The organism is Pseudomonas morbosilactucae, from assembly GCF_023241665.1.
Lineage (GTDB): Bacteria > Pseudomonadota > Gammaproteobacteria > Pseudomonadales > Pseudomonadaceae > Aquipseudomonas > Aquipseudomonas morbosilactucae.
On sequence record NZ_JALQCX010000004.1, the window covers coordinates 115,344 to 170,062 of the forward strand.

At 60.9% G+C, this 54,719-nt stretch carries 54 protein-coding genes and 4 pseudogenes (1 of these 58 only partly in view); 30 read left to right on the plus strand and 28 right to left on the minus strand.

The window, feature by feature from the left end:
* Nucleotides 1-50: 50 nt before the first annotated feature.
* The 3 genes from M1B35_RS01405 to M1B35_RS01415 form a co-directional block, all read right to left on the minus strand.
* Nucleotides 51-362 carry a DUF2971 domain-containing protein gene (locus M1B35_RS01405; protein ID WP_268261013.1) on the minus strand — a complete coding sequence of 104 codons (312 nt, stop codon included), beginning with the start codon at nucleotides 360-362 and terminating at the stop codon, nucleotides 51-53.
* Nucleotides 363-557: 195 nt separating this feature from the next.
* The gene (locus tag M1B35_RS01410) at nucleotides 558-791 is read right to left on the minus strand and encodes a hypothetical protein (protein WP_268261014.1); all 234 of its coding nucleotides are present in this window, start codon (nucleotides 789-791) and stop codon (nucleotides 558-560) included.
* 424 nt (nucleotides 792-1,215) lie between these two features.
* Complete coding sequence (locus tag M1B35_RS01415) at nucleotides 1,216-2,172, minus strand: hypothetical protein (RefSeq protein WP_268261015.1); 957 nt, start codon at nucleotides 2,170-2,172, stop codon at nucleotides 1,216-1,218.
* A 532-nt stretch (nucleotides 2,173-2,704) separates the two neighbouring features.
* On the opposite strand from M1B35_RS01415, the gene M1B35_RS01420 reads away from it, so the two are divergent.
* The gene (locus tag M1B35_RS01420; RefSeq protein ID WP_268261016.1) at nucleotides 2,705-4,420 is read left to right on the plus strand and encodes a hypothetical protein; all 1,716 of its coding nucleotides are present in this window, start codon (nucleotides 2,705-2,707) and stop codon (nucleotides 4,418-4,420) included.
* A gap of 550 nt (nucleotides 4,421-4,970) precedes the next feature.
* Here M1B35_RS01420 and M1B35_RS01425 read toward each other — a convergent pair.
* Nucleotides 4,971-6,188 (minus strand): hypothetical protein, encoded by a 1,218-nt coding sequence (locus M1B35_RS01425; RefSeq protein WP_268261017.1) that lies wholly within the window; start codon nucleotides 6,186-6,188, stop codon nucleotides 4,971-4,973.
* Between M1B35_RS01425 and M1B35_RS01430 the strand changes: the two are divergent.
* The 4 genes and pseudogenes from M1B35_RS01430 to M1B35_RS01445 all read left to right on the plus strand — a co-directional run.
* Nucleotides 6,097-6,327: pseudogene (locus M1B35_RS01430) on the plus strand (transposase domain-containing protein); the annotation flags it as partial. The gene M1B35_RS01425 and the pseudogene M1B35_RS01430 overlap by 92 nt on opposite strands.
* Nucleotides 6,328-6,459: 132 nt before the next feature.
* On the plus strand, nucleotides 6,460-6,978 hold the full coding sequence (locus tag M1B35_RS01435; protein ID WP_268261018.1) for a GNAT family N-acetyltransferase: 519 nt from the start codon (nucleotides 6,460-6,462) through the stop codon (nucleotides 6,976-6,978).
* A gap of 249 nt (nucleotides 6,979-7,227) precedes the next feature.
* Nucleotides 7,228-7,851, plus strand: a pseudogene (locus M1B35_RS01440) (recombinase family protein).
* Between the two features lie 98 nt (nucleotides 7,852-7,949).
* On the plus strand, nucleotides 7,950-8,462 hold the full coding sequence (locus tag M1B35_RS01445; RefSeq protein ID WP_268261019.1) for a hypothetical protein: 513 nt from the start codon (nucleotides 7,950-7,952) through the stop codon (nucleotides 8,460-8,462).
* A gap of 320 nt (nucleotides 8,463-8,782) precedes the next feature.
* On the opposite strand, the gene M1B35_RS01450 is transcribed toward M1B35_RS01445, so the two are convergent.
* From M1B35_RS01450 to M1B35_RS01460, 3 genes are all read right to left on the minus strand, one after another.
* Nucleotides 8,783-9,058 (minus strand): DUF3077 domain-containing protein, encoded by a 276-nt coding sequence (locus tag M1B35_RS01450; RefSeq protein WP_268261020.1) that lies wholly within the window; start codon nucleotides 9,056-9,058, stop codon nucleotides 8,783-8,785.
* A gap of 268 nt (nucleotides 9,059-9,326) precedes the next feature.
* Complete coding sequence (locus tag M1B35_RS01455; RefSeq protein WP_268261021.1) at nucleotides 9,327-9,515, minus strand: hypothetical protein; 189 nt, start codon at nucleotides 9,513-9,515, stop codon at nucleotides 9,327-9,329.
* Nucleotides 9,516-9,517: 2 nt separating this feature from the next.
* Nucleotides 9,518-9,781: a hypothetical protein gene (locus tag M1B35_RS01460; protein ID WP_268261022.1), complete on the minus strand. Its 264-nt coding sequence runs from the start codon at nucleotides 9,779-9,781 to the stop codon at nucleotides 9,518-9,520.
* Between the two features lie 249 nt (nucleotides 9,782-10,030).
* Between M1B35_RS01460 and M1B35_RS01465 the strand changes: the two genes are divergently transcribed.
* The 3 genes from M1B35_RS01465 to M1B35_RS01475 are packed head-to-tail and all read left to right on the plus strand — an operon-like array spanning nucleotide 10,031 to nucleotide 11,805.
* Entirely contained in the window at nucleotides 10,031-10,627 is a 597-nt protein-coding gene (locus M1B35_RS01465) for a cupin domain-containing protein (RefSeq protein ID WP_268261023.1), read from the plus strand.
* Between the two features lie 55 nt (nucleotides 10,628-10,682).
* Nucleotides 10,683-11,459, plus strand: a complete 777-nt coding sequence (locus M1B35_RS01470) for a DUF4272 domain-containing protein (RefSeq protein ID WP_123332222.1) — start codon at nucleotides 10,683-10,685, stop codon at nucleotides 11,457-11,459.
* A 19-nt stretch (nucleotides 11,460-11,478) separates the two neighbouring features.
* Complete coding sequence (locus M1B35_RS01475; RefSeq protein WP_123332221.1) at nucleotides 11,479-11,805, plus strand: low molecular weight protein tyrosine phosphatase family protein; 327 nt, start codon at nucleotides 11,479-11,481, stop codon at nucleotides 11,803-11,805.
* 27 nt (nucleotides 11,806-11,832) lie between these two features.
* On the opposite strand, the gene M1B35_RS01480 is transcribed toward M1B35_RS01475, so the two are convergent.
* Nucleotides 11,833-13,026 carry a PrpF domain-containing protein gene (locus M1B35_RS01480; protein WP_268261024.1) on the minus strand — a complete coding sequence of 398 codons (1,194 nt, stop codon included), beginning with the start codon at nucleotides 13,024-13,026 and terminating at the stop codon, nucleotides 11,833-11,835.
* A gap of 247 nt (nucleotides 13,027-13,273) precedes the next feature.
* On the opposite strand from M1B35_RS01480, the gene M1B35_RS01485 reads away from it, so the two are divergent.
* Nucleotides 13,274-13,963: a phytanoyl-CoA dioxygenase family protein gene (locus M1B35_RS01485; protein ID WP_268261025.1), complete on the plus strand. Its 690-nt coding sequence runs from the start codon at nucleotides 13,274-13,276 to the stop codon at nucleotides 13,961-13,963.
* 24 nt (nucleotides 13,964-13,987) lie between these two features.
* On the opposite strand, the gene M1B35_RS01490 is transcribed toward M1B35_RS01485, so the two are convergent.
* Nucleotides 13,988-14,833 carry an SDR family NAD(P)-dependent oxidoreductase gene (locus M1B35_RS01490; RefSeq protein ID WP_268261026.1) on the minus strand — a complete coding sequence of 282 codons (846 nt, stop codon included), beginning with the start codon at nucleotides 14,831-14,833 and terminating at the stop codon, nucleotides 13,988-13,990.
* A 180-nt stretch (nucleotides 14,834-15,013) separates the two neighbouring features.
* Here M1B35_RS01490 and M1B35_RS01495 point away from each other — a divergent pair, with 180 nt between their 5' ends.
* Nucleotides 15,014-15,955, plus strand: a complete 942-nt coding sequence (locus M1B35_RS01495) for a LysR substrate-binding domain-containing protein (RefSeq protein WP_268261027.1) — start codon at nucleotides 15,014-15,016, stop codon at nucleotides 15,953-15,955.
* 150 nt (nucleotides 15,956-16,105) lie between these two features.
* Nucleotides 16,106-16,861, plus strand: coding sequence for a bestrophin-like domain (locus M1B35_RS01500; protein WP_268261028.1), 756 nt, complete (start codon nucleotides 16,106-16,108; stop codon nucleotides 16,859-16,861).
* A 70-nt stretch (nucleotides 16,862-16,931) separates the two neighbouring features.
* Here the strand turns inward: M1B35_RS01500 and M1B35_RS01505 are convergent, their stop codons facing one another.
* Both M1B35_RS01505 and M1B35_RS01510 read right to left on the minus strand, forming a co-directional pair.
* Nucleotides 16,932-17,318: a hypothetical protein gene (locus M1B35_RS01505; protein ID WP_268261029.1), complete on the minus strand. Its 387-nt coding sequence runs from the start codon at nucleotides 17,316-17,318 to the stop codon at nucleotides 16,932-16,934.
* A 43-nt stretch (nucleotides 17,319-17,361) separates the two neighbouring features.
* Nucleotides 17,362-17,793, minus strand: a complete 432-nt coding sequence (locus M1B35_RS01510) for a hypothetical protein (protein WP_268261030.1) — start codon at nucleotides 17,791-17,793, stop codon at nucleotides 17,362-17,364.
* 475 nt (nucleotides 17,794-18,268) lie between these two features.
* Here M1B35_RS01510 and M1B35_RS01515 point away from each other — a divergent pair, with 475 nt between their 5' ends.
* The gene (locus M1B35_RS01515) at nucleotides 18,269-18,874 is read left to right on the plus strand and encodes a hypothetical protein (RefSeq protein WP_268261031.1); all 606 of its coding nucleotides are present in this window, start codon (nucleotides 18,269-18,271) and stop codon (nucleotides 18,872-18,874) included.
* A 240-nt stretch (nucleotides 18,875-19,114) separates the two neighbouring features.
* On the plus strand, nucleotides 19,115-19,735 hold the full coding sequence (locus M1B35_RS01520) for a LysE family translocator (protein WP_268261032.1): 621 nt from the start codon (nucleotides 19,115-19,117) through the stop codon (nucleotides 19,733-19,735).
* 5 nt (nucleotides 19,736-19,740) lie between these two features.
* On the opposite strand, the pseudogene M1B35_RS32510 reads toward M1B35_RS01520, so the two are convergent.
* The 5 genes and pseudogenes from M1B35_RS32510 to M1B35_RS01540 all read right to left on the minus strand — a co-directional run.
* Nucleotides 19,741-20,310, minus strand: a pseudogene (locus tag M1B35_RS32510) (methyl-accepting chemotaxis protein); the annotation flags it as partial.
* A gap of 285 nt (nucleotides 20,311-20,595) precedes the next feature.
* Nucleotides 20,596-21,315, minus strand: a pseudogene (locus M1B35_RS32515) (HAMP domain-containing protein); the annotation flags it as partial.
* A 169-nt stretch (nucleotides 21,316-21,484) separates the two neighbouring features.
* Nucleotides 21,485-22,285, minus strand: a complete 801-nt coding sequence (gene panB / locus M1B35_RS01530) for a 3-methyl-2-oxobutanoate hydroxymethyltransferase (protein ID WP_268261033.1) — start codon at nucleotides 22,283-22,285, stop codon at nucleotides 21,485-21,487.
* A gap of 109 nt (nucleotides 22,286-22,394) precedes the next feature.
* Nucleotides 22,395-23,213, minus strand: coding sequence for an AraC family transcriptional regulator (locus M1B35_RS01535; protein WP_268261034.1), 819 nt, complete (start codon nucleotides 23,211-23,213; stop codon nucleotides 22,395-22,397).
* Between the two features lie 101 nt (nucleotides 23,214-23,314).
* Nucleotides 23,315-23,929, minus strand: a complete 615-nt coding sequence (locus tag M1B35_RS01540; protein WP_268261035.1) for a LysE family translocator — start codon at nucleotides 23,927-23,929, stop codon at nucleotides 23,315-23,317.
* A gap of 261 nt (nucleotides 23,930-24,190) precedes the next feature.
* Between M1B35_RS01540 and M1B35_RS01545 the strand changes: the two genes are divergently transcribed.
* Entirely contained in the window at nucleotides 24,191-24,727 is a 537-nt protein-coding gene (locus M1B35_RS01545; protein WP_268261036.1) for a MaoC family dehydratase, read from the plus strand.
* Here the strand turns inward: M1B35_RS01545 and M1B35_RS01550 are convergent.
* Both M1B35_RS01550 and M1B35_RS01555 read right to left on the minus strand, forming a co-directional pair.
* Nucleotides 24,687-25,856, minus strand: a complete 1,170-nt coding sequence (locus M1B35_RS01550) for a Gfo/Idh/MocA family protein (RefSeq protein WP_123332201.1) — start codon at nucleotides 25,854-25,856, stop codon at nucleotides 24,687-24,689. The genes M1B35_RS01545 and M1B35_RS01550 overlap by 41 nt on opposite strands.
* Nucleotides 25,857-25,884: 28 nt before the next feature.
* Nucleotides 25,885-26,808: a TIM barrel protein gene (locus M1B35_RS01555; RefSeq protein WP_268261037.1), complete on the minus strand. Its 924-nt coding sequence runs from the start codon at nucleotides 26,806-26,808 to the stop codon at nucleotides 25,885-25,887.
* Between the two features lie 136 nt (nucleotides 26,809-26,944).
* Here M1B35_RS01555 and M1B35_RS01560 point away from each other — a divergent pair, with 136 nt between their 5' ends.
* Nucleotides 26,945-28,003, plus strand: coding sequence for a LacI family DNA-binding transcriptional regulator (locus M1B35_RS01560; protein ID WP_268261038.1), 1,059 nt, complete (start codon nucleotides 26,945-26,947; stop codon nucleotides 28,001-28,003).
* Between the two features lie 59 nt (nucleotides 28,004-28,062).
* Here the strand turns inward: M1B35_RS01560 and M1B35_RS01565 are convergent, their stop codons facing one another.
* A complete protein-coding gene (locus M1B35_RS01565) occupies nucleotides 28,063-29,418 on the minus strand; it encodes a methyl-accepting chemotaxis protein (RefSeq protein WP_123332197.1) in 1,356 nt (451 codons plus the stop codon).
* Nucleotides 29,419-29,592: 174 nt separating this feature from the next.
* Entirely contained in the window at nucleotides 29,593-30,315 is a 723-nt protein-coding gene (locus tag M1B35_RS01570; protein ID WP_268261039.1) for a GNAT family N-acetyltransferase, read from the minus strand.
* Between the two features lie 160 nt (nucleotides 30,316-30,475).
* Here M1B35_RS01570 and M1B35_RS01575 point away from each other — a divergent pair, with 160 nt between their 5' ends.
* Nucleotides 30,476-31,417: a class I SAM-dependent methyltransferase gene (locus M1B35_RS01575; protein ID WP_123332193.1), complete on the plus strand. Its 942-nt coding sequence runs from the start codon at nucleotides 30,476-30,478 to the stop codon at nucleotides 31,415-31,417.
* 138 nt (nucleotides 31,418-31,555) lie between these two features.
* Nucleotides 31,556-32,209, plus strand: coding sequence for a hypothetical protein (locus M1B35_RS01580; RefSeq protein ID WP_268261040.1), 654 nt, complete (start codon nucleotides 31,556-31,558; stop codon nucleotides 32,207-32,209).
* 40 nt (nucleotides 32,210-32,249) lie between these two features.
* On the opposite strand, the gene M1B35_RS01585 is transcribed toward M1B35_RS01580, so the two are convergent.
* Complete coding sequence (locus M1B35_RS01585) at nucleotides 32,250-32,792, minus strand: CbrC family protein (RefSeq protein ID WP_268261041.1); 543 nt, start codon at nucleotides 32,790-32,792, stop codon at nucleotides 32,250-32,252.
* 117 nt (nucleotides 32,793-32,909) lie between these two features.
* Entirely contained in the window at nucleotides 32,910-33,557 is a 648-nt protein-coding gene (locus tag M1B35_RS01590; RefSeq protein WP_123332187.1) for a hypothetical protein, read from the minus strand.
* A gap of 262 nt (nucleotides 33,558-33,819) precedes the next feature.
* Here M1B35_RS01590 and M1B35_RS01595 point away from each other — a divergent pair, with 262 nt between their 5' ends.
* Both M1B35_RS01595 and M1B35_RS01600 read left to right on the plus strand, forming a co-directional pair.
* Complete coding sequence (locus M1B35_RS01595) at nucleotides 33,820-34,221, plus strand: hypothetical protein (RefSeq protein ID WP_123332185.1); 402 nt, start codon at nucleotides 33,820-33,822, stop codon at nucleotides 34,219-34,221.
* 90 nt (nucleotides 34,222-34,311) lie between these two features.
* Complete coding sequence (locus M1B35_RS01600) at nucleotides 34,312-34,929, plus strand: DNA-3-methyladenine glycosylase family protein (protein WP_123332182.1); 618 nt, start codon at nucleotides 34,312-34,314, stop codon at nucleotides 34,927-34,929.
* 70 nt (nucleotides 34,930-34,999) lie between these two features.
* Here M1B35_RS01600 and M1B35_RS01605 read toward each other — a convergent pair whose 3' ends face one another.
* Nucleotides 35,000-35,905, minus strand: coding sequence for a LysR family transcriptional regulator (locus M1B35_RS01605; protein WP_268261042.1), 906 nt, complete (start codon nucleotides 35,903-35,905; stop codon nucleotides 35,000-35,002).
* 127 nt (nucleotides 35,906-36,032) lie between these two features.
* Here M1B35_RS01605 and M1B35_RS01610 point away from each other — a divergent pair, with 127 nt between their 5' ends.
* From M1B35_RS01610 to M1B35_RS01620, 3 genes are all read left to right on the plus strand, one after another.
* Entirely contained in the window at nucleotides 36,033-36,698 is a 666-nt protein-coding gene (locus tag M1B35_RS01610; RefSeq protein ID WP_268261043.1) for an RraA family protein, read from the plus strand.
* Between the two features lie 12 nt (nucleotides 36,699-36,710).
* Nucleotides 36,711-37,919: a pyridoxal phosphate-dependent aminotransferase gene (locus M1B35_RS01615; protein WP_268261044.1), complete on the plus strand. Its 1,209-nt coding sequence runs from the start codon at nucleotides 36,711-36,713 to the stop codon at nucleotides 37,917-37,919.
* 94 nt (nucleotides 37,920-38,013) lie between these two features.
* Nucleotides 38,014-39,285, plus strand: a complete 1,272-nt coding sequence (locus M1B35_RS01620; protein WP_268261045.1) for a cation:dicarboxylate symporter family transporter — start codon at nucleotides 38,014-38,016, stop codon at nucleotides 39,283-39,285.
* Between the two features lie 12 nt (nucleotides 39,286-39,297).
* Here the strand turns inward: M1B35_RS01620 and M1B35_RS01625 are convergent, their stop codons facing one another.
* Complete coding sequence (locus M1B35_RS01625; RefSeq protein ID WP_268261046.1) at nucleotides 39,298-39,729, minus strand: HD domain-containing protein; 432 nt, start codon at nucleotides 39,727-39,729, stop codon at nucleotides 39,298-39,300.
* 243 nt (nucleotides 39,730-39,972) lie between these two features.
* Here M1B35_RS01625 and M1B35_RS01630 point away from each other — a divergent pair, with 243 nt between their 5' ends.
* Nucleotides 39,973-40,539, plus strand: coding sequence for a GNAT family N-acetyltransferase (locus tag M1B35_RS01630; protein WP_268261047.1), 567 nt, complete (start codon nucleotides 39,973-39,975; stop codon nucleotides 40,537-40,539).
* A 53-nt stretch (nucleotides 40,540-40,592) separates the two neighbouring features.
* On the opposite strand, the gene M1B35_RS01635 is transcribed toward M1B35_RS01630, so the two are convergent.
* Complete coding sequence (locus M1B35_RS01635) at nucleotides 40,593-41,219, minus strand: MiaE family protein (protein WP_123332164.1); 627 nt, start codon at nucleotides 41,217-41,219, stop codon at nucleotides 40,593-40,595.
* A gap of 225 nt (nucleotides 41,220-41,444) precedes the next feature.
* On the opposite strand from M1B35_RS01635, the gene M1B35_RS01640 reads away from it, so the two are divergent.
* Nucleotides 41,445-42,308: a universal stress protein gene (locus M1B35_RS01640; protein ID WP_268261048.1), complete on the plus strand. Its 864-nt coding sequence runs from the start codon at nucleotides 41,445-41,447 to the stop codon at nucleotides 42,306-42,308.
* 254 nt (nucleotides 42,309-42,562) lie between these two features.
* Here M1B35_RS01640 and M1B35_RS01645 read toward each other — a convergent pair whose 3' ends face one another.
* Entirely contained in the window at nucleotides 42,563-43,042 is a 480-nt protein-coding gene (locus M1B35_RS01645) for a DUF1289 domain-containing protein (RefSeq protein ID WP_123332157.1), read from the minus strand.
* Nucleotides 43,043-43,450: 408 nt separating this feature from the next.
* Here M1B35_RS01645 and acnB point away from each other — a divergent pair, with 408 nt between their 5' ends.
* Nucleotides 43,451-46,051 carry a bifunctional aconitate hydratase 2/2-methylisocitrate dehydratase gene (acnB, locus tag M1B35_RS01650; protein WP_123332155.1) on the plus strand — a complete coding sequence of 867 codons (2,601 nt, stop codon included), beginning with the start codon at nucleotides 43,451-43,453 and terminating at the stop codon, nucleotides 46,049-46,051.
* A gap of 125 nt (nucleotides 46,052-46,176) precedes the next feature.
* Here acnB and M1B35_RS01655 read toward each other — a convergent pair whose 3' ends face one another.
* Entirely contained in the window at nucleotides 46,177-47,838 is a 1,662-nt protein-coding gene (locus M1B35_RS01655) for a SulP family inorganic anion transporter (protein ID WP_268261049.1), read from the minus strand.
* 203 nt (nucleotides 47,839-48,041) lie between these two features.
* Nucleotides 48,042-49,337 (minus strand): serine/threonine transporter, encoded by a 1,296-nt coding sequence (locus M1B35_RS01660; protein ID WP_268261050.1) that lies wholly within the window; start codon nucleotides 49,335-49,337, stop codon nucleotides 48,042-48,044.
* 464 nt (nucleotides 49,338-49,801) lie between these two features.
* Between M1B35_RS01660 and M1B35_RS01665 the strand changes: the two genes are divergently transcribed.
* The 5 genes from M1B35_RS01665 to M1B35_RS01685 all read left to right on the plus strand — a co-directional run.
* Nucleotides 49,802-50,344: a cysteine hydrolase family protein gene (locus M1B35_RS01665; RefSeq protein WP_268261051.1), complete on the plus strand. Its 543-nt coding sequence runs from the start codon at nucleotides 49,802-49,804 to the stop codon at nucleotides 50,342-50,344.
* Between the two features lie 166 nt (nucleotides 50,345-50,510).
* Nucleotides 50,511-51,461, plus strand: a complete 951-nt coding sequence (locus tag M1B35_RS01670) for a 2-hydroxyacid dehydrogenase (protein ID WP_268261052.1) — start codon at nucleotides 50,511-50,513, stop codon at nucleotides 51,459-51,461.
* A 177-nt stretch (nucleotides 51,462-51,638) separates the two neighbouring features.
* Entirely contained in the window at nucleotides 51,639-52,706 is a 1,068-nt protein-coding gene (locus tag M1B35_RS01675) for a phosphotransferase family protein (RefSeq protein ID WP_123332145.1), read from the plus strand.
* Between the two features lie 38 nt (nucleotides 52,707-52,744).
* A complete protein-coding gene (locus M1B35_RS01680) occupies nucleotides 52,745-53,512 on the plus strand; it encodes an SDR family oxidoreductase (protein ID WP_123332143.1) in 768 nt (255 codons plus the stop codon).
* 213 nt (nucleotides 53,513-53,725) lie between these two features.
* Nucleotides 53,726-54,719, plus strand: the 5' portion of a protein-coding gene (locus tag M1B35_RS01685; RefSeq protein ID WP_268261053.1) for a Gfo/Idh/MocA family protein. The gene runs 113 nt beyond the window's last position; only the first 994 of its 1,107 coding nucleotides appear in the window; it begins with the start codon at nucleotides 53,726-53,728; its stop codon lies off the right edge, out of view.

Below are 54,719 nucleotides of genomic sequence, written 5' to 3' on the forward strand. Positions count from 1 at the left end.
TCAAAAATTTCAGCTTTGATTTCTTGGCTAATTTTCAAACCAAACGTAATTTATTCAAATTCTGCGGGATGAAATTTAAAATCCGTATACAAAGCACCTTTAATAGGATTTACTTTATAAATCACACGCCACTCTTTTTCGCACTCCCAATCCTTTGCTTTTGTATAGTAAATGGCCAGCCTTGTTTCTTTATTTTGTTTTGGGCTAGCGCCATACAGATAAAAATCGACAGCACTGCCAATGACTGGAGCTTCATCGGCATACCTTACTTTCTCGGCTTCGGCGAATGGAGTTGACAGTTCGTCAATATGTTGAAAACCTAGCATGCAGCCTTTATAACTATCACCATAATGCGCCCACATTAAGGCGTTACATTCACTTTCAGTCAGACAGAAGCAGCGAAGGCTGCCATCGTTATTCAGCTCTGTACTTTTTCTAAAAACATTTTCTAAGTTTTCTGTGCCTTGCGGAACAACTGATTCGATTTTCTTTAAGGCTATATCTGGATATACGCCTTGCTTTTTTAGCTCTTGCAGCAGTCCAACAATGCTCTGTGTTCACAGAGAGTAAAAAGATAGATTGACATCCGCTTCTGAATACTCAACATCAACGAGCTCCTTAACGCAAATCGATTTTGAATCTTCAAAGCTTGGAGACAATATTGGCATCCGCTGAAGTTCACCAACATCATTAAACTGGCAAGGACTTTGCCACCTCAAACGCCCTGTTTCCAACACTATCTTTGCAGTACTAGCGGCTGTGTATTTATAAATAATTTCTGGAAACTTCATTTCCTCTCCTGACGACCAACCATAAGCAGATATATATGATTTAACGTTTGCTTAGCTTGTATCTTCCCCTCTCATACGCAATCTTGCTTCACTTAAATATCGCGCCAGAAACACAACATGCTGAAACGAGGAAAAACGACATGACATACCAACACAATACTGACGGAGCAGCAGCGTGTCCATGTTCTGCTTTTGGCCGGGAGCGCCCTATCAAGAAGGGCTGCTGGATAAACTCGCTTGGATTCATGTTTGTCCCGCCATATATCGCCATGGTCGCAGGGGGGCAGTTCCAAGCGTCGCCGCCCCGCGCACCGCTGAGTACACGGCTCAACTTGCTAGCGAGTCTCGAGAGGTGGGAAATACTGGAGGGGTCAAGAGGGAGGAGCACACAGAAAACAGCCCAGCCTGTACTGGGCTGCTCCTATCATTCTTCCGCTTTCCTTTCGTAATGGGCTTTTAATTCAGCTTCGGCACCCACGCTGAGCGACTCAACTGCTGCTTGGATTTCAGCTTCAGCTACATCGGGGTCGCCAGCTGCATCGCCGATCTCAGACATCACAACTGTCAACTGAACCCCCACATCATCGATGGGTAAAGCAATGATGTCCGATGGAGCACCAACTGGCTTCACAACCTCCTCCTCCTTTTCACCTTCCGCAGTCTTAACTCTCACGCTGGTTCTTTTCTTAACTTCTTTACGCAATGGGACTTTCTTTACAGTCACTGTGGCGGTACCAAGCTCTTGAAGCTTGACATCACCCAACTGATTAGGTATCGCGGCAATACCTGTAACTGCAACAGCAATGTTTATCTTCCCTTCCGCTAACTTAGCGTCACCGCAATTATCAGTGCACTTCGTCAGTGAAATACTGTTTCTGGCGGATGCGTACACTGGAACCAGTCGCATAGCCTTCCCATAGCGTTCCACCTTCATTACCACAAGGGCATTCGGCTCACTTTCCTTGCGGGCCACCTGGCCTTCCATCAATACTTCCGGCCCGCGATATGCAATCAAGCAACTTGCATTTTTCAAAGTTTGACTATTAACAAACGCTCTAAATTTTGTGGATCTAGATGAGCCTTCCTTGACTCCTTTGACGTATTTACTTGCAACTGCCCCACCCGCCTTAATTGCCAAATTAACTACAATCGGCACCCAAACAGCCTCAACAAATGCTTGATCGCCAGCAGTGCAGTACTTCTTTAAGTCACTGCCGCCAATTCCCCATAAAGGATTCTCGATTTCCGGAGTCGCTACTACTTGAAGAATCCCGACATCAGCTTCGTCTGCTTGCGGCTCTATCTTTTTTGTCATAGCGACCGTAAGAGTTTCGCACCCCCCCAACGACAACATCATTATTAAAGCCAAGATCCTGCGCATATCTACTCTCCTTGCATTGTGTTGGAACACTGAGTGTAGATAGCATAGCGGCCATGCGCCACCTCGCCCGAAGGCCCTTCGTCCTGGATGTGCGGCGACTTTTGTTCATCGCTGCAGTCTGGTCGGCAACCGGGAAATTCGGGTCGCCATTGAACTCGAAGGGGGCCCTGTCACTGTCAGTGCGGGTGATTATGCGATCTTCAATAGCAACCAAAAGTATGACTACATAAACGACTTCGATGATGTAACGCGGTTTATGAAGAACGTCGTTTCCTAATGCATACCATAGTCCTGACGCAGCTCTAGTCTGCTGCTGATGCCAGCTAGGAATATCCACTTCTGGCCGATTTCCGCCTATCACTTAGGGCTGCATTCCACTGCTTAGCAGCGGCGATTAAGGGAAATACAGCTATTGAAAACCCGTGTAACTCTAAATTCTGAGGCAATGTGGAGTTTGCGAGGAGCTGAGGAATACCTGCATGATCAGTGCCTACATAATCACTGAACCGCCAGCAGTAAGAAAGGAAATCACATGCTTCAGATTGCCACCGGAAAGCTGTTTAGCCGCCCAGTAGGTTGGGAGAACCTGCTGCGCGGAACCCTGTACACCAATGCCACCCTTGGCAGAAAAGACGTAGTAGAAACGGGGGCGGGTAAATTGCTGCCCTCGACTAGCTATTCGCATCCGCGTGTACTCATCTACGAACTGCTGGAGCGAATGGAGGGCGAAGAGAGCGCACCAGGCGTACTCATATCCTCAGGTGTCGAACCGTATTTAAATGATTTTGCCGTTGTGGCCTCATTTGCGTTGAATTGCGTATGCACACCGGACATTGATCTCGCACGACGCCTGACGAGTGGCGAAAAAGGGTTATCTACACGTGCGGCTCCGAAAGAATTTGTCCGTCGCTTCTTCGATGCTGACCTCTGGTGTAAGCCTGAAGAAGTGGCATTCCTGCAAGAGTTCACCACTCAACTAATTGGATTGCCGCGCAATACATTTCTTTGCGTCATGCGAGCGATCCGGACCTACATTAACGGTATGCACCGTATTGCCGATGATTTGGAGCTGGCGTACACCCTTTTAGTTGCATCAGTTGAATCGCTAGCCCAAGACTTCGATGGACATGAAAGTGACTGGGAGTCCTATGACGAGCGTAAGCGGCTTGCAGTTGATGAGGCATTGTCCGGTGCAGAGGAAGAGCTCGCGAAGCGGGTCAGGGAAGCGCTGCTGAAGGTAGAGCATACGGCTCTAGCGCGCCGGTTTCGCGAGTTCGCTATGTCGCACACGCCGTCCAGTTATTTTCGTGAAGCTTCACTCGAAATAAATCTGTCTCTCGCGCGCTCAGATCTCACTGAGGTCTTGGCAATGGCCTATCAATCACGATCCAAGTATGTACACCAACTCAAGCGGCTTCCGGACGTTGTAGTCCTTGGCCATGGCTATAGTGAGACCGCATTGCACGAACGGGTAACGTTTTTGACCCTTCAAGGACTATCTCGTTTGATGCGCAATGTGATCATTGAGTTTGTCAAAAGCCAACCTTCGTTGGAACGCGAGAAACATGACTATGTCTTGGAGCGGACCGGAGTAATCCAGTTGGAGATGGCGCCACAGTACTGGATTGCGAACGCTGATGGAGATGTAATCAGCGCCGGTCGACGCAAACTTGAAGGGTTTCTAGAGCAATTTGTGCCGTGCGCATTGAGAGAAGAAGGCGCATTTCTAACTGATTTGAGTCCAGTTCTGATCCCTGTAGCAGAACTCCTGCCAAGCGCCAAGAAGAATCTCCGCTTGCCGTACCTTGCTCTATATGCACTTTTTAATGGAGTTGTGCCAGAGGGAAGTCGGGCGCCAGTATCTGAAACGATTGACAGGCTTATTCAACAAGAGCTCTCACAGCCTTCGGCGGAAGCGCTTATCGTAAACACTATCCTCGCCAAGGTAGCCAATTGGCCATTAGAGATTCATCTGCAGGTACTGGAAGGCTATTTCAAGCGACGTGGAAAGCCTAGCGGGCTGCGTTTTCCAAGGTTGTTTGAGGCGGCAGTTTCACTAGATCTGGCGGAGCGCTTCCGCCTAGTAGGAGACATGGATCAATGTCGAAAGATGGTCGCTCTCGCAGTGGAAAGCCATCCAGGGAATCAACCACTGGTACAGTTAGAAGCAGCAGTTGCTCCCGACACGCCAATCCATGGCGCGGATGTTTTATTACCTAGCTCGACTTCTGGCGATGGTGCGGACTAAACCCTAGAAGAGAACTACCAAACGCACAGTTCACAAACTGAATCACTCCGGCTTTGCACGCGATGTTTAAGCCGGATCGCTGCATCGGTACTGCTGGCGCTCATCAAATCTAATGCCCCTCTAACACGCTTAGCGGGCCGGTAGCAGTCAATTTGGCGCAATCATGAAGTGAGTGTTCGCTGACATAGGGACTTCTTTCAAAAAAAGGCAAGCATAGCCGCGATATAGAGAATGAGTTTTAGGGCAAAATTAGGGTATATCTGAGGCCGCAAAGAACAATGGAAGAAAACACCGTATTTTCCGGCATCAAGCGGTTTGCAGAGGCATAAGAAGGGATTCGAATCCCTATCCATTCCTCACCTATTACCTGAAGTCCGAGCGACCGCATAGCCAAAAGGAGTCATTCGTGAGTTGCCATCAGCAGTCAGTATTTCGATGTGCAGTCGGACGCGACTCCCTGAATCGGTGATAATCGCCAAATAAAAAAGGAGTGCCTCTGTAAAGGGCACTCCTTCCTGTTTACTCGAAATGCTAAATCGCTTGGTTTTGTTCAAGCGCTGTGGCTTACCGGTGCGAACTCTACTTTCACAAAATATGTTTTTTCTCCGGTTTCGAGATTCGATATACCGGCCTGCGCACCAACCTCTACTAGCTTTGCCTTGACTGACAGTTCCAAATTTTTGTCTGTGGAGAATGACGTGTTTTCTTTAATCTCTAGGGACGCAGTCAGACAGCCGCCCACTTCGCGTGCAAACACGACCGCCTTCCACGAAGGCTCATACGACAGCCAAAAGAAGTTCTCACGATCGACTTTGCTATCTGCTTTCCAAGGCTTGCCGGTTAACGAGAATTCACGTGTATCGAGTGAATCAGTATCGCATTCAGTTTTACCTGCGTAACTGACTGCGCCTCCACCCATAGGGCCAACTTGCACCGATGCTTCTGCGCTGATGGAGCCGCGGGTTTTATCGGATACTTTCTTGGTGATGCTGATTTTGGTCGCTCCGAGTTGAACCAGTAGCTTGACCAGTTCCGATTCGCGCTCCTCCAGCAGGATTGCGTCGTAGCTATCACTGGGAATGTAGAGGTTCCTGTTATCCGGGTTCGAGTAGTCGGACAGTGGGTGTTTGCGGTAAGCCTTGCCAACGACTGGGTGCCCTGGCTGGAAACGATAGTCAGCCTCTTTGGCTTGGGTGCGGGAAAGCGAATGGCGTTGTACGTAAGCAGTGAGCAAACGTGTTTCTTCGGCTATGGCTAGAGCTGGGGCTGATTCATCGGTTGTGGCGCCGCGATCTTTGGCGATTAGTGATGCACCCGCGCCTGCAACACCGGCAGCGGTGGCCGCTGCGCCAATAATCATAGAAATAGGCAGAATAGGAATCAGGAATGATGATGCTGCAGCCGCTGCGGCCGTAGCTACCGCTACGCCGGAATATGCAGCTTTTCCAGTCAGCGGTGTTGTATTTTGGCCAGGAAGTGTGAAGTTTGGGGTGTAGCCGCTGTCATTTGGTTGGGAGATGTCTGAGGCGAAATGATCTTCTACGATGTAAATGAGATCTAGCATTGGGTAACGCTCCTTGTTGGCCAAACACATGGTTGCCAAGCCGGCATTTAGTGATCGTTCCTTACCAGGGAAGTGTGTATTGATGCTTTTGTGTCGGCCTTGCTCGACGATTCTTGAAAACCAAATCCGCCCGTGGGCTCTTGGACGCTCGAACTGGCTGTTCGCGGGCTCATTACGCAGCGGTAAGCGCGGGGCGGCGATCATGAGTTTGATCCAGTCGGCGCGGCTCAACGGGCATGATCCGTATGCTTATTTGAAGGATGTTCTTACACGGCTGCCGACGCAGCGGGCGAGTGAGATTACGGATCTCCTGCCTCATAAATGGGGGCGCTTGATTTCGTAAGCGCGGTTTCTGATGAATTCAATTGTCATCAGCATCACTAAGCCTGCTTGTCTGAGCGCGTGATATCTTCAACTACCCAAAGATAGTTTTTTCTAGTTTGATCGCCATCTTTCTCATCACCAAAGACGACACATGCCTGCGATTATCCGCCTTGCTGCACCGGAAGATGCACATCTCCTGCCCGCCATTGAAACCTCCGCAGCTCAAGCATTTCGCATGATTGCTGAGTTGAGTTGGCTGGCTGAATCGCCGCCGATGTCCATCGCGCGTCATAGCCAACTCATCGCGCTATCGACATGTTGGGTTGCACTTGATGCCGAAAATAGGCCCCAAGGATTTCTCAGCGCTGAGCACCACGGCAATGATCTACACATCTATGAATTATCAGTGATGCAATCGATGCAAGGACAAGGCACCGGGCGGCGCCTGATCGAGGCAGCGATGGATTATGCACGTTCAACCAGTCTTAGTTTCGTAACGCTTACCACATTCAAAAACGTGCCATGGAATGCACCTTTTTACTCCCGTATGGGGTTTCAGACGAAAGCAACCAAAGACCTGGATCAGAGGCTAGCGGCGATATTGAGCGAGGAGTACAAGCACGGATTCGCTCCGAAAAGTCGGTGTGCCATGGCATGGCCAGTGACTTGAATACAAAACTTTCAGGCCTCTTAGATACTAGGAAAGGAAGATGTATTTGCCGGACGCTTACAAAAATCCCCCTCTTGATTCGCTGTAATCCACCTATTTCAGTCCCGTTTAATCCGGTTATATGTATCATCTAAGGTGTGCCTATCCGGATACGGACAGGTTTTGCCTTTTTCAGCCTTTTCGCTTGATAAGTAACACCCAAAGTGAAACAGCGTTAGGAGAACACCCTAACTGATACAGGCACCCACCATGTTCATCCTTGCATACCTCCGAGCATCGACTGAAGAGCAGGACGCCAATCGCGCCCGCGAATCACTCGAGCAGTTCGCCGCCGATCACGACAAAGCCATTGCCAACGTGTACCTGGAGAATGCCAGTGGTGCGACCGCAGACCGGCCTGAGCTGCTGCGTCTGCTCAAAGATGCGCGTAAGGGGGACATGTTGCTTGTCGAGTCGATAGACCGCCTCTCACGTCTTCCTGTAGAGGACTGACAGAAGCTTAAGGCTGCGATCGACTCCAAGGGGCTACGCATCGTCGCGCTCGACCTGCCAACGAGCCACCAGGGAATGCAGGACACCAAAGGCGACGAGTTCACCGGGCGGATGCTGGGAGCGATCAACTCGATGCTGGTGGAAATGATGGCCACTATTGCTCGCAAAGATTACGAGCAGCGTCGCGAGCGCCAGGCCCAGGGTATCGAGAAGGCAAAGGCCGCCGGAAAGCACCAGGGCCGCCCAGTTGACGTCGATCTGCACAAGCGTGTGACTGAGCTACTGGACGCAGGCCTTGGCATTCGCGCAACAGCACGGCACGCAAGCTGCTCCACTACGACGGTTCTAAGAATTAGAGATGCGGCCACCAAGCCATCGTAGAACGCCCTCCTGAGCTAACACGGGCATTGAGCTACGCTTCCTCGACAATGGCTCACCTCTCTGTGCGCCAGTTTCGTCAAATTGCTAGAGGGAGCGACATGGGACTGAATCAAAAAGATCTCAATCCGGAGATCCGTGCGTTGATGATTCAAGAGATGGATCACGATGGCCAGAATCTCTACAAAAGTTCCCGCCTCAACGCCCAAGGAAGAATTGTCTGGTATCAGCTATTGAAGGATGCGTCAGCCAACCACTCGGATGATTGGCTAGCGAATGAGATAGCTCGCCAACGGCTGCTTAACCCGCACTGTTTGCGACAAGGAAGACCAATTGCAATGCCCAAAGACGCCCACCAAAAGCTTGCGGAAGGTGAGTTCAATCGTTTTTTTATGCGCGGGATTTGCTTAAAGGCGATTCAATTAGGAGCCCCGGCGGTTGTTGGCTATAGAGCAAGAGCATCGTTGAACCCCAGACCGGAATCGATAGCGATCATTGGCAAAAAATTTGCCCCTCACGAACTTCTTGATCGGCTTCGTTCTGCAATCGGTGCAGATACCCCTTTCGGATATCCAGGTAGCGCTAACTCCGGTCTTTCAGTTGCATTCACGTAAATCTTAATCACAAAAAAGCCCCGTCAGATTAGAGCCTGAGCGGGGCTTTTTAATGCCTGAAACAATCCTTTTGCACCCACCCTGCACCCATGGTTTTTTTAGGGTGAGAGCTACAATCGTTGGAGGCCTTGATTTATATGGTGTCCCAGGGCAGGTTCGAACTGCCAACCTTCCCCTTAGGAGGGTGGAGGTCCGCTTCTGGCCGAAAGCGACCGGTTGAATCCACAGCCGAAAGCTGCCCCCTAAAATCACTAAAAACGCGCTTATCATCCAACAATAAGCGGCGTTTATACCTATTCCAGCCCATGGGGAGGACTAACTCAAACCGCCCTCTCCTCCGCCCCCAACCCCACATCATCAATCACCGCCTTCCCCATCTCCGCCAAAAAATGCGCCGCCCAGGCGTACCGCTCGCCCTGCTCTTCCATAGCGGCATCCAGCGCAAGTTTCTTGGCGTAGTACAACAGCGTCGAAGCCTGCTCCAACGCCTGCTGCAAAGGCACATCCGCATTGACGCGAAACAGTTTGAGTTGAGGATCGGCGCAGTTGCCAAAGGTGACAACGCCCAGTGTTTTGATGAGGGTTGCGGTGTTCATCGTGCACCTCCCGCCGAGGTTTGGCAGCAGGTGCTATTGAGCGGGGAAATGTGTAAGAGGCGGCAGCAGGATCCAGACAGATTACCGGCAGACATGATTGAAACTCCCTGATCAAAAATGTGCCTGTATCTCGTCGGGTTCTCAGGACCGGTCGCTGATTTTGCAGCGACTGGAGCAGACTAGGAGCGTGCTCGCGAAGGGGCAACCGCTAAAGCGTCGCGGGTTATGTCCATAGTGCGAATCCCCTCCGGGGGCATAAACATCCCTTTCACTCCGAGAGCCGCCGAGCCAAGCGTTGCAACACCTGGGCAAGTTCCAGGGCTTGTTCCGCGTTCAGTTCCACCGGGTCGTTGTATTCGCTAATGGCCTTGATGTGAATGGCGCTGCCCTGCTCGATCCACACGCGAACGTCGCCATCGCTGCTTTCGAAATAGTCCTCTGCACATTCAACCGACATGCTTATTCACCTTGCCCATTCGCCATGGCCAATTCCAACAGCCGAGTGAAGTTGGCGATAGCGAAATACAGATCATCGCGGGTGTCGCCGTCCCAGTCTTCGACGGCTTCCCGGGCGGCTTTAAGCGAGGCGATGCGCGCTGTGATTTCGGCGATTTCTTCTTCGGCGCATTGTTGGGCAATGGCCTCCCAGCGTTCCTTGGGGATGTTTTGCTGCACGGAAAGCCCGGCTTTGGCTTGATGAATCAGCGCGGTGAGTTTGCTCATGGGGTACTCGTCCTGGAGAGGCGGCCTGCGGGATCGCGGGCTGGAATGTGCAGAGGCGCGGCGTGGGCGTCAAGGCTGCCGCTCATTGCCTGGCCGGTTTTCAGGGTGTCGGCGACAGCGCTGTGTGGCGGCAAAGCCTTCTACACAGGCCTGAAAGTCGCCAGTGAGCGGTAAGGCTGTTTTATACTCCGGGACTTTTTGCCGGATCGGGCGCCAGGATGCGCTCGCCCAACCGCTTCGGAGCACCTGATGAGCAACAGCCTTCCGCCCGCCGCCGACAGCAGCGCCCCGGGGCCGCACTTTCTCGGCACACGGATCCGTGGCCTGCGCAAACGCCGGGGGCTGACCCTGACGGAGCTGGCGCAGATGAGCGAATTGACCGCGGGCTACATCAGCCAGTTGGAGCGCAACCTCGCCTACCCGTCGATCCCGGCGCTGTTCAATATCGCCCGCAGCCTGGGGGTGACGATCCAGTGGTTTTTCGCCAGCGAAAGCCAGACCGACGCCGCCGACCAGGGCATTGTGGTGCGCAAGCAAACCCGCATGAGCGTGCATTACGAGAACGGCATCGTCGACCAGTTGCTGAGCCCGCAACCGACCCGGCAACTGGAGTTCCTGCACTCGCGTTTTCCCTCTGGCACCTACAGCCAGGAGAGCTACAGCCACGAAGGCGAAGAAGCCGGCTATGTGTTGTCCGGGCGCTTTGAGCTGTGGGTCGGCGAGCGGCATTTCCAGCTCAATGAAGGCGACAGTTTCAGTTTCTCCAGCCAGGAGCCGCACAAATACGGCAACCCCGGTGAAGACGACGCGGTGGTGATCTGGGTGATCACCCCGCCGACCTTCTGACCGACGTCAACACCTCTCACCACCGACTTAACCCCATGGAAGAAGACCCACCACAATGGCTGTAACCTCCCCTCGCAACACCCTCTCCCGCTACCTGCTGCTGGCCTTGGTCGGCCTTACTTGTGGCCTGGCCCAGGCACAAGACGTTGAGCAGCGTAAAGCCGCGATTCTGGTCATGGACAATAAGGTCACGGCTGAAAGCCTGGCCCGCAAGGAACGCTCGGAAGCCGTGCTGCGCGCCGAGGGCGTGCCGCTCAATGTCAACATGCCGGCCATTGCCACCGAGGAGCACGCCAAACCGCGCAGCCAAGCCGCCACCGCCTACCGGGCCATGGCCCTGCTGATCGTCGCCGCCAAGGGCGCTGGCCTTGAGCACGACAAGGTCCAGGAACTGGTCAGCCGTTACGACCTGCTCCAGCACTTCTCCCCGGCGGAGCGGGTGTTCATCGCCACCGCCGAGCCATCAGAAGACGCGCGCATCCAGTTTTCCTGGCGCTACGAGTCGGCCTGGACCCTGCTCTGGGCCCTGGGTTATGTGGATGAACTGGGTAAACCCGACAGCGTCTGCGACGTGCAACAAGCCGTGGCCTTCCTGCAACAACGCAGCGCCGAGCAGTTTGTCGCCGACGCCCGCCTGCGGCCGTTGCCGGAGATTCTCGACCAGACCGACCGCGTCTACCGCTACCACTGGAGCGTGGTCGAGGCGCGGCTGAACAACACCGAACCGGCAGCGGGCCTCGACGCCGGCGTGACCTACGAGCGGCACTACGCCCTGAACTGGCTGATGGGCTACATGGGCCAGGAATGGGATGACGTGAACACCGACACTTGAGCCGCCAGGAGCCCGAGCCATGCTGAATGTGTTGTTTGTCTGCAGCCAGAACAAGCTGCGCAGCCCCACCGCCGAACAGGTGTTCGCCGACTGGCCCGGGGTGGCCACCGCCTCGGCGGGCATCAACCACGATGCCCAGGTGCCGGTGAGCCCGGAGCTGCTGGAATGGGCCGGGCTGATCCTGGTGATGGAGCCCCGTCACCGCAACAAGCTGTCGTCCAAGTTCAAGCCCTACCTGCGGGACAAGCGGGTGGTGTGCCTGAACATCCCCGATGACTTCGAGTTCATGGCGCCGGAGTTGATCGAGCTGCTGCACCGCCGGGTGCCCAGCTACTTGCCGCAATAACGCCCGATACCGGGTTGGCCCCGGCCCTCAGGAGAGGGCCGCGAGCAACTCGGGCGAGGCGTTGTACAGCGGCACCGTGCCCTTCAACAGCACCTGGGCGCTGCGCCGATAGGCCGCCGCGTCCACGTGCATGTCGGCACCCTGCGCCCGCGCGGTGATCAGGGTGTCCAGCACCCCGGCCGGGTTCTCGATGGACAGGGCGTACTCGCCGCTTTGCTCCTTCAGCACAGGGGGGCGCTGCAGCAACGAGTGCGGCACGGTGCCGGGTGCCAGGCACGCCGCCGCCAGGCAACAGCCGCCAGAGACCGCCAAAGACGGATGGGCGTTCTGCGGGGTGAAATAGCGGGTGCTGATGTCGCCCCCGGCCCGGGCCGGGCTGACGATGCAGATTTTCGGAATGGTCTCGCTGCGCCGCAACTCGGCGGCAGTAAGCAACGACCCAGCGCGATTGCGCAAGCCCATGCGCAGGCCGCCCTCGACCATCAACTCCAACAGCGCCGCCTTGAACATGGGATCGGCTTCCAGTTGCGCGGGGCTTTCCTGCCCGGTCTTGCCCAGGTCGGAGGCCTTGACGATCACCATCGGCACCGCCACATCGATGCAGGTCGCGGCGATGCCATTCAGGTCATCGACCCGCTGCCAGGACGGGAACAGTGCGCCGGTCTTGGCCCCAACCGGGTCCTTGAGAAACAGGTCCACCCCGGGGTAGGTACCGTTGACCCCGGGAATCCGCGTGTCGCTGAGCAGGCGGCCCTCGGCAAACCCCAGGCGCGCGAACATCGTGGTCTGGGTGTTGCTGTTGAAGATCTCGATGCTCGCCCCCGGCTCGGCGGGCTCCAGCCAGCCACGTTCCAAGGCATACAGGGGCAAGGCGGCGGACATGTTGCCGCAATTGACGCTCCAGTCGATGGCGCTCTTACTCGCCGCCAACTGCGCCAGGGTGCTGATCATCCGCGTCTCACCCGGGCGCCGCTCGACGATAAACACCTTGTTGCTGGTGGGAATGCCCCGGCCCAACCCGGTGATCTGCCCATTGCCCGGCCACTCCCCCGCCAACGGCACGCCCATCACATGGCGGAGCAACTCCTCCACCAGGCGTTCATCCCTGGGCAGATGCTCCTTGGCGATGATCACCCCGGTGGAGGTACCACCACGGGCATGAAACACCGGAAACTCGACGATTCCGGCGCGGACAAGCGGATGATTCGGCGCTGTACTCATAGGGGCTCGGCTGGGTTCACAAGGGTCGGGGGTTCAGACTAAAGCCGATGCCCGGTCTTTGACCAGTGCGCAGCATGCGTCCACAGGGCAATTCCCCCGCCTCTGCCCAGGCGTTTCAAGCCTATGGGCCCTATTTTCTGAACAGCTAGACGCGATGCTTGACCCTGCACCGCCGACGCCCGATGCTCTGCCCCCGCACCGGGCCGTTTTGCAGGATGCACGGGCTATCAAGGGAATTGAGCACGCAATGACTGACCGCGAACACCTTCATCGAGACGGCTATGTGCTGCTCCGCCAAGCCATCCCCAGCGCCTGGCTGCCGGACCTGCGGGCCGCGTTCGAGGCGGGCGTAAAGCCCTCGGATCAATGGCCAGTACCCCGTGGCATGGATTGGCGCCATTCGCAGCTGGACACTGATTCGACGATTCAGGCGCTGTGCCGCATGCCGCCGCTGCTGGCAGTGGTAGGCGAGTTGATCGGCGAGCGGTTCTTCCTCTCCCAGGTGGAGGGGCGCGAGCCCCTGGAAGGCGGCGGCCATCAGCTGTTGCACCGCGACTTGTCGGCCCAGCGCCCCGGCGATATCGCGATCGCCATTGCCTATTTCGACGACTACGGCCCTAGCAATGGCGCGACCCGTATCGTCCCCGGCAGCCATCGCCCCGAGCAGAATGCGCCGCCCTTGGACGGCAATGACGACTCCCAGTCGGTGCAGCTTTCAGGCGTGGCCGGGGACATTCTGGTGTTCGATGTCGACTTGGTGCACGGGGCCAGCCTGAACCGGGTCGGCGCCCGCCGACGCTCCATCCTGATCAGCTATTTTTCAGAGGCGCTCTACGCCTCCCACGAAAAAACCGCGAGCCTGCGCGGCATTCGGATGGACACACGCGATCGCTTCGAGCCCTCGGACTTCAGCTGGGCAGCCGTGCAGGCGGACTAGGCACCTGCGCTCCCGCAAGAGCTGTCAGCACGCCTTGATCTGCTCCCACCGTTGCGCCACCTGCTCGGCGCTGGACGCTGGCACCCGGGCCAGGTCCAGCGGGTAGTCGACGCCCGGGTTCTCGGTAAAACGGGTGGCGGTGAACTGGCCATTGCTGGCCCGCAGAATGTAGCCCGTGTCTCGGCACTGCTCCGAGACAAGAAACAGCACACCAGGCGCCACCCACTCCGGCTTGAGGTTATGCGGCGCTTCACTCACGCCCCACATTCGGGTTTTGGCGACCGGCGACACCGCGTTGACCAGGATGCCCTCTGCCGCGCCCTCCATGCTCAGGGCGTTCATGATGCCCAGTTGCGCCATCTTGCCTGCGGCGTAGGCCACCAGGCCCGGCTGAGCGTAGGGCTGATACATCGCCCGGTCCGACGTCGTCAGCACCACCCGTGCAGCGGCAGATTGCCTGAGGTGCTGCCAGGCGCTTTTGCACAACCAGATGGGGGTGTAAACGCTGATACCCAGGGCGCGCTCGATAAATGCCGAGTCGGCGTCCTCAATCGATTGATAACCGACCCAACCGGCGTTGTGAATCAGGATATCCAACTGCCCGAACGCCTCGACGGCCGTCTCGATCAATTGCCGGCAACCCTGCTCGCTGGCCAGGTCGGCGCTGTGGCCAATCACCTTGAAACCCTCGGCTTGCAGGGCGTGGGCGGCGTCGAGGGCAATGGCAGCGTCCGCACCGTCACCGACCTTGTCCGCCCCAATATCGCTGATCACCACGTTGGCGCCGAGCCTGGCCAACTCCCGGGCGTAGACATAGCCCAGGCCCCGACCTGCGCCAGTGATCACTGCCGTTTTACCGATGAAGTTCATGCTCTGTTCCCTCGTAAAAGCCCATCACCCTAACAATCACCGCACGGGATGTTTAATACTGATCAGCACGCCCTTTGATACCTGGCGCCTATCAAGCTTTTGCTCAGGCCTATGGGTCGACTCAGGGAACAAGGCGCCGCTCAGGCCGCAGGGATCAGCTCACGTGAAGGAACCCAAGACATGATCGAAACCCGACTGCTGAGGCAGTTCATCGCCGTGGCTGAAGAGCTGCACTTTCACAAGGCTGCCCTTCGCCTGCACATGGCCCAACCGCCCCTGAGCCAGGCGATCAGCCGATTGGAAGGCAAACTGGGTTTCAGCCTGTTCACCCGCAGCAAGCGCGAGGTCAAGCTGACGCCCGCCGGCAGCGCCTTTCTGCAAACCGCCTACAGCACCCTCAAGACCCTGGAGCACGGGGTGGAACACGCCCGCCAGGTGGCCGAGGGCAGCGCCGGCACACTCACCATCACGGCCGTGTCCATCGCCCATTACGAGTCGCTGCTCAACACCCTCAAGCAGTTCCGCGAACGCTTTCCCAAGGTCCAACTCATCCTCAAGGAAATGCCCTCCGCCCAGCAGGCCGAGGCGATGGTGTCCCGCGAGGCGGATATCGCCTTTATGCGCAAACTGCCGATGCCCGGGCACAACATCGAATCGCGCTTGGTGCTCGACGAAGCGCTGCTCATGGCCCTGCCCATCCAGCATGCCAACGCGCAGGCCGAGCAGATCGACCTGCGGGACTTCGCCGACGAAGCCTTCGTCTTCACCCCCGAAGCCCTGGGCAGCGGCTATCACCAACACCTTATCGCCCTGTGCGAAGCCGCCGGCTTTTACCCGAAGGTGGTCCAGGAAAGCGCGCAGATCCACACCTTGATCGGCCTGGTGGCCTGCGGCTTCGGCGTGGCCCTGGTGCCCGAATCCATCGCCCACTCATTCAACGGCGACAAGGTCGTGTTTCGCCCCCTGCTGCCCGTGAATGACGCCCCCAACCCGGCCATCGGCTTGTACATGAACCGGCACCGCGACAACCAGTCACCGCTGGTGAATAGCTTTATTGCCCTGCTCGACTTCAGCCACCCGCCGCAAGCCGAGCCGGGCATTCAGAGCCTGGGCTTGAGTTGAGCGCGGCACTGGCAGCCATGGGCTTTTTTTCTAGACTACAAAGGCCACCGCCCCTCAGCCGAGGGCCGATTGCGAGGCTGGAACGACGACTCAGGTCTTAAGGGCTCACGGCGGTGGGTGCATTCAAACCAATAACATCAAAGGCAGTGCATGGACTCGATTTGGGTAGCGGTGGGCATCTTCAGCTGTTTGTTGTCGGCTTCGCTGTTGATGATGCACCTGTATCCAAAACTGGCAGCCCGCCACCGGGATGAAGACACCAATACCGTGGTGCGGTTGGTGGCCAATATCTTCGTGGTCATGACCTCCCTGGTGTTCGGCCTGATGATCAATTCGGCCAAGAACACCTTCGAAGCCATCGACGCCAACGTGCATGCCTACGCCACCAGCCTGATCATCCTCGACCGTTCCTTCAGGGCCTATGGCCCGCCCGCAGAAGATGCCCGGGGGCATTTGATGCTGTATGTCGAACAGGCCATCGCCAACCCCTACCGCGGTGACCAGGCGTTGCTGCACCAGAAAAGCGTCGCCGCTCAATACCTCGACGATATCGGCGTAGCCCTGACCGCCATCAAGCCACCGGACCGCTTTCACGAAGCCATGCTGGTGGACCTGCGCCAGCGCTATCACTCACTGATCGAGCAGCGCTGGAAGATCGTCGAGCAATCAGAAGGCGCCATGCCCGGACCGCTGATCGGCATGCTGGTGGCCTGGATGACGCTGATCTACGCCAGCTTCGGCTACCGGGCGCCACGCAACCCCATGGTGATCGGCATGTTCACCATCTCCGCCTTACTCATCGCCGCCTCCGTCTACCTGGTGCTGGATATGAACGTGCCATTCCACGGCCCCATCCAGATTTCAGATGCACCGCTGCGCCGGGCGCTGGCAGAGATGCAACTGTAGGTTTCTGGAGGGAGCCGGGGCCTTGCCAGTCCACTGAGTTTGCCTGAGCGAATGCGTCTGCTTCCCGACCTCAGCCTTCGAGATTGCGCATTATTTCCATGACTATCGGCCTGGTGTACTGCTCACCGGGATCAGTTCCCACAGGGTCGCTGCTGCGGACCCATTCGCCCTGATCGAATGCGTGATATAGCGAAAAGGCGGGCTCAGGAAAATCGCCCACCATCCCCAAGTTCACGATGGCGCCTACCACCCCGTTCATCACCCCGTCGCAAAACCCATAGCTCAGCGCGCCCGCAAGAAAACCCTCAGCAACCTCCACGGACAACTCGTTCAACAACTGTCGAGGGTCGATGGCATACCTCTCGCAAATACCCCCAAGGTCACTCAGCGTGAGCGTGTTTTCTTCAGCGGCCGCCGCCAATGCCTGTAGTTCACTTTTCGGTAACAACTTGATCATGAGTGCCTTATTTGAGAAGTATCGCTAGAACATCTCAACGCCCTTAAGGTTGGATCGTCCGTTCATATCTAGGCCCATCACCAGGAACCAAACGCAGTCTAAATTTATTCATCTGCCCTGAAATGACCTCTACCTCAGACTCACCCGGAGCCTCGCTGAATGGATTTGGTTTGCCCTCGGCCACAAAAACATACTTCCCTGGCGCCAAGTAGATCTCGACCTTTTCTCCGGTTTTGAAGGCTGCTACCGGACTAGCGTTAACCTTAAAAATCATCTGAAGTCCACTGCCCATGTAACCGTTATCTCGTATAACGGTCACCAACTCGCTCCGCCGGGCGTCCGGCTTTAGATAACTCTGATCAAGAATGCGTTCCTGCGGAACTGAGGCAGCAGATTGACTGGAAGCTGGGGTAGTTGCACACCCCGCAAGAAGAGCACTTGCAATAGCCAAAAAAGCCACAGACGTCCATTTCATACTTCACCTATTAGCCATTTTTTCAATAAAGAGAGCCACTATTCCTATGAAGGGCGACCCAAGATAATTACCGTTTTTTCTGAGTACGCATCAGTTTTTAGGTTCATCTAATGCCCGCTCTGTGAGATTCAAACGTTTGCCGAACATCCGCCCGTGGATCGCTCTCACGCACCTCCAGACAAGGAGTACCAGGCAGTTCCCTCGCCACTTCAATTGTCACCAGACTGCAGTTCTGCGCCGCGACGACGTTCGTCTTGTCGTTGGTAGACTCGGCCAGCGCCTACGCGTGCACAGCACGGACAGCCATCAAAACCTACCCAAGATGGTTTCTAAACATGGCTACGCCTCACTATCTCCCTACATGGCAACCCATTGAGGGGTCTCGTCTGCCCTCACAACCAATAGATCTCAATCGCCGCCGTGATATCATATCAGCATCACTCTGCCGCCCCCAACTACATCAAGGAAGCCCTACATGCAAAGGCTGCTCAAGATTTTCATCGTGATTTTCACCGCTTCAAACCTGACTGGATGCATCGCGGGGTTTTCCGGCAACAGAGTTCCTGCCACACCTATGGACTACTCAGCCCTGCAAACCCCAAAAAGAAATGTTTATCTTGAAATAGTCAATCTAAGATCAACGGATGGTTCTACGCCTAAAGAAAACAATTGGATGCCCGAGGAAAACCGGAAAATTGTCGAGCATTCGCTGCGCAAATCGAACTTGTTCAACAGCATAAAACTGAGCGGCCTCGATCAAGAAGCCGACGATCTGAAGATGCAGATCACCATTACCGAAAACCAGTTCACCTCAGGCCTTGCGGGAGGCTTGACGATCTTCTCCCTTGGCCTGATACCTAGCTCTGCACGAACTGATTTCGTTGTTGAACTAAAAGTCAAAAAGACCACAGGCGAACTTCTGCAAATTTCCAAGAACGAAGACTATGTAACGCAATGGGCAGGCTGGTTTGTCATCCCATGGTCTTCTCATACGATGCTTGATGCCAAAACCGACACACTGGACCGCCAACTTTCCGATGCCATCAATCGCTTGGTCGCCAGCAAACAACTCGCACTGTAAAACCCTCGCCCCGACCACGAAGCGATAGATTACTCAGGCCTGTCGTCTATTGCTTCTGGCTGGCTGTAACGTTCACTCAGCAATCCATTGATCGACCTCGATTGAACACCCCGCCACTCCCACGCAGCGACTGACATTCCTGTTCAGCACCAGAAAATTCCCACCCCACCCTTGGGCCCGCCCCCCACCTGGCGTTATCGTAAGCGCCCCCTTTTGTAATCCGTTGCCCAGGAGCACTCCATGGACCTCGCCACGCTGATGCTGTTTGTCCCGGCCTGCTTTGCCTTGAACATGGCCCCTGGGCCGAACAATCTGCTGTCGGTGAGTAACGCCACGCGCTACGGCTATCGCACCGCGTGCCTGGCTGGGTTGGGTCGGTTGCTGGCGTTTGCCGGGATGATCGCCCTGGCCGCCGCCGGGCTGGCGGTGGTGCTGCAGACGTCGGAGTTGCTGTTCTACGGGATCAAGATTCTGGGGGCGGCGTATCTGCTGTACCTGGCGCTGCAGCTGTGGCGCACTAACCCGACCGCCGAGGCTGGGGATGCCAGTGCGGCCCGGGGCTTGCTGGCCCTGGCTCGGCAGGAGTTCCTGGTGGCGGCGGGCAACCCCAAGGCCATCCTGATTTTTACCGCGTTCCTGCCGCAGTTCGTGACCCCGGGGCAAGCCGTGGGCCCGCAATTTCTGCTGCTGGGGGCCTTGTTCCTGGCCCTGGAATGGCTGGCCATCGGCGCCTATGCCTACATGGGTCTGCACATGCGCCGCTGGTTCAGCGAGCCCCGCGGCAAGCGGCTGTTCAACCGTTGCTGCGCCGGCCTGCTGTCCGCTGCAGCTTCAGTGCTGCTGATGGCGCGCCGTACCTGAGCGACTCAGGTACGGAAGTGCACCACCAGGCTCTGCAACTCGCTGCCCAGGCGCGCCAGCTCAATGCTGGACGAGGCAATTTCACCGCTGGCCTGGGCCGACTGGTCGGCGGTTTCACGCACATGCAGCACGCTGCGATTGATCTCCGCCACCACCGTGCTCTGCTCCTCGGCAGCGCTGGCGATCAGCAGGCTCATCTGCTGGATCTCCGAAACCTGGCGGGTGATGGCTTCCAAGGCATCGCCGGTGTTGCGCACGCCAGTCACCGTTGACTGGGTCTGCTCGACACTGGCCTGCATGGTGCGGGTGCTTTCGTCGGCAATGCGCTGCAAGCCGCTGATCAGTTGTTCGATCTCTTCCGAGGAATGCTGGGTGCGCTGCGCCAGGCTGCGCACTTCATCCGCCACCACGGCAAAACCACGGCCCGCCTCACCGGCCCGGGCGGCTTCAATGGCCGCGTTCAAGGCCAGCAGGTTGGTTTGCCCGGCCACCGCCTTGATCACCCCCAGCACACTGCCGATGCGTTCGATTTCCTGATGCAGGCGGTTCATGGATTCGGCGGACACCCCGACTTCACCGGCGAGGACTTCGATTTGCAGGATCGCCTCGCGGGAAATGTGCGAGGCGCCGCTGGCTTCGCTGTCGGCCTGGCGCGCGGCACTGGCGGCGTCTTCCGAGTTGCGCGCCACCTTCTGCACCATCACCGTCATGTCATTGATGGCACTGGCCACCTTGTCGGTGTCCGAGCGCTGGCTGTCGGTGCCGGCCTGGGTCTGGGTGGTGATGGTCGCCAGTTGGCTGGCCGACACTGCCAGTTGCGAGGAGCCGCTGCCAATCTTGGTGATGACCTCCCGCAGGCGCTGGCTCATGTTGCCAATGGCCCGCAGCAGTTGCCCCAATTCATCGCGACGCTGGCTGTGCAGTTGCACGGTCAGGTCGCCATTGGCGATGCGCTCGGCAGCCAGCAGGGTTTGCTGCAACGGCACGATGATCTGCCGGGCGATGACCCAGGCGATCAGCGCACCGAACAGCAGCGCCGCCGCCGTGACACCCCAAAGAATCGAGACCACGGTGCGCACGCTGGCGGCCGCCCGCTCCTCTTCTTTTTTGTACAGCACGTTAATGCTGTCCTGCAGATCAGACAGCAGCTCGTTGGCCTGGACAATGGCGCTGGCATTGGCGGTGGAGGCGTTCAGCGCAGCCTGGTGGGCCTTGATATAGGCGTCCAGGCCCTCACTCAGGCGCTGCACCAGTTGCTGGTCCTCAGCTGGCCACTGGCCGCCCTTGAGGTCGGCAAACACTTCCGACAAGGCGCTTTGCAGCGCTTGCTGGTGAGTGTCGTGGGCATTGAGTTCGGCGCGCTCGGCGCTCAGCGCGTACTTGAAATTGGCTTCGCGGGCGAACACGGTTTCATCGAAGATCCCGCCCAGGCGGTTGATGCGCGCGAAAGACGACTCGTCATTGCGCAAGCCATGCAGGCCAGTGGCAGCCAACAGCACCGCCAGGGCCAGCAACAGGCCGAACCCCAGGCCGAGCTTACGGGTGACGGTCAGATTTTCCAGTGAGAACAGGCGCAACATGCAGGCTCCTTGAAGATGATTGGAACGCTTCCATCACCCCGAGTCACCCTGGCCTACCTCGCGCCAGGACGGCCCACAGTGCACATTCCTGCAATGCTATCGGATAGCCAGCACCCAACTTTAGGGGCTGGCGGAAAAAGACTTGTAACGCACCGCAATGGTGCTGTTTTCAGCTGGAATACCCCTCCTCCAACGTAGGAAAAGCCCCCGCCTTCACCGCCGCGACATAAGCCTGCAACGCTGCGGCAATGCTCGGTTGCCCGCTCATGAAGTTACGCACGAACCGCGGGCGGTGAGCACTCAGGGACAGGCCGAGCATGTCGTGCAGGACCAGCACCTGGCCGTCGGTGCCGGGCCCGGCACCAATGCCGATCACCGGAATGGTCACCGCCTGGCTGAGGCGGCGGGCCAGGTCGTTGGGCAGGCACTCGATCAACAACATGGCTGCGCCAGCCTTTTCCAGGGCCAAAGCGGCGTCGAGCAACTGCCGGGCACGCTGCGGATCGCGCCCCTGGACCTTGAAGCCGCCGAAGACGTTCACCGATTGCGGCGTCAACCCCAGGTGCGCGCACACCGGCACGCCGTTGGCAGTCAGGCGGCGGATGGGCTCGGCCAGGCCGATATCGCCCTCCAGCTTGACCATGTGCGCGCCCGCCTTCATCAGGCGCCCGGCGTTGTGCAACGCCTGTTCCAGGGTGGCGTAACTCATGAAGGGCATGTCGGCAACGATAAAGGCGCCTCGGTTACCGCGCTTGACGCACGCGGTGTGGTAGGCCAGGTCCTCCACCTCCACCGGCAAGGTGCTGTCGTGCCCTTGCAGGACCATGCCCAGGGTGTCGCCCACCAACAGCATCTCCACGCCCGCGGCGCTGGCGGCCTCGGCAAACGTGGCGTCGTAGCAGGTCAGCATGACGATTTTCTCGCCCCGCTGTTTAAGGGCCTGCAAGGTGGTCAGGGTAATGGTGGCCATGGTCGGGTTCCTGGTCGCAAGGGGTGGGGTTGAATGACGGCAAGCTCCAGGCCGCCGCAGTGCTTGGCAGCGCGGCAGGCCCGAGAACCGGGAAAGAGGACGCGGGGTTTCAGGCGTCGGTACGGCTCACCGGGTTGCACCAGCGCGAAGGGGCAATGCCAAAGGCCTTCTTGAAATGCCGGGCCATGTGGCTGTGATCGAAGAACCCCGCCGCCACCGCAGCCTCTGTCAGGGCCTGCCCCGACATGACCAACGCCCGCACCCGATCCAGGCGGCGCAGGGTCAGGTAGCGATGGGGGCTGGTGCCGAAGAACAGGCTGAAATCCTTGGACAGGCTCCAACGGTCGCGCCCGGCGCACAGGGCCAAGTCGTCCAGGGTGGTGGGCCGCTCCAGGTTGTCGTCCAGGTACTCCCGGGCCCGGGCCGCTGCGGCGTAATGGGGCGTCGCTGATACCGGACGCTGGCCGGCGGCTTCGGCGAACAGCGTCACCAGGCGATACAGCGCTTCATCTTCCGCCAAGGGGTCGAGCCCGGCGTCCAGAGCGTCCAGCAACCCATCGACAGCACTCGCCAGGCGGGGGTCATGGGTGACGCCCGCCTTGAAAAACGGCAAGGGCTGGCCCTGGAGAATCTGCTGGACCACGGCCGGTGGCAGGTGCACACCGCGATAGCGAAACCCCGATGCGGAACCGGCGCAGCCATCGTGGGGCTCATCCGGGTGCACGATCATGGTTTCGCCGGGCAGGCATTGCCGGGATTCGCCCCGGTAATGAAAACGATGAACCCCAACCAGGGTTCGACCAATGGCGTAGGTGTCGTGACGATGGGGGTCGAAGGCATGGGCGCCGAAGAAGGCCTCGAACCGCGTCAGCGACGAGACGGTGGGCACATGTTTGACCCAGTCCTGTGGCGAATGACGATCTTGCATAGTGGCGCACCCATGGCGTGGCTGGGTTGAGCGAGGGGCAGATTAACACGCCTAACCGGCCCCTCTTGGAATGATCAAAGCCCCGTCCCGAAGCCCCTGCCCTAGAGTTCCTTGATGTGCACATAGAAGCCATGAAACATAAAGCCCGCACAGACCACCAGCGCAATACCCATCACCCGGTTGAACAGCTGGAAGTAAGACTCCTGGGTGATTCGCCGCCCGAGTAGTGCGCCCAACAGCGAATAGACCCCGGGCGCCCCGCCACCGGCAATTGCCAGTAACACCGAGACCATGGCAATGGACCCGCCGCTGATATGGGCTGCCGGCAACATGACGCTGGTGATCGGCAGCACCACCATGATGCCCTTGGGGTTGAGCAACTGAATCAGGAAACCATTGGCAAAGGTCAGCGGCTTGCCGGGCATCGTCACAGCCGGTTGATCCTCCACGACGGCGCCGCTGGCGCCATACACCTGATACGCCAGGTACAGGGTATAGACGCTGCCCAGCAGCGAGATGTACGGCAGCGCGGCCTGGGAAACAATCGCCTCGCCGGTGTAGCCAAACAGCATGAACAGCAGCAACAAGGCGCAGCCGACGCCGACGAAGAAGCCCAGCGAACGCCGGAACTTGCCGCTCAGCCCAGCATTCAAGGCGATGAAATTCACCGGCCCGGGGCTGTACATCACGCTGAAGGCGTAAAGAAAAATATCCATGCAGTGGCGTACTCGACTACTCGTAGAAACACATCAACGACCAGCGCTTTGCTGCAACTGACAAGGCCAGGCCGAAGAACAATCGCACGAGTATAAGGATGCTATTTAATGCCTGGCTTGTACGTTTGTGGGTGGCCAAACCGTGGATTGACGCCTGCTGAAAACCGTCTGATGATCCGCCGCAAACCGCCCCTCATCCGCGCGATGGCCAGCGCCATGAGCCACTGCAACCCAGGAATGACTGCCAGCAAGGAACCTGCCGTGATCGACTTCAGACAACGCGCTGCCCAGGGGCTCCAGGCGGGCGACCGCTTCACCCTGTCCCGCTGCTTTGGCGTGGACGACATTCGCCGTTTTGCCGAGCTATCCCGGGACTACAACCCGGTGCATGTGCATGCCGAATACGCCGCCGCTCGCCAGTTCCGGGCCCCGGTCAGCCATGGCTTGTTGACGGCCAGCCTGGTGACTGAGATTGGCGGGCAGATCGGTTGGCTGGCCGCCAGCATGACGTTCAGTTTCAAAGCGCCGGTGTATGCCGGCGACACCATCACCGCGCACTGGGTGATCCAGAACGTGGATAACCAGGGCCGGGCCGAGGCCGAAGTCACCCTCACCAACACCGAGGGCACGGTGGTGCTGCTGGCGCAGACCCGCGGGGTTTTACCCAACGCCCAGCAGCGCAGCCTGCTCACGCAGATGCTCGCTGCAGGCGACCCCGACAACGGTGCGACTGCCCGCCGGACCCAACCCGCGAACCTCAGTAATCCACCCAGACACCGCCCTGGTCGGCCGAGCTGACGCAGCGTTCGACCCAGCGCACCCCTTCGACCCCGGCGTGAATGTCCGGGTAGCGCAGGCTCGCCAGCAAGGCCTGGTCATCGCGGTCGGCGGCGTCCATGGCCAGGGCAAAGCGGTAGTAGAGGTTGGCCCAGGCGTCGAACAAACCTTCTGGATGGCCTGCGCCGATGCGGTCGTCTATCAGGGCATTGGCATGCAGGTAGCCCATGCCCCGCTCAAGGATCTGCGCCGGCCGGCCCTGAACTTCAAAGGACAGTTGGTTGGGCCGCTCGTCCCACCACTCCAGGCTGGCCTTGGCGCCGACCACGCGGATTTTCTGCCCATGCATAGAACCGGCATTCACGGCGCTGGACCACAGCGTGCCCATGGCCCCACCTTCGTACTCCATCAAGGTGTAGGCGTTGTCCTCCAGGGGTGCGCGACTCTTCACAAAACTCTGGCGGACGCACAGCAGTTTTTTGATTTTCAACTCGGGCAGCATCACTTCAGACAGGTACAGCGGGTGGGTGCCCACATCCCCCAGCACATAGCTGGGGCCGGCCAGGCGCGGGTCCACTCGCCATTGGGTGGCCGCGCTCTGGGCCTCCACCGGGGCACTGTGGAAGCCATGGGCGAATTGCATCTGCACCAGGCGGATCTCCCCCAGTTCACCCTGGGCGATCATTTCCCGGGCCTGCTCGATCAACTGGTGGCCGGCATAACCGTAGGTCACGCCGACAATGCGATTGCGCGCCACGGCCAGCTCACGCAGGGTCTCGGCTTCGGCCAGGGTGAAACACAGGGGCTTTTCACAGACCACATGCAGCCCGGCCTCCAGGGCCGCCCGGGTAATGGCGAAATGCGTGCCGTTGGGGGTGGCCACCGACACCGCCTGGATGCCGTCCGGGCGCCGCGCCTCGCCCTCGAACAGGCTGCGGTAATCGGCGTAGCAACGCTCGGGGTCCAGCCCCAGGCTCTCGCCAAAGGCCCGGCCACGTTCGGGGTCGAGGTCGAAGGCGCCGGCCACCAGGCTGAAAGACTGGTCGCGCAAGGCGGCGCTGCGGTGGATGTAGCCGATCTGGCTGTCACGCCCGCCGCCGACCATGGCCCAACGCAGGGGCTGGGAAATACGCTTGCTGCCGTTAATCATAATGAGGTCCTCAAGGGGGAAAAGCCGGTCAGAAACCGACCCGGGAAAGGTAGGCACGGCTGGCGGCAACGTCTTTCAGGCTGCCCCCGGACTGACGCGGATCACGCTCCTGCTCAACCGTGATGTAGCCCTGGTAGCCCAGCTCACCGAGCAGTTCACGCAACGCCGGGTAGTCGATCACCCCCTGGCCGATGGGGCACATCACGCCCTGGCCGCAGGCGGCGAAAAAACGGATGCGTTGGTTCAGCACCTGTTCGAACACCCCTTGATCGATGTCCTTGAAATGCAGGTAATCCAGGCGTTCGGCGTATTGGCGCAAGGTGCTGAGCGGGTCCATGCCGGCGTAGTACAGGTGGCCGGTGTCCAGGCACAGCCCCGCCACCTCATAGGGAATGTCGGCCACCAGCTGCGCCAGCTCATCGGCGAACTCGATGTAGCCACCAGCGTGGGGATGCACCACGGTGCGCACCCCGTATTGGCCCCAGGCCAGCTCGGCGATGCGGCGGATATGCCCCATCATGCCGCGCCAGGCCGAGGCCTCCAGGCGAGGGGCGCGGTCGCTGTGGCCCGCCGCGTAATCGCGCTCCTCGTGGCCCCAATCGATCACCACCAGGCACGGCAAGGCATAGCGCTGGCCGGGCTGGCGGGCAATGGCCGGCAGTTGCTTGAGCAAGGAGCAGATGTCGTGGGTCTGTTGCAGCAACCGGGGCAGATTGGCAGGGTCCACCAGGTTGTCGAAAATCGTCCCGGCCACCACTTCAAGATTCAGCCGTTGCAGCTCGGGCGCCAAGGTGGCGACGTCCAGCGGCAGGTAGCCATAGGGCCCCAATTCGATGCCGCGATAGCCGGCCTGAGCCGCCTCATCGAGCACCAGGCGCCAGTCCGGCAGATGGGGATTGTTGACGTCATCCACGCCCCAGCAACAAGGCGCCGTGGAAATATTCAGGCTCATAGGACACTCCGCTCATTGTTCTTATGCAGCGACATCGCGCTATGAGGAATCCTAAGTGGCTGGGTGCTCGCGCTGCTATAGTCCGCTCGCAGAACCTTGCAAAACCCCTCAAAAACCTGAAACGGCCTTGCATTTCATGTCAGAGCAACCGAAGCCGCCTGCACGGCGCCCGACCCTGGAAGACGTAGCCCGAGAGGCCGGCGTGAGCCTGGCCACGGTGGACCGGGTGATGAACCTGAGGGCCAATGTGCGCGCCGACACCGCCCAACGGATTGCCGAGGCGGCAGCGCGCCTGGGTTTCCATGGGCGCAATGTGATCGAGCAACGGCTGCTGCAACAGCGCCCCAAGGTGCGCTTGGGCTTTCTCCTGCAAAAACGGGGCGTGGCGTTTTACCAGGGGTTGGCCAAGGCCCTGAACGAGGCGGCCGCCAGCACGGTGCGGGCCCAGGTGCGGGTGCTGATCCATTACATCGATGACCTGGACCCGGCCGCCACAGCCGAACGTATTCGGCACCTGCGCGGCGAGGTCGACGCCCTGGGGCTGGTGAGTGCCGACCATCCGCTGGTGCGCCAGTCGGTGGCCGAGCTGGCGGCGAATGGCTTGCCGGTGGTGGCCCTGGTGTCGGACCTGGAAGCAGCGGCCAACGCCGCCTACGTGGGCGTCGACAATCGCCGCATGGGGCGCAGTGCCGGTTGGTTTATCCGTCATCTGGCGCAGCAACCGGGTGCGGTGGCCGTGATGCTTGGCACACAGCGTTTTCAATGCCAGGAACTGTGCGAAATGAGCCTGCGTTCCTACCTGACGGAACAGCAGGGGGATTGGGAACTGCTAGCAACGCGCCTGACGCTGGAAGACGAAGACTTCGCCTACGCCAGCACGCTGGACCTGCTCAGCAGCGAGCCCGACCTGGTGGGCCTGTATGTGGCCGGGGGCGGTATTGCCGGGGTGCTCAAGGCCTTGCGCCAATTGCAGGCTCAGAAAATCCGCCTGCCGGTGGTGGTGTGCCACGACCTGACCCCGCTCACCGCCACGGCCCTGACGGAGGGGCTGGTGCAGGCGGTGCTCTCGCACCCGGTGGCCGACTTGGCCCGGGAAGCCGTGCAACTGATGATCGCCAGTGCCCTTGACCCCACCGCGCCGTGCACCGACAAGCGCATGCTAACGCCACAGATCGACGTGGCAGAAAGCGTCTGAGGAGCCTGCGCCGCCAGAGGCCTACAAGGCCCTAGCGGCAGGCGCTTATGACGGCGTCCTTACCCGACCCAGCCGACCGCGGACTTGGGAATCACCTCGGACTCATCCATTTTCGAGGCGAACATGCTCACCGCCTCCACGGCGTCGCTGGTGCCGGCGCGAATCTGCAGGATCACCGAGCCCGCCTGGTCGGCCAGGGTGACCCCGCGTTGCGCGCCTTCCTGGGTGGTGTTCATGCTGGCCACTGCTTCGCGGGTTTCGGCGAGGATCTTGCCGATCATCTCGGCAATTTCCGCGGTCGAGCGACTGGTGCGGCCCGCCAGCTGTCGCACCTCATCGGCGACCACGGCAAAACCGCGCCCCTGATCCCCAGCCCGCGCCGCTTCGATGGCCGCGTTGAGCGCCAGCAGGTTGGTCTGGTCGGCGATGCCCCGGATGGTGTTGACGATGGCGGTGATTTGCTCGGAGCGATCCCCCAACTGGCCCACCAGGCGCGCCGAAGAGCCGATGTTGTCGGCAATCTGGCGCATCTCCCGGGCGGTTTCCTGAATCACCTGGGCGCCCTGCTCGGCGACTTTCTCGGTCTCGGCGGAGATGTGGTAGGCCCGCGAGGCGCCCCGGGAGTCTTCCTCGAACTTCTCCACCCGCTCGGTGATGTCGCTGGCGAACTTGACGATTTTGTACAGCTTGCCTTCAGCGTCGTAGACCGGGTTGTAGGTCGCCTCCAGCCACACCACGCGGCCGTGCTTGCCCAGGCGTTTGAACTGCCCGCTGAAAAACTCGCCCGCATTGAGGCGACGCCAGAAGTCGCTGTACTCGCTGCTGTTGATCAGGCTTGGCTCGCAGAACAGGCGGTGCTGCTTGCCTTTGATCTCGCCCAGGGAATAGCCCATGACCTGGAGAAAGTTGTCGTTGGCCACCAGGATATTGCCGGCCAGGTCGAACTCGATCACGGCCATGGCACGGTCCAGGGCCACCAGCTTGCTGCGGGTCTCGGCTTCCTGGGCGACCTTGGCGGTGACGTCCAGGGCGTACTTGACCACCTTGAACACCCGCCCCTGTTCATCCACCACCGGGTTGTAACTGGCCTCCAGCCAGACGGCCTGCCCCTGGCCATTGAGGCGCTGGAACGTCCCGGAAACGAAGGTGCCGGCCCGCAGTTGCGCCCAGAACTCGCTGTACTGGGCGCTGCGGACCAAGGCCGCCGGGCAGAAGTCGCGGTGCGACTTGCCCACCAGCGCCTCGGCGCGATAGCCCATGGTGCGAAGAAAGTTATCGTTGGCCCGCAGCACCTTACCGTCGAGGTCGAACTCGACGACGGCCATAGAGCGTTCAAGTGCTGTAATCAGTCCTTTGAAGCCTGCTACTTCGGCCGTCCTGGCCGTCAGTTCACTTTTAAGAATTTTATTGAACATGACGTACCCTCAGCGCGATCAGAAACCGTTGGACCCTCGATCTAATATCGGCGGTACAAAGCTGAGCTGAAGCGATTGGGCCAGACTTTTTCACAGCTCGCCCCGGTCACTGCACCAGGGCGCGTGCAGCCCCGCAAAACGCCCGGCGCCGCGGCCTCGGCGCTGGCCGACGGGCTAGACCAGACGCAGCCCAGGCCCGCGGGCGCCCAAGGCGTCGGGGCCCAACCGTTCCAGCACCAGGGCCTGGGCCTGGCGGGTCAACTGGTCCAGGTGGCGGTCACGTTTTTTCTCGGCGTCGAGCATGGCTTTGCGGCCATGTTGCTGCAGCAGGTAGGCATGAATCTGCCGCACTTCCAGGGAGCTGAAGATCGGCGCCACATCCAGCACCGCCAGCAACCCGTCACTGCCATGGTCCCGTGTGTTCATCAGCACCTGCGGCCCGCGGGCACCGATCAATTGGAAGCCCAGAGCTTCGAAACAGGCCACCTTGCCCACCCCACACGCCACCTCCACCTGCGGGTAGCGGGCCTGTACCGGCGCCAACAGCGCCCGCGCCACGCCCTGGCGCCGATGCCCTTCGCGCACCGCCAGGTAGGCCACGGCGCAGGCGTCGGGGTCGTCCTGCAACGGCAGGTACAGAGCAAAGCCGATCAGCGTCTCGGGGTCGTGCTCATCAGTGGCCAGCGCCAACTCCACAGACAGGCCCCGGGTGCCGTCCATGGCGTCCAGGTAGCGATGGACTTCCAGGCCGACGGCGTATTGATAGAGCGGGTACAGGGGGTTGCTCGGGGCGATGGCCACCGCGCTGATGTCGCTGACGTAGTCGACCACCATCTGCAACAGCTGGCTTTTCAGGGGTTCGGAAGGCGGGGTGTGCAGCAGGCTGATCGTGGGCATGGAACCTTTGACTCTGAAGGTGATGGCAACTCGACGCGGCCGGGAGGCGGCGCGCGGCGGCGCTATGATAACCGCTCCGGCGATTGCCCGTGGCCCGGCGCGGCAATTGGTGTTTTTGCGGTTAGAATGCCGCCCCCTTGAAACTGGCCGAACCGCTTCCATGACCCCAGACGCCCTTGCCACCCTGCACCAGCACCTGTTGACCGCCCTGGACACCCCGCCCGATGAAACCCGCCGCCTGTTCCACGGCCGCGGCCGCTGCTGGCCGGGCCTGGAGCAAGTGACGGTGGACTGGCTGCAGGGCGTGCTGCTGGTGTCGCTGTTCAAGGAGCCCGAGCCTGGGCAACTGGAAGATTTGCAGCAACACCTGCTGCAACTCACCCAGTCGGCCGCCTGGGCCCGCTCCGGCGCCCACCACCTGCTGCTGCAACACCGCTACCTGCTGCGCAGCACTACCGAGTGGCTGCTGGGCGAGCCTATTGAAGAGTGGACCCTGACCGAAGGCGGCCTGCGCTACCGCATAGACCTGGGGCAGAAACAGAACACGGGGCTGTTTCTCGACATGCGTTACGGGCGCAACTGGGTGCGCGACAACGCCCAGGGCAAGCGGGTACTGAACCTGTTCGCCTACACCTGTGGCTTTTCCGTGGCGGCGCTGGCCGGCGGCGCCAGCCATGTGGTCAACCTGGACATGTCGCGCCCGGCCCTGAGCCGCGGCCGGGACAATCATCGGCTCAACGAGCACAACCTGGACCAGGTGACGTTTCTCGGCCATGACCTCTTCAAGTCCTGGGCCAAGGTGACCCAGAACGGCCCTTATGACCTGGTGATCATCGACCCGCCGACCTTCCAGAAAGGCAGCTTCGTGCTGACCAAGGACTACCAGCGGGTGCTGCGCCGCCTGCCGGAACTGCTGACCGCCCAAGGCACGGTGCTGGCCTGCATGAACGACCCGGCCCTGGGCGCCGAGTTCCTGATCGACGGCGTCACCCGCGAAGCACCGGGCCTGCACTTCGAACAACGCCTGGACAACCCGCCGGAATTTCCCGATGCCGGCCTGGACGGTGGCCTGAAGGCCCTGGTGTTCCAGCAGCAGGCCTGAACCCCAGGGAATGGCTTTTATGGGGGGCGAAATCCACTGGCGACGGCTGGCTCTTTGCCCGGCCGACTTGTATCTTCGACGCCCTGAGCAGCCGGGTCGGCTGCACGTCACGTCATTAGTGCATACAGGGAGTTGTCCATGGGTTCATCGTTGCGTTGCCTGATTTCAGCGGTCGCTTTGCTCGCCAGCCTGCCCGCCCTGGCAGAAACACCGCCAAGCCACGAACAGGTCAAGGCCTGGGCACCGGCCGACCAAAAAGCCATGGGCATCACCGTGGAAACGCTGGTGCCAGTGACCCTGGCCGGCAAGGAACAGGCCTACCTGGCTGGGGTCAGTTACGAGGAAGCGGCGCGTAACTTCTGGGCCGGCTACCTGCTGGTGCGCCCCAAACTCAAGCAGGCCAGGGCCCTGGAAGAGTTTGGCGGGCAGTACAACGGCATCCAGCTGCTGGGCAACCCAGGCGCAGATCAGAGCCTGGTGCTGATCGGTTCGGCCAGCTCGGGCCAAGGCATCGTGGAAAAAACCTACGCCGTGGTGCGCTTTGACGGCTGGACCGCCAAGACCCTGTACAGCGCCTCCCAAGAAGACAACAGCGGCAATTGCGGGGCCGACATGGAGGTCTACTGCAAAGGCAACGACGTGTTCATCAACGCGCTGAGCGTACCGGCACCCGCCGGCAAGCTGGCGCTGGCGGTGACACAGGTCAGCTATTCGTCACCCGACCTGGAAACCACCCCGGCAAAAATCACCCAGGAGGTCCAGGTGGTGTTTGTCGACAAACCAGGCTCCTGAACACGCCCCACTGCGTCGGCGCGCTGGAACTGTGCGCTGATCAGTGATGGTCCTGGTAGGCGCCCATGGCCTGGCAATGCCGGCAGCGGAACAGGTAGGCCGTGGGCCCCCGGTCTTTGTCCAGGGCACTGAAGAAGGCGTCCCACTGGGCGCCGTTGGGCAAGCCCGTGGCGTCCTGCACGGCGAGGATCGCTTCGGCGCCCAGGGCCTGCAATTCGTCATGACCGGCCTTGCCGATAAACTGCGCGGCATCGCCGCAATGGCTCCACCACTGCTCCTGCTGCCAACCGCTGTAGCCGGGGGTGCGTTGGCTGACCTCGGCAATCACCGCCTCGTCCAATTCCTCTTCGGCGTCCTGGCCGATGCCGTCTTCATCGGTAAAGCTCGCCTGGAACCGCTCGTGGGCACTGCCATCGGCGATGCACCAAGGGCAGAAACAGTCTTGGTATTCCTCCACCGCGTACACCGGGCCGACATATATCCAGCCACGGGCCTGTTCACAGCACAGGCAGGTGGCGTCACTGGCTTGCACCGAGCCGCTGGCGACCGGGTCGGGATGGTAGGCAAATTCAGGCAGTTTCATCAGCAGGACTCCTTGCTCCGCTAGCCTCGGCGCGGGCCCTGGCACAGGGCGCGGCAGAGGCGACAAAAAACAATCAGGCGCCACCCCGGCAACCACTTGGTGGCCCCTGGACAACCCTTACTTTTCGATGATCGTGTCGATCACATCCTGCATAAGAAGCGACTGACCGGAATATCGTTCAAATTTGATCTGGCCATAGCCTGCGGCGTACCAGACTTCGATGCGCTCGTCGCCACTGCTGGCGCTCACGTGGCAACTGTCCTTGAAGGTCCGCGGCGCACGGTTGACCTCGGTCTGCACATCTTCAAAGCCGACGAAGGTGTAGTCCGTGAAACTGTCGTAGTTCACGGGGTCGACCCAACCCTGGGCATGATTGGTCCGTTCACCGCTGCCGGTGACCTTGAACTTGGCGCCCGGCACCGCCTGCTTGGGGAACTCCGGGGACTGGGTGTAGATGTCCGTCATGATTGGCGTTTGCGGATCGGCACCCAGGGCCGCGATGCCGTAGCGCACCTCTCCCAGCAACCGGCGCCCGCTGAGGTCATAGACCGCGGCGGTTTTACTGCCACCCGCAGCATTGACCACCGCCCTGCCTTTCTGATCATTGAACATCACGTCAACAATCTGGGTGGTGGTGTCGCCGGAGCGAAACTGCACGTTGGGGGTCAGGCTGAAGCACGTGGCGAAATCGGCGGCGGCACTGGCATTCAGGGACAAGGCGCTGGCACTCAAGGCGAGGGCCAGGGGCAAAAGTGGAGAAGACATTGATTTCCTTTCTTTGTCGTAGCTCGAGGTCGGGAGCGGCTGCCCCCGACCGTCGTGGAAGGGGTCTGCGCTCATCGTCGGTCATCGGTCTGGGCCGCCTGACGCTGAGCGCCGCGCAATATAAACCAACGCCCGTCCAAGGTCAGCAGCCACGCGCGCGAGCAGCGCCTTGCCCACCTTGGCCGGTCAGCCGCGGGCCGGCCCCTTCCGGCCCGACACGGCGATGGGCAAAGGCCCGTGCCCATGGCTATGATTGCTCCCCATGAACCCCACGCTGCCGATTCGCTCACCCTGCCCGCCCGGCGCTTGCATCTGCGAGCGCGAGCGGCTGCTGGACGTTCCCGGCGCCGACCAGCGCATCCTGCGCCTGACCCGCCCCGAAGAGAAACGCCTGCTGGCGCGCCTGGAACAGCTCAAGAGCCTGGAAGACCTGCAGCATCTGCAACAGCGCCTGTATGACCAACTGGGCATCCGCGTCGAAATCGCCCCCAGCAACAATGAAGTGCGGAGCATGCGTGGCATCGCCATCCACCTCGCCGAACTGCCGGGCTTGTGTCGCAAGACCCGCCAGGCGATTCCAGCAGCGATTCGCCGGGGCCTGGAGAACAACCCGGAAATCGCCTACCGCCTGCTGGACGCCCACGACTTGCTGCGCGACGCCTGAAAGCCGAATTGCAGCGCAAGCCACCGAGTGCGGCCCGGCCCGAGGCGGGCTAATCTGCCAGCCTCGCCCTTGCCCGGTCAGCCCCTCACCATGCCCGAACCCTACCTAGCCGCCCGCCAATTCCTCGAACGACTGGACGCCGATTGGGCTCGGCACGTCCAAACCATCGGCCCCTGCCTGCACCAGGCCAAACCCACCCGCGATCCTTATCAGGCGCTGATGCGGGCGGTGGCCTATCAGCAATTGCACGCCCGGGCCGCCGAAGCGATTCTGGGACGCCTGCTGGCGCTGTTCCCGGGGCAGGACTTCCCGCGCCCCGAGCAACTGCTGGCCTGCGATGTGGCGGTGTTGCGCGGTTGCGGCTTTTCCGCGAGCAAGGTCACCGCCCTGCAAGGCATTGCCCAGGCCACCCTCGACGGCCTAGTGCCGGACGAACCCGGCGCCCGCGCCCTGGACGATGAAACCCTGATCCAGCGCCTGACCACCTTGCGCGGTGTGGGCCGCTGGACCGTGGAAATGCTGCTGATCTACAGCCTGGAGCGCCTGGACATCCTGCCCGCCGATGACTTCGGCGTCCGCGAGGGCTACCGCCGCCTCAAAGGCCTGGAGCAGGCACCGAGCCGCCGGCAGATGATCGAGATCGGCCAGGCCTGGCGCCCCTGGCGGACGCTGGCGGCCTGGTACCTGTGGCGGGTGCCGGCGCCTTGAGCGGGGCCTGGAGAGCGTCGCTCAAGGCCTCCTAAAACTCACGCCCCGTGAAGCTCCCTCCCCATGAAGCTCAAGCCCCGTGCAATAACAGGCGCGAGAAGTCGCAGCACTCCTGGCTCAAACGGGCCACGTCCGGGTTCAGGCCGAATTGCCGGTCCTGACGATGCAAGGCCGCATAACGAATCCGCGGCAGGCTCGGCTGGGTCACCAGGGCACGCAGGGCGCCCTGTTCGATCAGGTGCGACAGGCAATCCTTGGGCAGGTAACTGACGCCCATGCCCGACAGGGTCAGGCCCACTTGCACCAACAGGTTGTGGCTGGTCAGGGTGCGCGGCATCTGCACCTTGTGGCTGGCCAGCCAACGCTCGTAGATCAGGCCGGTGCCGGACTGCGAGCCCTGGGTCATCACGGTGAAACTGGCCAGGCGCTCCAGGCTGATGGGGTCGGCGTCGGGAATCAGGCTTGGCGCGCACATCCAGGCGTTTTCCACGCTTTTCAGCGGTGTGCAGACAAATCGCGTGTCGTGGTACACGTCCGGCACGATCACCAGGTCCAATTGATCGTCCTCAAGCTTGCGAAACAACTCGCTGCTCAGCTCCACCGACGGTTCGATCTGCACCCTGGGATAGGCCTGGCGCATGGCCTCCACCAGGGCCGGCAACCAGGTCAGGGCAGTCAGTTCGGTCACCCCCAGGCGAAAGCGCCGCACCAGCACTTCCCGGGCACTGACCCGTTGCATCAGCGAGTCTCGGCGTTCGCGCAGATCCTTGGCGTAATCCAGCAGTTCGGCGCCCTTCTCGGTCAGCCGGGCGTTGCGTTTGCTGCGGTCGAAGACCGCCACGCCGAAGGTGTCTTCCAGCTCTTGAATGCGTTTGGAAATGGCCGACTGGGACATGTTCAGTTGGTTGGCCGCGGCCTCGAAACTGCCCAGCTCGGCAATCCAGTACAAAGCATCGATCTGCTTGAAGGTAATCATTGGCCTAGCATCTGATGAAAAAAAGCGATGGTATCGCATAATAAAATATCGCTAAAACTGTTTATTGAACCCTCCTAAGATCGGCCCACAGCCACACCGGCTGAGCCCATTCTTCAGGAGCATCGCCATGTCCTTGCCTGGTTCGCGCATTCTTCCCAACCCACCCCTGGCCGCCGCCGAAGTGCTCGAAGCCTTCGCCCAGGTGGTCACGCCCCATATCAGCGACAACCTCGGACGGCACATCGGCGCCCGCGGCCTGACCCGCTACAACCGCAGCGGCAAGCTGGTCGGCACGGCGCTGACGGTCAAGACCCGCCCCGGCGACAACCTCCTGATCTACAAGGCCATGAGCATGCTTCAGCCCGGCCACGTGCTGGTGGTGGACGCCCAGGGCGACACCAACAACGCGGTGATCGGCGAGCTGGTCAAGCTCTATGCCCAGCAACGCGGCTGCGTCGGGTTTGTCATCGATGGCGCGATCCGCGACGTCGCCAGCTTCGACGACACCCCCTGCTACGCCAAAGCCGTGGTGCATTGCGGCCCCTACAAGAGCGGCCCTGGGGAAATCAACGTGCCGGTGTCCATCGGCGGCATGCTGATCCAGCCCGGCGACCTGCTGGTGGGCGATGAAGACGGCCTGGTGGCCTTTGCCCAGGCCGACGCGGCAGAGGTGTTGCGTCGCGCCGCCCAACACGCAGCCCACGAGGAACAAGTCAAAGCCGAGATCGCCACCGGCGCCGTGCGCCAGAGCTGGATGGACAAGGTCCTGGCACAAGCCGGCCTGGCCGACTAAGGGAGACACCTTATGAGCACTGCCTTTCTTTCCGATCGTGTGCTGGGTATCCAGCCGTCACCGAGCATCGCCGCCAACGCTCTGGTCAGCCAGTTGCGGGCCGAGGGCCGGGACATCGTCAACTTCACCGTCGGCGAGCCGGACTTCGACACGCCGGCGCATATCCTCGAGGCCGCGCGCCAGGCCATGGCCAGTGGCGACACCCATTACACCGCCACCACCGGCACCCTGGCCCTGCGCCAGGCCATCTGCCTGAAGCTGCAACGCGACAACCACCTGAGCTACGGCCTGGATGAAGTGGTGGCCGGCTGCGGCGGCAAACACATCATCTATCACGCCCTGGCGGCGACCCTGAATCGCGGCGACGAAGTCATCGTGCACACGCCGTACTGGGTGTCGTACCCGGATATCGCCCGGCTCAATGACGCCACGCCGGTGATCATTGCCGGCAACGAGATCAACGGGTTCAAGCTGACCGCGCAAGAGCTGGAACGCAGCATCGGCCCGCGCAGCAAATGGCTGATTCTCAACAGCCCCAACAACCCCAGCGGCGCGGTCTACACCGAGGCCGAACTGCTGGCCCTGGCCGAAGTGCTGCGGCGTCACCCGCATTTGCTGGTGATGGCTGACGAGATCTATGAACAGTTCGTCTATGGCGACGCCCAGCACCTGTCCCTGGTGCACGTGGCGCCGGACTTGAAGCCCCGTACCCTGATCGTCAACGGTGCCTCCAAGGGCTACGCCATGACCGGCTGGCGCCTGGGCTTCGGGGCCGGCCCTGCCTGGTTGATCGGCGCCATCGGCAAGCTGCTGTCGCAAACCACCACCTGCCCCAGCTCCATCAGCCAGGCCGCCGCCGTAGCCGCCTTCGCCGGCGACCAGGCACCGATCGCCGCCATGCGCGAGGTCTACCAGCAACGCCGCGAACGCATGCTGGAACTTCTGGCACCCATCGAGAGCCTGCACTGCACCGCGCCAGACGGCGCCTTCTACGTGTTCGCCAATGTCTCGCGACTGATCGGCAGCCGCACCCCACAAGGGCTGCTGATCGACAGCGACAGCCAACTGGTCAACTACCTGCTTGAAGCCCACGGCCTGGCCACAGTGGCGGGCGCGGCCTACGGCATGTCGCCGTATATCCGCCTGTCGTTTGCCAGCTCCCTGGAGGTGATCGAGGAAGGCTGCCGCCGTCTGGAAAAAGCATGCCAAGACTTGCGCTGACGGCCTGACCGCAACACCCGACAGCCACCGGACGGCTGCTCATTGACTGCCTAGAACAACACTCATAATCATTGTCATCAAATGAGGCATCCCCATGCATAAGCCCCGCATTGCGCTGGTCTGGCAAATCCTGATCGGCCTGCTCGCCGGCATCGCCATCGGCGCCCTGCTGCACCGTTTTCCCGACTCCCGCCCCTGGCTGGTGGACAACCTGCTGCAACCGGCCGGCGACATCTTTATCAAGCTGATGAAGATGATCGTGGTGCCCATCGTGTTTTCCTGCATGGTGGTGGGCATTGCCGGCCAGGGTGACGGCAAGGCCCTGGGCCGGGTCGGGGTCAAGGCCCTGAGCTACTTCTTCTGCATCACCACCCTGGCGATCATTGTCGGCCTGGTGATCGGCAACCTGCTCAAGCCCGGCGCCGGCACCGACCTGGCCAGCCTCAAGGCCGCGGCCATCACCTTGCCCAGCGCCAATGGCGGCGCCCACGGGCTGGGGCAGATCATCGTCGGCATCATCCCCGACAACGTGATCAACGCCATGGCCCAAGGCAGCCTGCTCTCGGTGCTGTTCTTTGCGGTGATGTTCGGCCTCGGCGTGTCCAAGCTCAGCACGGAGCGCCGGGAACCGCTGATTGCCATGCTGCGGGCGGTGTCGGAAGCGATGTTCAAGGTCACCTCGATGATCATGGCCTACTCGCCCATCGGGGTGTTCGGCATGATCGCGGTGACCGTGGCCAACTTCGGCTTCAGCTCGCTGCTGCCCTTGGGCAAGCTGATCCTGGTCAGCTACGTGGCGATCCTGTTTTTCACCCTGGTGATCCTCAACGGCATCGCCCGGCTGGTGGGGGTCAACCTGTTCGCACTGATGCGGCACATCAAGGACGAGCTGATCCTGGCCTTCTCCAGCGCCAGTTCGGCGGCGGTGATGCCGCAATTGATGAAAAAACTGGAAACCTATGGCGTGCCGCCGTCCCTGGTGAGTTTTGTGGTGCCGGTGGGCTACTCGTTCAACCTGGACGGGGCCTCGCTGTTCCTCGGCATCGGCACCCTGTTCGTGGCGCAGTTGTATGGCATCGACCTGAGCCTGGCGGACCAGGCACTGCTGGTGGTGACCATGGTCCTGACGTCCAAGGGCGCCGCCGGGGTTCCGGGCTTTATGTTCGTGATCCTCTCGGCCACCCTGGCCAGCGCCGGCCTGCCCCTGGAAGGCATTGCCTTTATCGCCGGCGTGTACCGGCTGATGGAGATGCCCACCACGGCGCTCAATGTGCTGGGCAATGCCTTGGCGCCACTGGTGATCGCCAAGTGGGAGGCGCGCAGTGCGCAGCCGGCGCAACCGCCGATGGCGCGCAACGCACTGTAGCCGAGGCCGAAATTAACGCTGGGCCAAGCCTTCCAGGTAGTCGATGGCCCGGCAGTACTTGGCGACCCGCTCCAGGTCCTTGGCACTGGGGGCGGGGATGCGCGACAGGTCGCTGTTTTCCGCCAGATCGGCCAACTTCACCTGGCGCGCCAACGGGTCCCGCCCGGCCCGCTCGACAAAGGCCTGATAGTCCTCCCCTTCACGCTTGGTCAGGGCCTCCAGGGCACTCAATACGCCCTCGCTGAAGCCCTGCTCGCGCAAATCTTCCAGGCTGACGGGGCTGTCCTCGACCACGTCATGCAGCACCGCCACGGTGCGTGCTTGCGGGTCTTGCAGGCGCAGCATCACCTGCAGCGGGTGGAGGATGTAGGGCGCGCCGCCCTTATCGACCTGGCCTTCATGGGCCATGGCGGCGATGGCGATGGCTCGTTCAAGGGTGCTCATTGAAAGGCCTCTTGCGGACGCTCGCCCAAGGCGATGGTCAGGCAGGTGCTGGCTGGTCTGGACATGTTCAGTCTCCCGTTGCTGAGGCGTGGATAGTAACCAGTCCTGGAAGGCGCCGCAGCGGCCATGACCGCTGATCGACAATCAACCCGCCCCACCTTGAACATTGATATCGATCAAACGCCCCGGGTTCCAGCAGCGTAAACCTTGCGCCTACCGCCTCAAGCCCTCGGAGCCTCGACCATGCCCAGCCCTGCCTTGAACACCCTCGCCCACCACCACTTCCCCACCCAGCAAGGCCAGTACTGGATCGAGGCCCTCAACGATGGCAGCCACGTACTGATCCGACCATTGCGACCCCAGGACCGGGACCGGGAGAAAGCCTTTATCGAAAACCTTTCACCGGTGACCCGCCATCAACGTTTTCTGGGTGAGGTGAAGGAAGTCGGCAACGTGTTGCTGGATCAACTGATGGATGTCGGCACGCCTGAGCGGCAAGCCTTTGTGGCCCTGGTGCATGACAACGGCACCCTGCGGGAAATCGGCATCAGCCGCTACGCCCTGGCCGTCGAGACACCCAGGTGCTGCGAATGCGCGCTGACCGTGGCCGATGAGTGGCAGAACAAAGGGCTGGGGGTGCTGCTGATGCGGCGCCTGCTGGATCAGGCCCGGGCCCATGAGTTTATCCGCATGTTCTCGGTGGACAGCGCCATCAACTACAACATGCGCAAGCTGGCCAAGACCCTGGGCTTCAGCAGCGTTATCGACCCGGATGACGCCACCCAGGTGATCCATAGCCTGGAGCTGTAACAGGCGCCGACCGGGGCTCAGCACGGCCCCGGCACAGCGCGCTTAGCCGCCGGTTAGCGCGGGCTTTCCTGGTATCCGGCGCTGGGCACGCCGCTGTGGAAACGGAACTCGACGTCCGGGGATTCGATCAGTTCCTGCTCGGCGGCGCGCACCTTGTCGATCACCTGGGCGATGTCCTTGGCGTCGCCGTACTGATAGGCCAGCTTCAGGTAACCCTGGTAATGCCGGGCCTCGCTTTTGAGCAGCCCGAAGTAGAACTTGCCGAGTTCTTCGTCCAAATGCGGCACCAGGGCTTCGAAACGCTCGCAACTGCGGGCTTCGATAAAGGCCCCCACCACCAGGGTGTCCACCAGTTTTACCGGCTCGTGGCTGCGCACCACTTTGCGCAGGCCCGAGGCATAACGCCCGGCGGACAACTGGCGCAGCTCGACCTTGCGCTTCTTCATCAGGCGCATGACCTGCTCGTGGTGCACCAGCTCTTCGCGGGCCAGGCGCGACATCATGTTGATCAGATCGACATGGGAGTGGTACTTGGCGATCAGGCTCAGGGCCGTGCTGGCGGCCTTGAACTCGCAGTTCTTGTGGTCGATCAGCAGGGTTTCCTGATCCGCCAGCGCCGCCTGGACCCAGCCCTGCGGGGTGCGGCAACCGAGGAAGTCGTGGATTTCCGGGAAGTTCATGGGCGCACTTCCAAGGCAGCAACAACGGCGGAAGGCAAGAAAGCGGCACGATCAGGGATGTTCAACATGAGGCTCACGGGGCAAAGGGTTCACGGCAAAGGCGGCGATTATACCGGCCACGGCGCCGACCACCAGCGGCGGGGTTTGATGTGCATCAACGTCGGCGCCGACAGCCAGCATCTATAGTTGTGCAAGACGCCCCCTTACCTTCTGGAGATCCCCCTCATGCAAAGCATCCGCAGCATTCTGGTGGTCATCGAGCCTTCGCCCCACGAGAGCCTCGCCCTCAAGCGCGCCAAGCTGATCGCCGGGGTCACCCAGGCCCACCTGCACCTGTTGGTGTGTGACAAAAAGCATGAGCACTCGGCCCTGCTCAGCGTGCTCAAGAGCAGCCTGGTGAGCGAAGGCTACAGCGTCACCACCGAGCAAGCCTGGAACGACAGCCTGCACACCACCATCATCGAAGTGCAGCAAGCCGAAGGCTGCGGCCTGGTGATCAAACAGCACTTCACCGACAACCCGCTGAAAAAAGCCCTGCTGACCCCGGCCGACTGGAAGCTGCTGCGCTATTGCCCGAGCCCGGTGCTGCTGGTCAAGACCGCCACGCCCTGGAGCGGTGGCGTGATCCTGGCGGCAATCGACGTCGGCAACACCGATGGCGAACACCGCACCCTGCACGCCAGCATCGTCGATTACGGTTTCGATATCGCCCACCTGGCCAAGGCGCAACTGCATGTGGTCAGTGCCCACCCGTCGCCCATGCTGTCGGCGGCCGACCCGGTGTTCCAACTCAAGGAAACCATCGAAGCGCGCTACCGCGAGCAATGCCAGGCCTTCCAGGCCGAGTTCGACATCGACGACAGCCACCTGCACATCGAAGAAGGCCCGGCGGACGTGCTCATCCCGCACTTGGCCCACACGCTCAAGGCAGCGGTGACAGTGATCGGCACCGTGGCGCGCACCGGGTTATCGGGGGCGTTGATCGGCAATACCGCGGAAGTGGTGCTCGATTCACTCGAGAGCGACGTGCTGGTGCTCAAGCCCGACGACATCATGGACCACCTGCAAGAACTGGCCTCCAAAAGCTGAAGCGATCGCTGGCAAGCCAGCGCATACAAGGTAAGGAAATCCGTGGGAGTCGGCTTGCCGGCGATGAGGCCATTGAGCCTTGTGCAAACCTTACGACTGCGATCGCTGGCAAGCCAGCTCCTACAGGGTGCGGGAATCCGTGGGGACCGGCTTGCCGGCGATGAGGCCCTTGAGCCTTGTGCAAGCCTTGAGACCGTGATCGCTGGCGAGCCAGCTCCTACAAGGTGGGGGAATCCGTGGGAGCCAGCCTGTGCCTACAGCGGAGCGGCGCCCAGGGCGTCTTTGAGGAAGCCGGGGGCGATGTAGCGTTGGTAGTGGGCTTCCGACAGCAGGAAAAATTCCCGATCAATGGCGTCGCGCAATTCCGGCAGTTCCCAATCGCGAAACTCCGGCAGCAGCACCATCCCGTAAGCGTCCAATTGGTTGATCACCCGCGCCCCTCGGGCGATCAGCTGGTAGGCCCAGCAATACACCGACTGGTGCGGCACAAAGCGGATCTTGCGTTGCTCCAGTTGGTTGCGCAGGCGCTGAGGGTCGAAAACTTCCAGCTTGGCCGTCATCACCTGCACCAACAGCTGCTCCAAACGCAGCCAGACCGCACGTTTTTCTTCCTCGTTGTAGCCGTTCCAATGGATCACTTCATGGTGGAAACGCTTGCAGCCGCGGCACACCAGGTCACCGTAAACCGTGGAGCAGAGGCCAACGCAGGGGGTCTTGATAGTCTGATTGGGCATAGGTAGGCAATACGCGGAAAAGCAAAACAGGCGGGCATGTTAGCCCTTTGTCTAACATTCATCACCCCTCAAACTTAAAGGCCTAACTTACCTTTAAATTTTTTTTCCCGTAGAATCAGCCAGCCTTTTTAGGCGCCAATGTCCGTTCGAAGCTGTTTTCAAAGCGTCACGAGCACAGTCGTTCCTTCAGAGCGGTGTTGGCGAAGAGTCTTTCCAGCGGGGAATACTCGACGCCAACCCTCATCAGCTCCCCGTTCTGCAGGCGTAAAACTTTGAAAACAGCTTCTGTAGGGAATACTCCGTAATTCTGGCTAAGGGGCCCAAAAAGCCCAGCAGCGCATGAGTTCCGAGTTTTTCTGGATGAGCGTCCCGGACACCCATTTGGGACCACTGATGAGGGTAATAACTGTGCTTGAAGCCTACCGCAAACATATCGAAGAGCGTGCAGCCCTGGGTATCGTTCCCCAGCCGCTTAACGCCGAACAAACTGCAGGCCTGGTCGAGCTGCTGAAAGCCCCCCCGGCTGGCGAAGAAGCCTTCCTCGTAGACCTGATCACCAACCGCGTTCCACCAGGCGTTGACGAAGCTGCCTACGTCAAGGCTGGTTTCCTCTCCGCCTTGGCCAAAGGCGAAGCCACCTCTCCCCTGATCGACAAGAAACGCGCTGTTGAACTGCTTGGCACCATGCAAGGCGGCTACAACATCGTGACCCTGGTTGACCTGCTGGACGACGCCGAACTGGCGCCTGTGGCCGCTGCCCAACTCAAGCACACCCTGCTGATGTTCGACGCCTTCCACGACGTCGCGGAAAAAGCCAAGAACGGCAATACTCACGCTCAAGCCGTGCTGCAATCCTGGGCTGACGGCGAGTGGTTCAAGAACCGCCCGACCCTGGCCGACAAGATCAGCCTGCGCGTGTTCAAGGTCACCGGCGAAACCAACACCGACGACCTGTCCCCTGCCCCGGACGCCTGGTCCCGCCCTGACATCCCGCTGCACGCCCTGGCCATGCTGAAAATGGCTCGTGAAGGCATCGTGCCGGACGAGCAAGGCAAGACCGGCCCGATGAAGCAGATCGAAGAAATGCGCGGCCAAGGCTTCCCGATCGCCTACGTCGGTGACGTGGTCGGTACCGGTTCTTCGCGTAAATCCGCTACCAACTCGGTGCTGTGGTTCTTCGGCGACGACGTTCCTTACGTGCCGAACAAGCGTGCTGGCGGCTTCTGCTTCGGCAGCAAGATCGCTCCGATCTTCTACAACACCATGGAAGATGCCGGCGCACTGCCGATCGAATTCGACGTCACCAACATGAACATGGGCGACGTGATCGACCTGTACCCGCATGCTGGCAAAGTCTGCAAACACGGCACTGACGAAGTCCTGACCACCTTCGAAATGAAGACCCCGGTACTGTTGGACGAAGTCCGTGCTGGCGGCCGTATCCCGCTGATCATCGGCCGTGGCCTGACCGAGAAGGCTCGCGCCGAACTGGGCCTGCCACCGTCCGACCTGTTCAAGAAGCCAGAAGCTCCGGCTGAAAGCACCAAGGGCTTCACCCTGGCGCAGAAAATGGTCGGCAAGGCGTGCGGCGTAGCCGGCGTTCGTCCTGGCACTTACTGCGAACCGAAGATGACCACCGTCGGTTCCCAGGACACCACCGGTCCTATGACCCGTGACGAACTGAAAGACCTGGCGTGCCTGGGCTTCTCCACCGATCTGGTGATGCAGTCCTTCTGCCACACCGCGGCTTATCCAAAGCCGATCGACGTGACCACCCACCACACCCTGCCTGACTTCATCATGACCCGTGGCGGCGTGTCCCTGCGTCCGGGCGACGGCATCATCCACAGCTGGCTGAACCGCATGCTGCTGCCGGACACCGTCGGCACCGGTGGTGACTCCCACACCCGTTTCCCGATGGGCATCTCGTTCCCGGCCGGTTCGGGCCTGGTGGCGTTTGCCGCAGCCACCGGCGTTATGCCACTGGACATGCCGGAATCGATCCTGGTGCGCTTCAAAGGCGAAATGCAACCGGGCATCACCCTGCGTGACCTGGTTCACGCCATTCCTTACTACGCGATCCAGGCTGGCCTGCTGACCGTAGAGAAGAAAGGCAAGAAGAACGCCTTCTCCGGCCGCATCCTGGAAATCGAAGGCCTGGACGGTCTGAGCATCGAGCAGGCTTTCGAGCTGTCCGACGCCTCGGCCGAACGTTCGGCTGCCGGTTGCACCATCAAGCTGTCGAAAGAGTCGATCACCGAGTACCTGAGCTCCAACGTCACCCTGCTGCGCTGGATGATCGGCGAAGGCTACGGCGACGCGCGCACCCTGGAACGTCGTGCTCAAGCGATGGAAGCCTGGATCGCCAACCCTGAGCTGATGGTGGCCGATGCTGACGCCGAATACGCCGAAGTCATCGAAATCGACCTGTCCGAGATCAAAGAGCCTGTGCTCTGCGCACCGAACGACCCGGACGACGCTCGTCTGCTGTCGTCGGTACAAGGCGAGAAGATCGACGAAGTGTTCATCGGTTCGTGCATGACCAACATCGGTCACTTCCGCGCTGCCGGTAAGTTGCTGGACCAGGTCAAAGGTCAGCTGCCAACCCGTCTGTGGCTGTCGCCGCCGACCAAGATGGACGCTCACCAACTGACCGAAGAAGGCTACTACGGCATCTACGGCAAGGCTGGCGCGCGCATGGAAATGCCGGGCTGCTCGCTGTGCATGGGTAACCAGGCACGTGTAGAGCCGAACTCGACTGTCGTGTCGACTTCGACCCGTAACTTCCCGAACCGTCTGGGTGACGGCGCCAACGTCTACCTGGCTTCGGCCGAGCTGGCGTCGGTGGCTTCCATCCTGGGTCGCCTGCCGACCGTCGAGGAGTACATGGAATACGCCGCGAAGATCAACACCATGGCCAGCGATGTGTATCGCTACCTGAGTTTTGACCAGATCGCCGAGTTCCGTGAGGCTGCTGCGAACGCCAACATCCCGGTCGTTCAAGCCTAACGCTGCAACGTTCTGAAAAACGCCGCCCATCGTGAGATGAGCGGCGTTTTTTTATGCCCGCCGTTCAGCCTTCTGTAGGCGCCAGCTTGCCGGCGAACGCACTTTAGCCATCGACACAAAACGGCCTATGCGTTCAATTGAAGCGCCTGCTGCACCGCCCCATCGACGCTCAGCCCACTGAGAATCACCTGTTCCCGTTCCTGCTCCGGCAACTTCGACAGCACCGCTTTGGCCTGATGCTTGAGCCGCGCCAGAATCAGCAGTTTGTCCTCGGCGCGCACCTGCAAAAAGAACCCTTCCAAGGCTTCGATGCTGGTGCCGTCCAGGTTGGGCGACTCTTCAAGGCTGAGAATAATCGTATGCACCGGTGGCTCTGCGTGCCGCGCCAGGCGCAAGGCCCCGCCCAGAATGCGTTCCACGTTGGCAAAGAACAGCGCCTCGCTGGGACGCACAATCAGCACCCCGGGGATGGCCTTGGCATCGGGATGGCGTTGCAAGTCGACAAAATCGTGGCCGCCGCCCATTTGCCCCAGCACCTGGATGTCCGCCGATGACATCTGCTTGAGCATCAGCACCACGCTGATCGCCACCGCCAACAACAAGCCGTCCAGCACCCCTAGCACCAGAACGGCGGCCACCGCGCAGATCACCAGCAAACGGTCGCGGCGCCAGATGAAATAACGCCCCAATGGCTGAAGGCTCAGGCCGCGACTCAGAGCATGGATGACGATGGCCGCCAGCACCGGCTCCGGGGTCAGGGCGATCCACGGCAACAGCGTCAAGACAATCAGCAACACCACCCCGGCCGCCACCAGCCCGGCCAGGCGCGAACCGGCACCCGCCGCTTCATTGGCCGAGGTCGCCGAGTAGCCGGCGCCGGCGGGCATGCCATGGAACAACCCGGACAGCAGGTTGGCGCCGCCGAGGGCCAGCAGGTCGCGGTTGGACGACACCCGGTCGCCGTGCTTGAGGGCAAAGGAGCTGATCGAGCCATAGGACTCCGCGTACAGGATCATCACCATGGCAAAGGCCAATTCCCCCAGGCGCAGCCAGTCGGCAAATGGCAGCACCGGCAGGTGCGGCACCTCCAGACTCAAATCGATCACGCCGATCAGTTTGACCCCGTACGCCGGCAGGTTCAGCCATTGGCCGGCAGCGATGCCCAGCGCCACCACCAGCAACCCGCCCGGCAACCGCCTGAAGCGCGCGCACAGCCACAACACCAGCAAGGCCACCGCGCCCACCAGCGCCCCGACTTTATTCCACTGCGGCCATTGCTCCAGCAGTTGCGGCAGGAAGCGGATCAGGTTGCCGTTGCTCAAGTGCACATCGACGATGCTCGCCACTTGCTTGAGGATGATGGTCAACGCCAGGCCCAAGGCAAAGCCGCGCAGCACCGGTTTGGCGATAAATGAAGTGACGCTGCCGAGCTTGAACAGCCCGGCCAAGAGGAAGAAACCACCGGTCACCAGCACCAGGCCGACCGCCAGGGTCATGCGCAACGCCGGATCGCCGTTGGCCAAGGTGGCCGTGGCAGCGGCGAGCACCGCCGCCGAAGACGAGGTGGCAGAAACAATGGCGAAACGACTGGTGCCGAACAACCCGTAACACAGCAGGCCGGCAAACAAGGCAATCACCCCCGCCTGGGGTGGCAACGCGGCAATGCTTGAGTAGGCGACCGCCTCGGGCAACAACAGACCGGCAATCGACAAGCCGGCCAACACGTCCAGCCAACGATTCGGGGGATCGACACGGGGTTGCGTCGATGCACCAGGGGCACCTGCCATACAGCGTCTCCATAGAAGGCGCTGCAGCCGCGCCAATGCTGCCGCAGCTTAGCCGTTAATGTCGCAGCAGAGGTGCCCTGGATCAGCTGCCGCACAATAAAAAACGCCGCCCATTCCGGGGCGGCGTTTTTCATGCCATTGGGCAGTCGGTTGGATCGCTCAGCACCGCCCCTGTAGGGGCTGGCTCGCCAGCGTTCCCCCGCTTAAAAACCCCAATAATGCGCCATCAACGAATACACCAGCGCCGAAATCGCCACCAGGCCCACCGCCGTCACGAAGACGTTGGACGCCTGCCCGCGATAGCGCGCCATGGCAGGCACTTTGCGGATCGCATACATCGGCATCAGGAACAGGATGGCCGCAATGACCGGGCCGCCCAGGGTTTCGATCATGCCCAGGATGCTCGGGTTGAGGGTGGCGACGATCCAGCAGACCACCAGCATAAAGGCGGCGGTCACGCGGTCCAGGGTCTTGGACTGCGAACGGTGGCGACCTTTGACGATCAGGCCCTTGAGGCCTTCACTGGCGCCGATGTAGTGGCCCAGGAACGACTTGGCAATGGCCACAAAGGCAATCAGCGGCGCGGCGAAGGCGATGGTCGGGTTGTCGAAGTGGTTGGCCAGGTAGGACAGGATCGACAGATTCTGCTCCTTGGCCTCCGCCAGTTGGGCCGGCGACAGGGTCAGCACGCAACTGAAGACGAAGAACAGCACCATCACCACCATCAACAGGTGGGCCCGGGACAGGATCTGCGAACTGCGCGCCTCGGCGTGCTGGCCGTAACGCCGCTTCTGGTCCACGGCAAAGGCCGAGATGATCGGCGAATGGTTGAACGAGAAGACCATCACCGGAATCGCCAGCCACAGGGTACGCAGCAGGGACGACGACGTAGGCACGTCGCCCGCGGTGGCGAGGATGCCGCCGTTCCAGTGTGGGATCAGGAACACCGCGAGGAACAGCAAGGCGACGATAAACGGATAAACCATCAGGCTCATGGCCTTGACGATGAACTGTTCACCGCAGCGCACCACGGCCAGCAGGCCGAGGATCAGCACCAGCGACAGCACGACCCGAGGCGGCGGCGTGATGTGCAGTTGGTGCAGCATGAAGCTGCCCACGGTGTTGGTCAGGGCCACGCTGTAGATCAGCAGGATCGGGAAGATCGCCAGGAAATACAGAAGGGTGATCATCGCCCCGGCGGTGATGCCGAAATGCTCCTCGACCACTTCAGTGATGTCTGCGCCGTCACGGCCCGAGAGCACGAAACGGGTCAGGCCACGGTGGGCGTAGAAGGTCATGGGGAACGCCAGCAGCGCCAGGATCAGCAGCGGCCAGAAGCCGCCCAGGCCGGCGTTGATGGGCAGAAACAAGGTGCCTGCACCGATCGCGGTGCCGAACAGGCCCAGCATCCAGGTGGTGTCATGGCGATCCCAACGACTCAGCGTCGCGGGGGCTGCGGTTTCAAAGCGTTGATCAACGCTGTTGGCCTGATCATTCATCCGGTGGGATCTCCACATTCCGGTCATTTGCCACTCGGTCAGGACGAGTCGGAATACCCGACAGGCAGTGCCCTGGCCGAAACAGGGGCGCGATTGTCCGGGATTCATCAACAGAAGCAAAGGCTTAGCTGAGGAACGGTGTGGATATGGCAGGTTTTCTGGCGACGCGTCTGGCCCGGTGCAGCTCAGTGGCATGGCCCCTGCCCTTAGCGAGACCGCCGACGGGCAAAAGTCGACAGCGCAACAGGCGAGGCGGCGACGCGTTGACAAGGCTCCCGGCGCAACGGCATGATCGGCGCCTATGAATATTTACGCGCTGAATCCAACCTCCACCACCACGACCGCCTACGGCGGGTCGGACGGTGGCTGTGCAGGCTAGATAACGCGCAGTAAACCCAAGGCCCCGCCAGCAATGGACGGGGCCTTTTGTTTCTCCGTCCACCTGGCACACAAGGAGAAACACCATGCCTTCAGCTCTCATCCGACGCCCTGCCTTGCTGATCGTCGACATGCAGGTCGGCCTGTTCAACGGACCGGACAAGCCTTACCAGCGCGAGCGCGTCCTGGACAATATCAATCAGTTGATCCGCCGCGCCCACCAGGCCGGGGCGCCGATTTTCGCCGTGCGCCACACCGGCCCCGAGGGTTCGCCGATTGCGGCCGGCAGCCCGCTGTGGCAATTGCTGCCGACCCTGGAGCTGGATGAACAACAGGACGTGCTGCTGAACAAGGCCCGCCCCAGCTGTTTTGCCGGCACCGACCTGGCCGAGCGCCTGCACGCGGCCCAGGTCAACGAACTGGTGATTGTCGGCATGAAGACTCAGTACTGCATCGACAGCACCTGCCGCGCCAGCGGTGACCTGGGCTTTGCCGCGGTGCTGGTGGAAGACGCCCATACCTGCATGGACACACCGGTACTGGGGGCCAAGGGCATCATCGCCCACCACAACGCCACCCTGAATGGCCCCTTCGTGCGCCTGGCCAAGACTGCCGAGGTGCAGTTCTAAAACACCGCCTAAACACCCTTTGCGCCCCCTCCGCCAGCCCCCGCTGGCGGAACACTCGCCCCGTCACAAGCCTCGATACAGAGCCCTCGCAGCGCCCATAAGGATTGCCAAACGCGACGTCAGCCAGCACTCTGGCTGCCCTGTCCGCCGCCTCAGGAGTGCCTCGATGCCCGCCACTGTTCTGGTCCTGGTTGAAACCATCAACGATTACCTGCCCATTCTGGAAAGCCAGGGCTTTCACCTGATCCTCGCCCCCACCCCCGCCGAGCGCGCCCAGGCCATCAAGGCCCATGCCGGGCAGATCGACGCGGTGCTGACCCGTGGCCCCCTGGGCCTGAGCGCCGACGAAATCGCCACCCTGACGCACCTGAAAATCATCTGCGTGATCGGCGCCGGCTATGAGCAGGTGGACCTGCAAGCCGCCAGCAACCGCGGCATCGCCGTGAGCAATGGCGCCGGGGTCAACGCCTCGTCCGTGGCCGACCACGCCATGGCCCTGCTGCTGTCCTTGGTACGCGACATTCCCCGGGCCGACGCGGCAGTGCGCCAAAGCCAGTGGCCCAAGGTCATGCGCCCGTCCCTGGCCGGCAAGCGCCTGGGTATTCTCGGCCTGGGCGCGGTGGGCATGGCCATCGCCAAGCGCTGCGCCCTGGGGTTCGACATGCAGGTCAGCTACCACAGCCGCCAGCCCCGGCCCGGCGTGCCTTACCACTATTGCCACTCGGCCAGTGAACTGGCCCGGGCCTCGGACTTCCTGGTGATCGCCACCCCGGGCGGCCCCGGCACCCGCCACCTGATCGATAAAAAGGCCCTCGACGCCCTGGGGCCCAACGGCTTTCTGGTGAACATCGCCCGGGCCAGCGTGGTGGTCACCGCCGACCTGCTGTCGGCCCTGGAACACCGCAGCATCGCCGGCGCCGCCCTGGACGTGTTCGATGACGAACCCCAGGTGCCGGATGCACTCAAGAGCCTGGGCAATGTGGTGCTCACGCCCCACGTCGCCGGCCTCTCGCCCGAAGCGACCCAGGGCACGGTGGAAATGGTCGGCAAGAACCTGGTGGCGTTCTTCAGCGGCAAACCGCTGCTGACCCCGATCGCCCTGCCCCCGGCAAACTGAACGGCGGGCGCCGATCTGGACTAGAGTCAGGCACGGGATTTCAAACGCTTGTATCAAAAGCAATGATTGCCCGGCAACACGCTTGCCTATAAAGGCCCACCGCGATTGTGGCGCTCCGGTGGGCGCATTAGATTAGCCAATAATCTCTGGCCTCCAGAATAAGCAGAAGGGATAAGCATGGCGCTTACAGACCAGTCCACCCGTATCCGCTCCGGCGAAGAACTCGACGCCAGCCTCATCGATCCGTACCTCAAGGCGCATATTCCCGGCCTCAGCGGCACCCCACAGATCAGCCAGTTCCCCGGCGGCGCCTCGAACCTCACCTACCTGCTGGAATACCCCGGGCACGAGTTCGTCCTGCGCCGCCCGCCCTTCGGCCACAAGGCCAAGTCGGCCCACGACATGGGCCGTGAGTACCGCATCCTCAATCAGCTCAAGGACGGTTTCCCCTACTGCCCCAAAGCCTACGTGCACTGCACCGACGAGTCGGTGATCGGCGCCGAGTTCTACGTGATGGAGCGGGTCAAGGGCATCATCCTGCGCTCCGACCTGCCGCCGGAACTGGGCCTGGACGCGGCCCAGACCGAAACCCTGTGCAAGAGCTTTATCGACAAGCTGGTGGAGCTGCACCGGGTGGATTACCAGGCCTGTGGCCTGGCCGACCTGGGCAAGCCGGAAGGCTATGTGCAACGGCAGATCCGCGGCTGGAGCGACCGCTATGAAAAAGCCCTGACCCCCGATGCCCCGGCCTGGGAAGCGGTCAAGGCCTGGCTCAACGACAAAATGCCCGCGGACCACCCGCAGTCGAGCATCGTGCACAACGACTACCGCTTCGACAACGTGATCCTCGACGCCGCCAACCCAATGCAGATCATCGGCGTGCTGGACTGGGAACTGACCACCCTCGGCGACCCGCTGATGGACCTGGGCAACACCCTAGCCTACTGGATCGAAGCCGACGACCCGGCGCCGGTGCAACTGATGCGGCGCCAGCCGAGCAACGCCCCGGGCATGCTCAGCCGCCGGCAGTTCGTCGACTACTACGCCGAACGCTCGGGCATTGCCATTGGCAACTTCGACTTCTATTACATCTACGGCCTGTTCCGCCTGGCCGGCATCGTGCAGCAGATTTACTACCGCTTCTATCACGGCCAGACCCAGGACAAACGCTTCGCGCAGTTCATCCAGATGAACAAACTGCTGGAGCAGATGAGCCTGCAAGTAATCGATCAATCCAGCCTCTGATCGCGCCCCGCGACCGACCACAACAACAAGGAAACACCATGTCCAAGACTCAGTTGTTCGACCTCGACGGCAAGATCGCTTTCGTTTCCGGCGCCAGCCGCGGCATCGGTGAAGCCATCGCCAAACTCCTGGCCCAGCAAGGCGCCCACGTGATCGTCTCGAGCCGCAAGCTCGACGGCTGCCAGCACGTGGCCGACGCCATCATCGCCGACGGCGGCAAGGCCACGGCCATTGCCTGCCACATTGGCGAAATGGAGCAGATCAGCCAGGTTTTCGCCGGCATCCGCGAACAGTTCGGGCGCCTGGATATCCTGGTCAACAACGCCGCCACCAACCCACAGTTCTGCAACGTGCTGGACACCGACCTGGGAGCCTTCCAGAAGACGGTGGACGTGAACATCCGTGGCTACTTCTTCATGTCGGTGGAAGCCGGCAAGCTGATGCGCGAAAACGGCGGCGGCAGCATCATCAACGTGGCCTCGATCAATGGCATTTCCCCGGGCATCTTCCAGGGCATCTACTCGGTGACCAAGGCGGCGGTGATCAACATGACCAAAGTCTTCGCCAAGGAATGCGCGCAGTTCGGCATCCGCTGCAACGCCCTGCTGCCGGGCCTCACCGACACCAAATTCGCGTCGGCCCTGGTGAAGAACGACGCGATCCTCAAGACCGCCCTGGCGCAGATCCCCCTCAAGCGCGTGGCCGACCCCAGTGAAATGGCCGGCGCGGTGCTGTACCTGGCCAGCGATGCGTCGAGCTACACCACCGGCGTGGCGTTGAATGTGGACGGGGGCTTTCTGTCCTGAGGTTGGCTGGAGACAGGTGAAAAAGGCAGCCTTGGGCTGCCTTTTTTTGTGTTGGGTGGAGGGATGGGTGGGGCGGGTCGCTGGCACGCCAGCGCCTACAAGGGGATGCAGGCGCCTGAGCTATTAAATGAATTTTTATTCTACGGATTGCAATTAAAGAATATTTATTCCATAAATAAGCTTTCCTACAACAATAATTCTACGGGGGCAGTTATGCGCGAACTTGGAATCGGCTTGATCGGCACGGGGTTTATGGGCCGTGCCCACGCCTTGGCGTTTCGCAATGTCAGCGCGGTGTTCGAACTGCCGGTGCGCCTGCACCTGGCGGCCCTGGCCGATGCCGATGGCCAGCGGGCGCGCCATTGCGCCAGCGCCTGGGGCTTCGAACGGGCCCACAGCGATTGGCAGCAATTGATCGACGACCCCAAGGTCAACCTGGTGGCCATCACCACCCCCAACCACCTGCACTTCCCCATGGCCATGGCCGCGCTGGCGGCCGGCAAGGCGGTGTACTGCGAAAAGCCCCTGGCCGTCAGCGTCGAGCAGGCCCAGCAGATGCAGCAAGCGGCCCAGGCAGCCGGCGTGGTCACCCGGGTCGGCTACAACTACCAGCACAACCCGATGATCGTGCTCGCCCGGGAATTGATAGACAGCGGTCAACTGGGACAGTTGATCAGTTTCCAGGGTGAGTTCAGCGAAGACTTCATGGCCGATCCCCAGTCGCCGTTTTCCTGGCGTTGTGAGGAACAGCATGCCGGCGGCGCTCTGGCCGACCTGGGCAGCCACCTGCTGGCCATGGCCCGCTACCTGATGGGCCACGTGCAAGCCGTGTGCGCCGATACCCAAACCGTCCACGGGCAGCGCCCGGCCAGCAGCGGCAGCCGCGAACTCAAACCCATCGTCATCGATGACCAGGCCCACGCCCTGCTGCGTTTTGCCAATGGCGCCCGGGGCACCTTCAGCAGCAGCTGGCTCAAGCACGGCTACAAGAACCACCTGAGTTTCGAGATCAGCGGCACCCTCGGCACCCTGGCCTTCGATCAGGAACGGCTCAACGAACTGCGCCTGTACCGGGTCGGCCAGGAAGGCTTCCAGCGCCTGCTGGCCGGCCCCGCCCTGCCCGGCTACGCCGCCTTCAGCCCGGCGCCGGGGCACCAACTGGGGTACAACGAATTGAAGACCCTGGAAGTGCACGAACTGATCCTGG

What these genes read in the sequence shown, in the direction of transcription:
- M1B35_RS01405 (WP_268261013.1), bottom strand. Translation starts at nt 362, where the DNA reads ATGTGGGCGCATTATGGTGATAGTTATAAAGGCTGCATGCTAGGTTTT.
- M1B35_RS01410 (WP_268261014.1), bottom strand. Translation starts at nt 791, where the DNA reads ATGAAGTTTCCAGAAATTATTTATAAATACACAGCCGCTAGTACTGCA.
- M1B35_RS01415 (WP_268261015.1), bottom strand. Translation starts at nt 2,172, where the DNA reads ATGCGCAGGATCTTGGCTTTAATAATGATGTTGTCGTTGGGGGGGTGC.
- M1B35_RS01420 (WP_268261016.1), top strand. Translation starts at nt 2,705, where the DNA reads ATGCTTCAGATTGCCACCGGAAAGCTGTTTAGCCGCCCAGTAGGTTGG.
- M1B35_RS01425 (WP_268261017.1), bottom strand. Translation starts at nt 6,188, where the DNA reads ATGATCGCCGCCCCGCGCTTACCGCTGCGTAATGAGCCCGCGAACAGC.
- M1B35_RS01435 (WP_268261018.1), top strand. Translation starts at nt 6,460, where the DNA reads ATGCCTGCGATTATCCGCCTTGCTGCACCGGAAGATGCACATCTCCTG.
- M1B35_RS01445 (WP_268261019.1), top strand. Translation starts at nt 7,950, where the DNA reads ATGGGACTGAATCAAAAAGATCTCAATCCGGAGATCCGTGCGTTGATG.
- M1B35_RS01450 (WP_268261020.1), bottom strand. Translation starts at nt 9,058, where the DNA reads ATGAACACCGCAACCCTCATCAAAACACTGGGCGTTGTCACCTTTGGC.
- M1B35_RS01455 (WP_268261021.1), bottom strand. Translation starts at nt 9,515, where the DNA reads ATGTCGGTTGAATGTGCAGAGGACTATTTCGAAAGCAGCGATGGCGAC.
- M1B35_RS01460 (WP_268261022.1), bottom strand. Translation starts at nt 9,781, where the DNA reads ATGAGCAAACTCACCGCGCTGATTCATCAAGCCAAAGCCGGGCTTTCC.
- M1B35_RS01465 (WP_268261023.1), top strand. Translation starts at nt 10,031, where the DNA reads ATGAGCAACAGCCTTCCGCCCGCCGCCGACAGCAGCGCCCCGGGGCCG.
- M1B35_RS01470 (WP_123332222.1), top strand. Translation starts at nt 10,683, where the DNA reads ATGGCTGTAACCTCCCCTCGCAACACCCTCTCCCGCTACCTGCTGCTG.
- M1B35_RS01475 (WP_123332221.1), top strand. Translation starts at nt 11,479, where the DNA reads ATGCTGAATGTGTTGTTTGTCTGCAGCCAGAACAAGCTGCGCAGCCCC.
- M1B35_RS01480 (WP_268261024.1), bottom strand. Translation starts at nt 13,026, where the DNA reads ATGAGTACAGCGCCGAATCATCCGCTTGTCCGCGCCGGAATCGTCGAG.
- M1B35_RS01485 (WP_268261025.1), top strand. Translation starts at nt 13,274, where the DNA reads ATGACTGACCGCGAACACCTTCATCGAGACGGCTATGTGCTGCTCCGC.
- M1B35_RS01490 (WP_268261026.1), bottom strand. Translation starts at nt 14,833, where the DNA reads ATGAACTTCATCGGTAAAACGGCAGTGATCACTGGCGCAGGTCGGGGC.
- M1B35_RS01495 (WP_268261027.1), top strand. Translation starts at nt 15,014, where the DNA reads ATGATCGAAACCCGACTGCTGAGGCAGTTCATCGCCGTGGCTGAAGAG.
- M1B35_RS01500 (WP_268261028.1), top strand. Translation starts at nt 16,106, where the DNA reads ATGGACTCGATTTGGGTAGCGGTGGGCATCTTCAGCTGTTTGTTGTCG.
- M1B35_RS01505 (WP_268261029.1), bottom strand. Translation starts at nt 17,318, where the DNA reads ATGATCAAGTTGTTACCGAAAAGTGAACTACAGGCATTGGCGGCGGCC.
- M1B35_RS01510 (WP_268261030.1), bottom strand. Translation starts at nt 17,793, where the DNA reads ATGAAATGGACGTCTGTGGCTTTTTTGGCTATTGCAAGTGCTCTTCTT.
- M1B35_RS01515 (WP_268261031.1), top strand. Translation starts at nt 18,269, where the DNA reads ATGCAAAGGCTGCTCAAGATTTTCATCGTGATTTTCACCGCTTCAAAC.
- M1B35_RS01520 (WP_268261032.1), top strand. Translation starts at nt 19,115, where the DNA reads ATGGACCTCGCCACGCTGATGCTGTTTGTCCCGGCCTGCTTTGCCTTG.
- panB (WP_268261033.1), bottom strand. Translation starts at nt 22,285, where the DNA reads ATGGCCACCATTACCCTGACCACCTTGCAGGCCCTTAAACAGCGGGGC.
- M1B35_RS01535 (WP_268261034.1), bottom strand. Translation starts at nt 23,213, where the DNA reads ATGCAAGATCGTCATTCGCCACAGGACTGGGTCAAACATGTGCCCACC.
- M1B35_RS01540 (WP_268261035.1), bottom strand. Translation starts at nt 23,929, where the DNA reads ATGGATATTTTTCTTTACGCCTTCAGCGTGATGTACAGCCCCGGGCCG.
- M1B35_RS01550 (WP_123332201.1), bottom strand. Translation starts at nt 25,856, where the DNA reads ATGATTAACGGCAGCAAGCGTATTTCCCAGCCCCTGCGTTGGGCCATG.
- M1B35_RS01555 (WP_268261037.1), bottom strand. Translation starts at nt 26,808, where the DNA reads ATGAGCCTGAATATTTCCACGGCGCCTTGTTGCTGGGGCGTGGATGAC.
- M1B35_RS01560 (WP_268261038.1), top strand. Translation starts at nt 26,945, where the DNA reads ATGTCAGAGCAACCGAAGCCGCCTGCACGGCGCCCGACCCTGGAAGAC.
- M1B35_RS01565 (WP_123332197.1), bottom strand. Translation starts at nt 29,418, where the DNA reads ATGTTCAATAAAATTCTTAAAAGTGAACTGACGGCCAGGACGGCCGAA.
- M1B35_RS01570 (WP_268261039.1), bottom strand. Translation starts at nt 30,315, where the DNA reads ATGCCCACGATCAGCCTGCTGCACACCCCGCCTTCCGAACCCCTGAAA.
- M1B35_RS01575 (WP_123332193.1), top strand. Translation starts at nt 30,476, where the DNA reads ATGACCCCAGACGCCCTTGCCACCCTGCACCAGCACCTGTTGACCGCC.
- M1B35_RS01580 (WP_268261040.1), top strand. Translation starts at nt 31,556, where the DNA reads ATGGGTTCATCGTTGCGTTGCCTGATTTCAGCGGTCGCTTTGCTCGCC.
- M1B35_RS01585 (WP_268261041.1), bottom strand. Translation starts at nt 32,792, where the DNA reads ATGAAACTGCCTGAATTTGCCTACCATCCCGACCCGGTCGCCAGCGGC.
- M1B35_RS01590 (WP_123332187.1), bottom strand. Translation starts at nt 33,557, where the DNA reads ATGTCTTCTCCACTTTTGCCCCTGGCCCTCGCCTTGAGTGCCAGCGCC.
- M1B35_RS01595 (WP_123332185.1), top strand. Translation starts at nt 33,820, where the DNA reads ATGAACCCCACGCTGCCGATTCGCTCACCCTGCCCGCCCGGCGCTTGC.
- M1B35_RS01600 (WP_123332182.1), top strand. Translation starts at nt 34,312, where the DNA reads ATGCCCGAACCCTACCTAGCCGCCCGCCAATTCCTCGAACGACTGGAC.
- M1B35_RS01605 (WP_268261042.1), bottom strand. Translation starts at nt 35,905, where the DNA reads ATGATTACCTTCAAGCAGATCGATGCTTTGTACTGGATTGCCGAGCTG.
- M1B35_RS01610 (WP_268261043.1), top strand. Translation starts at nt 36,033, where the DNA reads ATGTCCTTGCCTGGTTCGCGCATTCTTCCCAACCCACCCCTGGCCGCC.
- M1B35_RS01615 (WP_268261044.1), top strand. Translation starts at nt 36,711, where the DNA reads ATGAGCACTGCCTTTCTTTCCGATCGTGTGCTGGGTATCCAGCCGTCA.
- M1B35_RS01620 (WP_268261045.1), top strand. Translation starts at nt 38,014, where the DNA reads ATGCATAAGCCCCGCATTGCGCTGGTCTGGCAAATCCTGATCGGCCTG.
- M1B35_RS01625 (WP_268261046.1), bottom strand. Translation starts at nt 39,729, where the DNA reads ATGAGCACCCTTGAACGAGCCATCGCCATCGCCGCCATGGCCCATGAA.
- M1B35_RS01630 (WP_268261047.1), top strand. Translation starts at nt 39,973, where the DNA reads ATGCCCAGCCCTGCCTTGAACACCCTCGCCCACCACCACTTCCCCACC.
- M1B35_RS01635 (WP_123332164.1), bottom strand. Translation starts at nt 41,219, where the DNA reads ATGAACTTCCCGGAAATCCACGACTTCCTCGGTTGCCGCACCCCGCAG.
- M1B35_RS01640 (WP_268261048.1), top strand. Translation starts at nt 41,445, where the DNA reads ATGCAAAGCATCCGCAGCATTCTGGTGGTCATCGAGCCTTCGCCCCAC.
- M1B35_RS01645 (WP_123332157.1), bottom strand. Translation starts at nt 43,042, where the DNA reads ATGCCCAATCAGACTATCAAGACCCCCTGCGTTGGCCTCTGCTCCACG.
- M1B35_RS01655 (WP_268261049.1), bottom strand. Translation starts at nt 47,838, where the DNA reads ATGGCAGGTGCCCCTGGTGCATCGACGCAACCCCGTGTCGATCCCCCG.
- M1B35_RS01660 (WP_268261050.1), bottom strand. Translation starts at nt 49,337, where the DNA reads ATGAATGATCAGGCCAACAGCGTTGATCAACGCTTTGAAACCGCAGCC.
- M1B35_RS01665 (WP_268261051.1), top strand. Translation starts at nt 49,802, where the DNA reads ATGCCTTCAGCTCTCATCCGACGCCCTGCCTTGCTGATCGTCGACATG.
- M1B35_RS01670 (WP_268261052.1), top strand. Translation starts at nt 50,511, where the DNA reads ATGCCCGCCACTGTTCTGGTCCTGGTTGAAACCATCAACGATTACCTG.
- M1B35_RS01675 (WP_123332145.1), top strand. Translation starts at nt 51,639, where the DNA reads ATGGCGCTTACAGACCAGTCCACCCGTATCCGCTCCGGCGAAGAACTC.
- M1B35_RS01680 (WP_123332143.1), top strand. Translation starts at nt 52,745, where the DNA reads ATGTCCAAGACTCAGTTGTTCGACCTCGACGGCAAGATCGCTTTCGTT.